We start from the raw sequence: 41,963 nt of genomic DNA, 5'->3' as shown, positions 1-41,963 counted from the left end.
GCAATCGTCAGAACCTCCAGAAGATCGTGGCGCTTGGCATTACCCGTGCGCGGATCCGGAACCTCGGCAAAGCTCGCCGTGAACCAGGACATCGGCCTTCTCCTCTCAGAGCCAGGCCCTCATCCGAATCCATTCAACCAACAAATGCCAATTCAAATTCCCAAATGCGATCCCCCTGGCAAAATACCGCCGCGGGTCAGGCCGGCGGTTGCACGCAGCCGATATAGTCGCCCGATGCGCGGGCTCGCGCCTGGACCGTCTCGGCCATGCGGGAGAGCGAGCGCGACGGCTTGGCCGGATTGCGCCGGGTCGGCGCCGGCAGCGCCACGGCCAGGAGGGCCGCCTGGCGCGCCGACAGATCCTTGGCGCCGACGCCGAAATAATGGCGTGCCGCCGCCTCGACGCCGTAGATGCCCTCGTCCCACTCCACGACGTTGAGATAGATCTCGATCATCCGCCGCTTCGACCAGACTGCATCGGCATAAAGCGCCAACGGAGCCTCCAGCGCTTTTCGCAGGAAGGAGCGGCCCGGCCAGAGGAACAGGTTCTTGACCGTCTGCATCGGGATCGTCGAGGCGCCACGCGTCACCTCGCCGTCCATCGCCTCGTCGATCACCGTCGACATCTCTTCCCAGTCGATGCCGTTGTGCGAACAGAAGCGGCCGTCCTCCGACATCATTACCGAATGGACGAGGACCGGCGCGATGGCGTCGAGCGCCACCCATTCGCGCTGATAGGGGCGAAAGGTAAAGTGGTCGGCCAGCATCAGGGTGGAGACGGGATGCAGCGTGGGAACGGCGTAAAGCGGTACCAGGATCAAGGGTATCGCCACGAGAACGGCGAGAACAAAGCCCAACATACGAAGCAAGCGCCAGACCATTTCGAACTTGGCAACCTTCGCAAAGAGTTCTGGCGAGACGATCCCACCCGAGAAGCAGGCATTTACCTATCTGCGCTAAGCACGGTATGCAACTCGCCGTTCGACCAGAAGATGCCGATCCGATGAGGTGGACGCGGAACGGCAACCATAAGACGAGGAAGGAAACGCCGGATGAGCTCCAACGACGCCTTCGAAGCGAGGCTCAACGACTGCGCCAACACGATCACCGCGCTCTTGAAGGATATTCTCGGTTCGCATCGACTCGTCGTCGGCACACCGCATCGCCTGCTCGACGCGATCCGTCATGGTGCCTTGACCGGAGGCAAGAGGCTGCGGCCGTTTCTGGTTCTGGAAACGGCCAAGCTCTTCTCCGGCGACCGGCAGGCGGCCCTCGACGTCGCCGTCGCCCTGGAGTGCATCCACTGCTATTCGCTGATCCACGACGATTTGCCGGCGATGGACGACGACGACCTTCGGCGCGGCAAACCGACCGTGCACAAGGCCTATGACGACGCCACCGCCATCCTGGCAGGCGATGCGCTGCTGACGCTGGCGTTCGGGCTGATCGCCGACGCCGAATCGATGCCTGCGACGGCCCGTGTCGCCCTGATTTCTTCGCTGTCCCGACGCGCCGGTGCGTCCGGTATGGTCGGCGGCCAGATGCTCGACATGGCCGCCAAGGACCACGACCTCAAGGACATCGAGATTACCCGCATGCAGGCGATGAAGACGGGCGCCCTGCTGGCCTTCGCCTGCGAGGCCGGCGCCATCATCGGCAGTGCGGCGGATGACGATCGCGCCCGCATGCGGCATTTCGGCGAGGTTCTGGGGCTCGCCTTCCAGCTCGCCGACGACCTGCTCGACGAGACCAGCGATCCGCAAACCCTCGGCAAGGCCACGAACAAGGATCGCTCCCAGGGCAAGAAGACCCTCCTGGCATTGCACGGGATGCAGTGGACCCGCGACAAGCTCTACGATCTTGCGGAAGAGGCGGAAGGGCTCCTCCAGCCCTATGGCGAAAAGGCCAAGATCCTGGCGGAGGCGACCCGCTACATCACCCGGCGCGTACGCTGAACGAGCTTCGGCCGGCCGAACGCAGTATGAAAAAGAAGGGCGGCGCGTCCGGATCGCGCTGCCCTTCGTCTTGACCGTCATAGGTCGTCAGCCGACAGCTTCCCAGGCGCCGCTCTGGTCGGCCCGGTAAAAGGCGTCGATCGCCCTCTGGTTGGCGATCGAGCTTTCCAGCGTGAAATGGATCGCGTCCTCGCCGGCCGCCTTGCGGGCGAAGGCCTCCACTTCCAGCCGGTACTGGTTGGCGCCGCCGAAGCGGAAGACTTCGCCGTGCCCATGCGCCTGGTCCTCCAGGCGAACCGTGGCAAAGCCGTAGCCGCCGACGTTGAACGGCGTCTCCACTTCGATGAAGCCCTTGTCGCCGTGAAACACCATGACCTGGCGCGGCGCCATCTGCGTCGCCACGTAAAACGTCATGTCGAAATCGGCGAAGCGCAACCGGCAGTCGGCGTAGACGTCGGTACCGAAAGTCGGATCGCGCTCAATGCGGGCGATGGCCTGCAGCGGCTCCGCCTTGGTCGCAATGCGCGCCGTCACCACCGGATAGACGCCGATGTCCGGCAGGCCGCCACCGCCGAGTTCCGGCTTGTTGCGCATATTGTTCGGATCGACATTGTAGTAGGTGAAGGCGCCTTGCACGTGCTTGAGCGTACCGATGGCGCCGGCCTCGATCAGTTCGCGCACCTTGGTCCATTGCGGATGGTGCTCGACCATGAAGGCCTCGGAGACCAGCACGCCCGCCTTGTCGCGGGCTGCGACCAGCGGCTCGATTTCCGACGCCTTCAAAGCCATCGGCTTCTCGCACAGCACGTGCTTGCCCGCCTCGATCGCCTTCAGCGTCCATTCGATGTGCTGCGAGGTCGGCAGCGGAATGTAGACCCCGTCGACGACGTCGCTGGCCAGAAGCTCCTCATAGGAGCCGAAGGCATGCGGCGCGCCGAAGCGCGTCGCCAAGGCCTGGGCACGGCCGAGATCGCGGCTGGCGATCGCCGCCAGCACGCCGTTCTCGACCTCCATGATGGCCGGAATGACCTGCTCGCGCGCGATCTTGGCCGTCGACAGAATTCCCCAACGAAACATAGCGTCCTTCCCTCTTCGATCGGAGATCAGGCCCGAAGGCTGCCGCCGGTCGCCTTTTCGACCGCCGCGACGATCCGGCCCGAAACCTTTTCCAGATCCTCGTCCGTCAGCGTCTGTTCCATCGGCTGCAACGTCACCTCGATGGCGACGGACTTTCGACCTTCGCCGAGCGTTGCGCCGGCAAAGACGTCGAAGACGCGCACCTCGGTGACGAGCGCCTTGTCAGCTCCCTCCGCCGCCTTGAGAATCGCCTGCGCCGCAACGCTCTCGTCGACGAGGAAGGCGAAGTCGCGCCGCACCGGCTGGAACGCCGACAGCTTGAGCACCGGCTTGGTCCGCGTCGGCTTGACCTTGGGCTGCGGAATCGCATCGAGAAAGACCTCGAAGCCGCATAGGGGTCCGGCGACGTCGAGCGTCTTCAGCGTCGTCGGATGCAGTTCGCCAAACTCGGCGAGGACCACCTTCGGACCGAGCTTGATCTGCCCGGAGCGGCCCGGATGATACCAGCCGCTGGCCGGCGCCTCGACCGTCAGGCGCGCCACCGGAGCCCCGGCCGCCTCCAGCGCAGCCAGCGCATCGGCCTTGGCGTCGAACACACCGACGGGTGACGCGCCGCCGGCCCAGAAACGACCGCCGCCGTCCGGCTTGGCCGTGGCTCGGCGCACGCCACCGGCCACCCGGCGCTGACCGTCCGGCCTATCTGAGCGATACACCGCCGCCACCTCGAACAGCGCGATGTCGCCGAAGCCCCGCGCCGCGTTGCGGCCGGCCGCCGCGATCAGCCCCGGCAGCAGCGAGGGCCGCATGTCGGACATGTCCGCGGCGATCGGGTTCTCGAGCTTCAGCGCTTCCGACCCGCCCCCGAAGGCGGCCGCATGGGCCTCCGGAATGAAGGAATAAGTCACCGCCTCGACCATGCCGCGCGCGGCAAGCGCCCGGCGCGCGGCCCGGTCGCGGATCTGCGGCACGGTCAGGATGCGGCCGGCCACGGCGCCTGCCTTGGGCAGCGGCGCCGGCTCGATCTGGTTGACGCCCTTCAGCCGCATCACCTCTTCCACGAGGTCGGCCTTGCCGTCGACGTCCGGCCGCCACGAGGGCACGGTGACGTCGGCGGCATCGCCATCGACGTGAACGCCGAAGCCCAGCCGCTCCAGCAGCACGGCCTGTTCGCCGGGCTCGACGGCGAGGCCGGTCAGCCGCTCCACTTCCGAGAACGGCAGGCGCAGGGTCTTCATCTCGATGTCCCGGACGCCGGCGACGGTGCGCCTGCTCGGCGTGCCGCCACAGATATCGAGCACCATGCGGGTCGCCAGATCGAGACCCGGCTCCATGAAGGCGGGATCGACGCCGCGCTCGAAGCGATAGCGCGCATCGGTGATGATGCCGAGCGTGCGGCCCGCGCGGGCGATGTCGACCGGCTCCCAAAGCGCCGATTCGATCAGCACGTCCGTGGTCGTCTCGTCGCAGCCCGAATGCTCGCCGCCCATCACGCCGGCGATGGATTCCACGCCGTTCGCGTCGACGATCACGCAGGTGCCTTCGGGCAGCGCATAGGTGCGGCCGTCGAGCGCCAGCACCTCTTCGCCGTCTTGGGCTCCTCGCACGACAAGGTCGCCCTTGACCTTGGCCGCGTCGAAGACATGCAGCGGCCGGCCGCGATCGAAGGTTATGTAGTTGGTGATGTCGACCAGGGCGTTGATGGAACGCAGGCCGATGGCGATGAGCCGGCGCTGCATCCATTCGGGCGACGCCCCGTTCTTCACGCCCTTGACCAGGCGCAGCGCGAAGCCGAGGCAGGTCGGCGTCTCGACCCTGACCTGAACCGGACACTCGCCCTCGCCTTCGATCCGCTCCGGAACGCCCGGCTTCAGCGTGCCGAGACCGGAGGCGGCGAGATCGCGGGCGATGCCGACGACACCCGTCGCATCGGGTCGGTTGGGTGTCAGGCTGACATCGATCACCGGATCGGCGAGATTGGCGTAGTCGGCAAAGCGTTGTCCGATCGGCGCGTCTTCCGGCAGGTCGATGATGCCCGTATGGGCGTCGGACAGCTCCAGCTCGCGCTCCGAGCACATCATGCCGTGAGATTCGACCCCGCGGATCTTGCCGACGCCGAGCGTCGTGTCGATGCCGGGCACATAGGTGCCGGGCAGCGCCAGCACGCCGACGAGGCCGGCACGGGCGTTGGGCGCGCCGCAGACGATCTGCAGCGGCTTGCCGCCGTTGACCTCGGGGCCGGCCTCGACGCTCAGGACCTGCAGCTTGTCGGCATCAGGATGACGCTCTGCGGTGAGCACGCGGGCGATGCGGAAGGGCTGCATCGCCGCCTTGTCGTCGACCTCCTCGACCTCCAGGCCGATCATGGTGAGGCGCTCGACGATCGCCTCCAGCGACGCGTCGGTATCGAGATGGTCCTTGAGCCAGGAAAGCGTGAATTTCATCGGACGATTCGCTTGATAGGGCGGGTTCGGCGGAGCCAAACGGTTGCATCAGAAATCTTCGGGCGCCTCGGCCGCAAGGCTGCGAACCCGGGCGTTCGCATGGACGAGACGGTAGGTCAACAGGGCGACCAGCGAGAACACGACGCCCAGCAGAAGAGCGGCCGGCCAGCTCGCCAGCGTGCCGAGGGCAATCTTGGCAAAGAGCGCCGGCACCAGGACGCCGACGAAGAACGACGCGAGCGCCGCCGGCGTCGGCGGCAGCTTGGCATAGAGCACCGCGAAGAGCGCCACGGTGATCAACGCCACGAGGTAGCGGCCGACGCTGGCCAGCAGCATGAACAGGCTCTCGCCGACGAACAGCCATGCGGCAACGTCGCCGACGAGCTTGCCGATCACCGCGCCGACGAGCACGGCGATCGATTCCAGGATGATCATGCGAGGAGACATCTTTTGCTCAGTCTCTGCGTGTTTTGAAAAGCAGGCATATGGCCAAAAGCCGCCGGTCCTGGACTTGAAGAGCACCGAGGTCGGTAATGATCTGTCGAACCTGCTCGACGAGGTCCTTCGCTTCAGAGAAAGAAAACAGCATTGGATCCGGTGGCAGGTAATCGGCTCGCAGCCGTTCACTTTGAAGGCGAGCCACGACACTGCCAATTCGGCGGAGGTTGGGATTCTCTTTCAGCGGTGACTGGTTGAAGACCGTCTTGATCGGGCCATGATCAAGCGCCCGATAGACCCGCAAGTATTCCTCCGAACCCCTGCTGAGACCAGGCGCAAGGTTTCCGACACAGATTCTGGCTAGCGAATGAAAGACCGCATAATAGGCGGTGCTCACCGCGCGACGTCGGAAGGCTGAACTCTTTGGCCGTTCCGCCAACAGCGTTTCAGCAGCACTCAATAGGCGGTCGACCATCGTCTCCGGCATGGTCAATCCAGTTCGTCTTCATCCGTATCGTCGATCTCGGACGTCTTGGTACTTAAGAACACAAATCGACTTTCCCCGCGTGCCAGCAGCGTCTCCCGTATCGCATCGATGGCATCGATAACGGCCTTTGCCGGTACATGCCCGCGAACATCGACTGCCAACCGCAAAATCGGTTCGCCGTCAAAGTCCTCCTCAGCGCTAACGGAAACGCTTTGAAAGTCGTAGTCAGCGAACCGGTGACTCAACAGTTCGCGCGCGATCCGCTGTACGTCGTCCTCCGACATTCGCAATGTTTCGACAATTGCCATTTCCGATCTCCTCGCCTCGTTGCCGATAGCATCCTTGGCGATTTTAGCCCTACGCGCTCAAGCCTCCAAACAGCGTCGGCACGTCGAGCGGCCGGAAGCCGTAATGCTCGATCCAGCGCACGTCGGCATCGAAGAAGGCGCGCAGGTCCGGCATGCCGTATTTCAGCATGGCGATGCGGTCGATGCCCATGCCCCAGGCAAAGCCCTGATACACGTCCGGGTCGAACCCGACACCGCGCAGCACGTTGGGATGCACCATGCCGCAGCCGAGGATTTCCATCCAGTCGTTGCCCTCGCCGAAACGGATTTCCGAGCCCGACCGATCGCACTGGATATCCACCTCCAGGCTCGGCTCGGTAAACGGAAAGAAGGACGGGCGAAAGCGCATGTTGACCGAGGGAACCTCGAAGAACGCCTTGCAGAATTCCGTATGCACCCACTTCATGTTGGCGACGTTCGCGTGCGTGTCGACCACCAGCCCCTCCACCTGATGGAACATCGGCGAATGGGTCGCGTCGGAATCCTGCCGGTAGGTCTTGCCGGGAATGACGATCCGGATCGGCGGCTTCTGCGCCTCCATGGTACGGATCTGCACCGGCGAGGTGTGAGTGCGCAGCACCTTGCGCTCGCCGTTGGCATCCGGCTTCATGAAGAAGGTGTCGTGCATCTCGCGGGCGGGATGGCCCTCGGGAAAATTCAGCGCCGTGAAATTGTAGTAGTCGGTCTCGATGTCCGGGCCCTCGGCGACCGAGAAACCCATGTCCGAATAGATCGCGATGAGTTCGTCGATCACCTGGCTGATCGGATGGATGCGGCCCCGGCTCGCGGGAGCCGGACGCACGGGCAGCGTCACGTCCAGCGTCTCGGCCGCCAATCGGGCGGCGACCGCCGCCTCGGCCAGCGCCTCGCGCTTGGCCGAAAGCAGGCCGGCGACCCTGTCGCGCAGACCGTTGAGCTTCGGCCCTTCGGTGCGCCGCTCGTCGGGCGTCATCCGCCCCAATCCCTTCAGAAGCTCTGAGATCTGGCCCTTCTTGCCGAGCGCCGCAACGCGGATCGCCTCCAGCGCCGCTTCGTCCTGCGCGGCTTCGATCTCGGCGCTCAGCTTGGTTTCAAGGGTATCAAGGTCGGACATGGCGATATGATGCGATCGTTACGGATAATGGCGGATGTCTATAGCAGAGGCGCGGAACAGGCGAACCGAAAACCCGGAAGCCGAAACGAAAAAGGACCCGCTGGCGGCAGCCGGCGGGTCCTCGATGTCGACAAGCGCGGGCGGCCGGCTTAAGCCGCGCGCTTTTCTCCGACGGCGCGCTCAAACTCGCCCTCGAAGCCCGTGTCCTTCAGATAGGCGAGCGCCTTCTTGGCTTCCTCGCACAGGGCGGCGAAAGCCTCCGGCTCATGGATGGCGATGTCCGACAGGACCTTGCGGTCGACTTCGATGCCGGCCTTGTTGAGGCCGTCGATGAAGCGCGCATAGGTCAGGCCGTGCTCACGCACGCCGGCGTTGATGCGCTGGATCCAGAGCGCCCGGAAATTGCGCTTCTTGGCGCGACGGTCGCGCGTCGCATACTGTTTGGACCGATCGACGGCCGCCTTGGCGGCGCGGATCGTATTCTTGCGGCGGCCGTAGAAACCCTTGGCCTGCTTCAAAGTCTTCTTGTGCTTGGCGTGGGCGGTCACGCCGCGTTTCACTCGTGCCATGATAAAGCTCCTGAACTGATCGCGCTATGCGCCCGAGCGATGCATCCGGATCGGTCTGCCGTCTCGCTCGTCGATGTTGATTCCACGTGGACGTCCGTCGAGGCGCCAAGGCCTCGGAACGCCTGCGCTAGCGGTTGTAGGGCATATAGCTCTTGACGATCTTCGCGTCGGGTTCCGACAGGATCATCATGCCGCGCGCGTCGCGGATAAAGTCGTTGGAGCGCTTGATCATGCCATGGCGCTTGCCGGCCGGGGTCGCCTTGACCTTGCCGGTGGCGGTGAAACGAAAGCGCTTCTTGGCGCTTCCCTTGGTCTTCATCTTGGGCATTTTGCTCTCCTTGAGACGAAGGAGTCGCAAGATCCGCCACCAGCCGTTCGGCCGGCGGACGATTCATCTCTGGACGGGGTGGACCAGACGAAGCGATCTCGCAACAGCATTATGAGCCGCCACGGCATGCCCTGCCGGACGGCTCGTTGAACGCGAGGCGATATACCCGCGCTTGCCGCGCGGCGCAAGAGACTCTGTCGCCGGCGACGGACCGAGGCGGATCAGACCCCGCCAAACCGCCCGACGCGCCTACGAAGCGCGCCCGAAAACGGCGCGGAAGCCGGCTTATCTCACGAAAACCTCAGCAGGATTGGCCAGATCGAGCCTCCCGGTCCGGCCTCACACGGTCAGCCGCGCGGCGCAAGCACCATCATCATCTGACGGCCCTCGAGCTTGGGCTCGGCTTCGACCTTGGAGATCTCAGCCGTCTCCTCGCGCACCCGGTTGAGCAGCTGCATGCCCAGGTCCTGGTGAGCCATTTCACGACCGCGAAAACGCAAGGTCACCTTGACCTTGTCACCATCGTCGAAGAACCGGCGAACGGCCTTCATCTTGGTTTCGTAGTCGTGCTCGTCGATGTTCGGCCGCATCTTGATCTCTTTGACCTCGATGGTCTTCTGGCGCTTGCGCGCCTCGGCCGCCTTTTTCTGGCTCTCGTATTTCAGCTTGCCGAGATCGAGGATCTTACACACCGGTGGGGAAGCGGTCGGCACGATCTCGACGAGGTCGAGCCCGGCCTCCTCTGCCATGGCCAACGCATCCTGCGTGGACACGGCACCGTGATTCTTGCCCTCGACGTCGATGAGTTGCACCTGCGGCACGCGAATTTCGCGATTCGAGCGCGGCCCCTCCTTTTGGGCCGGCGGCGCACGGAATGGTCTGCGAATGGTCGTTGTCTCCCTGACTGTTGACGACACGCGGTTTCAAAAGCGAATAAACGCTCGCGCCCTCGTATTCGAGAAAACGGCGATACCGTTTTCGGGCATTCGGAAAGCGCTCGTTGTGCAATATAGCATGCATCTGCTCGATTTTCACGCACCCGAGGGGTGAAATCGTCATTCGGAGCCGGACGCCACGGATATTTCATCCCCGCCAAATCGAAAATCCGCTCGAAGTCTCAGGCTTGTGCGCCATTCGTGGGATGCAGCGTTCTTCTTGAAGACACGATCTCCCTGGGTACAAGTGACGCAATTCGAGGCATAAGCCCAACCGATCGCCCAATTCGAAAAGCAAGTGTCGCCAATGCCCGAAGCTTCTCACGACGCCCCGTCCTTCATCGAAGTCGGCCAAGGTGCGTCCCATCGCCGCCTTGCCTACAGGGCGAGGGCCGGAAAGGCCCCGACGCTGGTCTGGCTCGGCGGTTTCAAGTCCGACATGCTCGGCACGAAGGCGGAGCGCCTGGTCGGTTTTGCGGCCGAGCGCGATCTGGGCTTCTGTCGCTTCGACTATTCCGGCCACGGCGAATCCTCGGGCCGCTTCGAAGATGGAACGATCAGCCGCTGGCTGGAGGATGCCCGGAGCGTTCTGGACGAAGTGGTGCACGAGCCGGCCCTGCTGATCGGCTCTTCGATGGGAGCCTGGATCGCGTTGCGGCTCATCCAGACGTTGCGAGCGCACAGCGGGGGCGACAAGGTCGCCGGTCTGCTGCTGCTCGCGCCGGCACCCGACTTCACAAGCCGGCTGATCGAGCCGGCCCTCAACGCCGACCAGCAGCGCGCATTGGACAAGCAGGGATTCTTCGCCGTACCCACCGAATATGGTCCGGAACCGACGATCTACACGCGGGCGCTGATCGAGGACGGGCGGACCAACAGCGTGATGACCGGGCTGATCGAAACCGGCTGTCCGGTCCACATCATCCAGGGCATGGCCGATCCCGACGTGCCTTATAATCATGCGCTGGACCTCGTATCCCATCTTCCATCGGAAAGCGTGGTGCTGACCCTGGTGCGCGATGGCGACCACCGGCTGTCGCGAGATGCCGATCTCGCACGGATGGAGCAGGCGGTTGCGAATTTGCTGTCCACCATTCGTGGCGAGTGAGCCGCAGCGCCCACCCGTCGGATATCCAGGATCGGATAAGCTTTAAGGCCTATAGGCAGCGCGATGAACGTCGGGATTTCTCCCTACGCGTCATGAAACTGTGACAATGCCGTCACAGCGAAACCATATGCAGTTCGTGCATAGGAGCTTTACCGAAGTGGCTTAAGCGGCATGGCAACACCTGTTGCCAATTTGCAACGCTTACCAAAGACAGATCTCAACCTACTGATAAATAAGCCGTTTCTCCCACCGCTTCGCAACCGAGTCCTCAAAGACGGCAACTGAAAAGTTCCGTCGAACCTGACCCGGAGCGTGTTCTGGCGCATTTATCCTCAATTTTGAGGTTTGACTATTTATTGCGCCGCACCGAACATCGTTTCCAGAGACCAGGAGAACTGGACGGGGTGACGATGAGGGGATTACTTCGCGCGTTTGGCGCCACGGTGGTATTCGTCTGTAGTTTAACAGCAGCCGATGCCCGCGATGCTTCGATGACGATTGGCGGCGATGTAAAGCCTCCGCTCGGCCATCGCCTTTTCTGCCAGGTGAATCCGTCCGAATGCATTGCGACGGGTCCTGAAAGCAACCCGATCAAGCTCGACACCGAGTTGATGCGGACCGTGGCGGCGATCAACACGCGAACCAACGCCACGATCGAGGCCAAATCCGACCGCGAGATCTTCGGTGTTCGCGAATACTGGGCCTATCCCGATCGGGAAGGCGACTGCGAGGACTTCGTGCTTCTGAAGCGGCGCAAGCTGCACGAAGCCGGTATCCCGTTGTCGGATCTGCTGATCACCGTCGTTCGCCGCCCGAATGGCGAGGGCCACGCGGTGCTGACGCTGCGGGCTCAGCAGGGCGACTTCATTCTCGACAATCTCGACTGGCAGATCAAACCCTGGACCGAGACGCCCTACACTTATCTCAAGCGTCAGAGCTCGGTGGATCCGGCCCGCTGGCAAAGCGTGCAGACGGGTCCGGAAGTCCTGGTCGGCGCGGTCGACAAATAATACGAGGCCCTGTGTCTTGCGGGGGCCGGCGGCAGAGTGCACGCCGGCACCGGCCACTCGGGGGTCCCAGCAAGCTTTCGGGAAGCCGGTCAGGCTTCCCGGTGGGTCTCCAGGAAACGCATCAGAGCCGTCTCGGTGCGGCTGAGGCCTTCGCGCCGGCGCCCCTTCATCAGATCGGGATCGAGCGTGTTGTCCTCGTAGGCGACGATGATCGCCGGATGGACATAGGATGACCGGGCCACCGCCGGCGTGTTGCGCAGCACCTCGCTGACCGAGCGCATGGCCGCGGCGACGGCTCGCCGGCGTTTCGCCTCGCTCGTCGGCTGCGGGCCGGCCTCTTCGATCAGATAGCGCAGCGCCTCGGCCGAACCGCGGAAGGTTCGAAAGTCCTTCGCCGAGACCAGGGCGCCGTCGGCCGCCTCGTGCAGATAGTCGTTGAGCAGACTGGCGGTCAGCGTACGCTGCTTCTTCGACTGGCCGGGAAAGCGGAACAGCCGCTGCCCCTTTCCCTTGCGGATCCGCTTCAGAGCGTTGAGCAGCGGGCGATCGGCCACCTCGATGCGGTGCGTCCGGCCGGACTTGCCGACAAATTTCAGCACCGCCGACTTGTCGACGATCCTCAGATTCTGCTTGCGCAGCGAAGCGACGCCGCGCCCGCCGTCCGCCGCATATTTCTCGTGCCCCGGCCGCATCGCCTCCAGGTCGATCAGCCGGGCAGCGGCAGCCGAAGCCATAGCGCGGTCCAGCTTGCGCCGCCTCAGATCCTTTTCCACCCGCCGGCGAAGGCGCGGCAGGGCTCGTCCGAACCGCAGCAGGCGCTCGGTCTTGACCGCATTGCGCACATCGACCCAGCGGTCGTGGTAGCGATATTGCAGCCGGCCCTTCTCGTCCCGGCCGATCGCCTGGATATGTCCGGTCTCGTCGATGCAGATCTTGACCTCGGTCCAGGCCGGCGGGATCACCAGCGCCTTCACGCGCTGACGCAATCGCTTGTCGGAGATGGTCTCGCCATTGCAGAAGCAGATCGAAAAGCCCTTGCCGCGCTTCCTGCGCTCCACGTCGAAGCCGTTCGGGTCGACCATCGTCAGACCAAACCGCTCGGCATGGTACGCAAGACGCTTGTTCATGACGGGGGTGCCTCCTGCGCCGGGAGACAGCACAACGTGCAGCCGATCTTGCCGGTTCCCGGGTCGGAACCGGCGGATTTCGCAGGAGAATTTCCTCGAGGGTCACGTGGTCGTCGGGTGCTGCCGATCAGCGGCCGGGCGGGTCTCCGGGTTCAAGCTCACGCCGCGGCCGCCCGCTTTTCGCCGAGTCCGGTCCTCTCTCGCCATCGCCCTCGCCGGCCCGGGGAAGCTGTTTCGGCTTGGTCAGCGGCTCCGGCCGTACGACCCGCGTGGTCATCATGTGCGAACCGGCATAGATGCCTTCCACCTCCTGGAGATTGAGCCGTTCCTCGTCGCGCCGGCGGACGTCTTCGACGATGGCCTGGGCCAGAGCCGGTTCGGCGCCGAGCGCAGTCAGCACCGCGCCGCCGAAGGCGAGCGCCGATTCGACTGTCTCGCGCATCTCGTAGTCCACCCCGCGCGCCCTGAGCGACAGCGAGTGCCTACGATCATAGGAGCGCACATAAAGCCGGACATTGGGAAACTCGGAGCGAATCAGATCGACGATCCGGTCGGTGGTCTCGCGCTGATTCGTGCACACGGCGACGATCTGCGCCCGCCGGATGCCGGCGGCCTCCAGCACGTCGCGCCGCACCCCCGAGCCGAAATAGACCCGGAAGCCGAAGCTCGCGGCCGTGCGGATCTGGTTGGCCGACGAATCGATCATCGTCACGTCGATGCCGCTCGACAGGAGCACCTGGGCCACCATCTGCCCGAAACGCGAAAAGCCGATCATCAGAACTTCGGCGCCCGCACCCTCGAAGTCCTCGTCGAGCTCCTCCTCCTCCTCGTGGTCCTCGAACTGGCGGCCGATGAAGGTGGCGAGCGGCGTCAGCATCATCGACAGCGTCACCACGGCGATCAGCAGCGTCGCGGTCGCCTCGCCGAAGATCATGCGCGACAGGGCCGCCGAAAACAGCACGAAGCCGAACTCGCCGCCCTGCGGCAGAAGCGCGGCCACCCGCAGCGCCGTGGTCCGGGTCTCGCCGAAGCCACGCGCGAGGCCGAACAGGAGCAGCGCCTTCACCACCATCAGTAAGGGCGTATAGAGAAGAATAGCCGGCCAGTTTTCGATGACGGTCTCGAGATCCAGCGACAACCCCACCGCGATGAAGAAGAGGCCGAGGAGCAGGCCGCGAAACGGCTCGATGCTGACTTCCAGTTCGTGGCGATAGGACGATTCGGCCAGCATGACGCCGGCGATGAAGGCGCCCAGCGCCATCGAGAAGCCGGCGACCTCCATCAACAGCGCCGCGGCAAGCACGACGAAGAGCGCGGCTCCGATCATCACCTCGCGCGCGCCGGCGCTGGCAATCAGTCTGAACAGGGGATTCAGGAGAAATCGGCCGGCCAGCAGCAGAAACAGGATCGAGATCACCGAGACGACGATTTCCACGACGCCCACGACCGCGCCGTCCGACACCGGCGACACGAGCCCCACCATGGCCAGCAGCGGCACCACGGCCAGATCCTGCAGAAGCAGCACCGAAAAGGCCGCCTGGCCATGCTTGGTGTTGGTCTCTCCGGCCTCTTCGAGCAGTTGCAGGCCGAAAGCGGTCGACGACAGGGCCAGCCCGAAGCCGATGACGATGGCGGCCGCCCCGGCCTCGCCGAACGCCATCGCGATGCCGCTCAGAACCAGGCCGGTGATCACCACCTGCGCCAGGCCGAGCCCGAAGATCTGACGTCGCAAGGTCCACAGCCGGCTCGGCCTCAGCTCCAGACCGATGATGAAGAGCAGCAGCACGACGCCCAACTCGCCGAGGTGCAGCAGCCCGTCCTTGCCGCGGTCGATGAGCTGCAGGACCGGCCCCAGCATGATGCCGGCGAACAGATAGCCGAGCACCGTCCCCAGCCCGATCCGCTTGAAGACCGCGCCAGCGAAAACGCCGCTGCCCAGAAGCATCAGCGCGTCGACGAAAAGAGGCGCGACTTCTTCCACGTTCGAACCGGGTCACCTATGTTGTGGGCTTATTGTCCCAGACCATCCTGGACGCGGATGAGGGACCAACCCGTCCAGCCGCATCATAGATGGTCCAAACGTCATTTTCAGCAGGCAAGCACATGGATGAACAGACCGAGCGACTTCTCGGAGTGGCAAACCGTCTGATCGAGGCGGCCCGAAAGGCTGGAGCCGACACGGCCGACACCGCGGTGGTGCGCTCCGCCAGCCGCTCCGTCTCGGTTCGCCTCGGCGCGGTCGAAGAGACCGAATCAGCAGAAAGCGAGGACGTCGCTCTTCGGGTCTTCGTCGGCCGGCGCAACGCCACCGTCTCGGCCGATGCCAGCGTCGACGCCGCGCGGCTGGCCGAACGCGCCGTCGCGATGGCGCGGGTTTCGCCCGAGGACCCGTTCGCCGGTCTGGCCGATGCCACCCTCTTGTCGCAGCAATCGCTCGATCTCAACCTCTTCGACGCGACCGAGATCGCCAGCGACGCGATGCTCGAGGACGCGCTTGCCATGGAAGCGGCGGCGCTCGCCGTCCCCGGCGTCACCAACTCGAGCGGCGCAGGCGTTTCGGCGGGGTGGAGCGGCCTGGTCCTTGCCACGTCGACCGGCTTTTCCGGGAGCCAGCGGCGGTCCGGCTTTTCGCGCTCCGTCAGCGTGATCGCCGGAGAAGGCGTCAAGATGCAGCGCGACTACGATTTCGATTCGCGCATTCATTTCGCCGACCTCGACGCCGCCGAGGCGATCGGCCGTCGCGCCGGCGAACGCGCCGTCGGGCGACTCAATCCGGGCAAGGCGGCGACGGGGCGGATGCCGGTCATCTTCGATCCGCGGGTGGCACGCGGCTTCATCGGGCATCTCCTGGGCGCGATCAACGGCGCCTCGGTGGCCCGCAAGACGAGCTTCCTGAAGGACCGGATGGGCGACCTCATCCTGCCCGAGGGGGTCTCCATCGTCGACGAGCCGCTGCTCGAACGCCGCCCCGGCTCGCGGCCCTTCGACGGCGAGGGCATTCGCGGCCAGGCGCTGCCGCTGATCGAGGAAGGGCGTCTGCGCAACTGGCTGCTCGACAGCGCCACGGCCCGCGAACTCGGGCTTTCGACCAATGGACGCGCCTCGCGTTCGTCGTCGGGCGTCTCGCCGTCCTCGACCAACGTCGTCGTCACTCCCGGATCGAAGACGCCCGAGGCGCTGATCCGGGAAACCGGCCGGGGGCTCTATATCACCGAGCTGATCGGCCACGGCGTCAATCTCGTCACCGGGGACTACAGCCGTGGGGCCTCGGGCTTTCTCATCGAGAACGGCGAACTCGGTGCCCCGGTCTCGGAGTTGACGATCGCCGGCAATCTGAAGGACCTTTATCGTACGATGACGCTGGCCGACGATCTGGATACGCGATTCTCCATCGTCGCGCCGACGTTGCGGCTCGAATCGATGATGGTGGCCGGTGGGTGACGACGCCAGATCACGCGACGAGGATGATCTCGCCCTCATAACCGACGCGGCGCGCCAAGCGGCGGCCATCGCCCTGCGCTTTTTCCGCAACGATCCGAAGGTCTGGTACAAGGAGGGCCACTCGCCGGTCAGCGAAGCTGACGTGGCCGTCGACGCCTTCCTGGAACGGACGCTGGTGGCCGCGCGACCGCGATATGGCTGGGTGTCGGAAGAGACCGAACGCAGGCCGGGCGCCGGATCGCGCTTCTTCGTCGTCGATCCGATCGACGGAACGCGCTGCTTCCTGCGCGGTGAGGAAGCCTGGTGCATTTCCATCGCTGTTGTGGAAAACGAGCGGCCGGTCGCGGGTGTCGTCTACGCGCCGGTCAAGCACGAGGAACTGACCGCGAGATGCGGCGGAACCGCCCTATGCAACGGCAGCCCGATCGCGGTGACGCCGCCGCCCGAGACTGGCGTGTTGCGCCTCTCCGCCCCCGACCGGATGCAGCGCAAGCTCGATCATCTGCCCAGGCTCGACTTCCAGACGAACGCTCCGTCGCTGGCCTATCGCCTGTCGCTCGTCGCCATGGGCCGGCTCGACGGTACGCTGATCCGGGCCCGCGCCAACGATTGGGACATCGCAGCCGGAGACCTCATCCTGGAGCGCGCCGGCGGCCTGCTGATCGACGTCGAAGGACGGCAGAGGGTTTACAAGTTCGAAGGCAAGAGGCATGGCCTTCTCGTCGCTGCGGCGCGCCACGCCCTGGACGAGTTTCAGCACCTCGGCCGCCTCGTCGACGATGCGTGAGGTCCCGCCGGATGGAACGCTCCGGGCGATCCGGCCCTTGCAGATGGACTGAGACAGAGGCGAACAGCCGAAGCGGCCGGTCGAGGTCGTTCGGCTTCCTAAAAAGCGGAGACGGCGATGGCTGACGAACAGCAACCAAAGCAACTCTTGCATCTCGTCTTCGGCGGCGCACTGAAGAGCGTCGAGGGGATCGAGTTCCAAGATCTCGAGAAGCTCGACATCGTCGGCATCTTTCCGAACTACGACACGGCTCACAAGGCCTGGCGGGCCAAGGCGCAGCAGACCGTCGACGACGCCCAGGTGCGCTATTTCATCGTTCACATGCATCGGTTGCTGGACCCGGGCACCTGAGCGGATTAGGCGTTCAGCGTAGTAGATCATGATGGTGTCCGAGGAGCAGCTGAGCGGCCGCGACGTGCCGACCGATCCCCGCACGCGGCGCAAGTCGCCGACGAAGCGGCTATGGCGCCGGCTGCGTCGTCGCGGCAAGCGGATGCTGCGCTGGCACGTGACGACCGAGGTCGGTGCGTGGCTGATCTATCGTCTGCTTCTGCTGATCCGTGCCACGCAACGGATGGTCGAAGGGTCGAGCGACCACGAGACCGTCCTGGCTCGGCACCATCCCGCGATCGTCGGGATGTGGCACGGCCAGCACCTGCTGGCGCCTTTTTTCCGGCCCAATTCGCTTGCCTATGCGGCCCTGCTGTCGCGCAGTCGCGACGCGGAGATCAACGCTGCCATCGTCGAGCGATTTGGCATCGCGCCCATTCGAGGATCGGGTGGCCGCGTCCGCCAGGCCGCCGCACGCAAGGGCGGCACCAAGGCCTTGCTGGCCTTGCGCAAGGTGCTGACGGGCGGCACGGGAGTGGCGATGATTGCGGATATTCCAAAGGGCACCCCGCGTGACGCGGGGCTGGGCATCGTCACGCTCGCCCGCATTTCCGGCCGGCCGATCATTCCGGCGGCAGCGACCACCAGCCGCCGCTATGTGGTCCAGCAATCCTGGGACAAGACCACCGTGCCGTTGCCTTTCGGACGCATGGCCGTCGTGCTGGGCGATCCGATCTTCGTGCCGGCCGATGCCGACGATGCGCTGATGGAGGCCAAGCGGCAGCAGGTGACCGAGGCGATCGAGGCGGCCGCCCGGCGCGCCGACGCGCTCGTCGGAGGCCGCGCATGAGCAGCTTGCGGGCGCGCGGGGCGCTTGCCCTCTATCGCACGGTCGGGACGCTCGCCTACCCGCTGCTCGGGCCCTATATCGGCTGGCGGGCCTCGCGCGGTAAGGAAGACAAGCTGCGACGCCGCGAGCGGTATGGCTATACCGACAAGCAGCGGCCCGCCGATGTGCCGCTGATCTGGGTGCATGCCGCGAGCGTCGGCGAAACCGCGGCCGTCACACCGATGATCCAGCGGCTTGCCGAGGACTTCGCCCTGGTGATGACGACGGGCACCGTCACATCGGCGGCCCTGGTGCACGACAGGTTGGCCCAGGCCGTCCTGCACCAGTACGTGCCACTCGACCTCGGCCCGTCCGTCTCCCGCTTTCTCGACCACTGGCGCCCCGATCTGGCGATCGTCGCGGAGAGCGAGTTGTGGCCGACGACCCTGTCCGAACTCGGGCGCCGCGACATTCCCCAGGTGCTGGTGAACGCCCGCCTGTCTGACCGCTCGTTCCGGCGCTGGAAGGCGCTGCCATCGCTCGCCGAAGCGCTGCTCGAAAACCTGTCGCAGGTCGTGGCCCAATCGGAGATCGACGGCGAGCGCTTCCGCGTCCTGGGCGCTCCGGCCGTCACGGTCGCCGGCAATCTCAAGGCCGACGTGCCGCCGCCATCGGTCGATCCGACCGAACTGGCACCGCTTCAAAAGGCACTGGCCGGCCGGCCGGTCTGGGCCGCGCTGTCGACCCATGCCGGCGAGGAGAAGCTCGCGGCCAATATCCACCGGGCTCTCAAGAAGGATCATCCGGGGCTCCTCACCTTGATCGTTCCGCGCCACACCGCACGAGCCGACGCCCTGGAACGCGAGTTCACCAGCCATGGGCTTCGTGTCGTTCGCCGCAGCAAAGGCGACCTGCCGACGGCCGAAACCGACATCCTGCTCGGCGACACGATCGGTGAAATGGGCCTTTATCTGCGCCTGACCGAGATCGCCTTCATCGGCAAGTCGCTCGCCGCCGAGGGCGGACAGAACCCGCTGGAGGCCGCGATGCTCGGCACCGCTATCCTGTCGGGGCGCTATGTCCAGAACTTCCGCGACGCCTATCAGCGGCTGGTCAAGAACGGCGGTGCACGGCTGGTGCGCGACGAGGAAGGCCTGCGCGTCCAGGTGGACGGGCTGCTGAGCCAGTCGCAGATGCGCCAGAAGATGATCAGGGCGGCCGATGCGACGACCGCCGACATGCGCGGCGCCCTGGACCGCACCATGCAGGCGCTTCAGCCCTTCCTGCACCCTCTCAAACTGTCCTTCAGCCTGGGCGCGCGCGAGCCGCTGGGATTCGGCAAGTGAAAGCGCCGCCGTTCTGGTGGCATCCCTTCGGCTGGCAGGCGTCTCTGCTGGCGCCAATCGCCTGGAGCTACGGAGCGGTCGCACGCCGCCGACTGGACAATGGCCGTCGCGCCCACGTCGCCGCGCCGGTCATCTGCGTCGGCAACCCCACCCTCGGCGGCAGCGGCAAGACGCCGACGGTCCTGGCCCTCGGCCGCGCCGCGAAGCGGCTCGGCCTGCAGCCCGGCTTTCTGTCACGCGGCTATGGTGGCTCGCTCGAGGCGCCGACGCTGGTCAGCCGGACGCGCCATCGCGCCGACGAGGTCGGCGACGAACCGCTCATGCTGGCCGATGCCGGTCCGGCCGCCATCGCCGTCGACCGCAAAGCAGGCGCCGAACTTCTGTGCGGGCAAGCCGGTGTCGATCTGATCATCATGGACGACGGTTTTCAGAGCGCGCGTCTGGCCACCGACTACGCGCTCCTGGTGATTGACGGCATGCGCGGCCTCGGCAACGGCGCCGTCTTTCCCGCCGGGCCGCTTCGCGCGCCGCTCGACGCCCAGCTCGCTCATGCCGACGCGCTGCTGCTCGTGGGCGAAGGGCGAGCGGGCGAGCCGGTCGCCCGGATCGCCGCCGACCACGGCAAACCGTTGATCCGAGCGGCGATGCACCCGCGCGATCCAGACCGCTTTCGCGGCCGCCGCGTCCTCGCCTTCGCCGGCATCGGCGATCCGGACAAGTTCTACCGCTCGCTCCGCGCTGCCGGGGCCGATCTCGTCGAGACCCTCGACTTTCCCGATCACCATCGGCTTTCCGACGACGACATGCGCGCACTGATCGCGGCGTCCGAGCGCCACGGCCTGCAGCTCGTGACCACGACCAAGGACGCCGCCCGGCTGCACGGGGAAACCGGCCGAGCCCAAGCCCTGGCGGACCGGCTGGAGACCTTCGACGTGGATCTGATCTTTCACCCGGAGGCGGCGGCCGACGAGATCGTCCGCGCCGCGCTCGCGACGTTCGAACGACGCCGAGGCTGAGCGGCGTCTATCGCCCGAGGCGCTCGCGCAGCGCCGCGTTGGTCTCCAGCTCGCGCTTCAGGGCCACTTCGGCGTCGGCGTAAGGCTCCTGGAGGTCGACGCTCCAGTAGCGCAAGGCCTCCAGCGCGATCGCCTCGCCGGTGACCGCGCAGCGCACGAAGCTTCCGGGCCGCACGATCTCGAAGTCCCCGTCGAGATATCGCAGCTTCGCCTCGCCGCCGCTGTCCATCCGGTTCATCATCCGTCCTGCCTTCGATCGTTCGGGCGTTCGAGCCGTCTTCGCCCCGATAAGAAACGAAGTCAACGCCTCCCTCCGCCGCGTTGGATAGGCGCCGCCCTCTTAGCGGCGGCCGAACAGCCGTTCGATATCGGCGAGCTTCAGCTCGACGAAGGTCGGGCGGCCGTGATTGCACTCGCCGGATCCCGGTGTCGCCTCCATCTGGCGCAGCAGCGCGTTCATCTCCTCGCCGCGCAGCCTGCGGCCAGAGCGGACCGAGCCGTGGCAGGCCATCGTCGCCGCCACATGGTCGATCCGCTCCTTGAAGCGATCCGGGCTGTCGCTGTCGGCGAGTTGATCGGCCAGCTCGCGGATCAGGGCTTGCGCATCGACCTCGCCGAGGATCGCCGGCGTCTCGCGCACCGCAATCGCTCCGGGGCCGAAACGTTCGATCGAGAGCCCGAAGCGGGCAAACGTTTCGGCCTGTTCCGCAAGCCGGTCCGCATCCTCTTCCGGCAGATCGACGATTTCGGGCAGGAGCAGCAGCTGCGAAGGCAACGGCTTGCCATAGAGGGCCTTTTTCAGCGCCTCGTAGACGAGACGCTCGTGGGCGGCATGCTGGTCGACGATGACCAGCCCGTCCGTCGTTTCGGCGACGATATAATTGTCGTGCAGCTGGGCCCGTGCCGCGCCGAGCGGATACTCCTGAAGGTCTTCGTCGGCCGACTCCGGCGCGACCATCCGCGCGGCGGGCGCCAGATCCTGGGCCAGCTCGGGCAACCCCGCCTCGAGCGCGGTTTCGGCGCCGTCGGCCCCGCCCTCCAGCGGACGGAAGGCCGAACCGGAGAGATCGAAGGGTGCCTGCCGCGTCTCGCCGAAGCCCTTGTTCCAGAAACTCGCCCTCGCCGGTTCCCGCGGCTGGGATGCCGGACGCAAGCTCGCCATCATCCCGGCCGCCCGCTCGGTCGAGCCGCGCAGGCCGGCGCCCGCCAGTGCCTCGCGGATGGCGCCGACCACCAGTCCGCGCACCAGGCCGGGATCGCGGAAGCGCACGTCGGCCTTGGCCGGGTGCACGTTGACGTCGACCAGCGCCGGGTCGAGGTCGATGAAGAGCACCGCGACGGGAAACCGCTCGCGCGCCATGACGTCGGCATAGGCACCGCGCAACGCCGACAACAGCGCCTTGTCGCGCACCGGCCGACCGTTGACGTAGAAATACTGGCTGAGCGCATTGCCGCGGTTGAAGGTCGGCAGGCCGGCGAAGCCGGACAGCCGCACGCCTTCGCGCAGCGCGTCGATCGTCAGGCTGTTGTCGGCGAAATCGTCGCCGAGCACCGCACCGATCCGGCGGATCGCCTCGTCCTCGCCCACCGCCTCGAAAATCGTCGTGGTGCGGTCGGCGCCGGACAATTCGAAGCGCACCGACGGAGCGGCGATCGCGATCCGCCGCACCACGTCGGTGATCGCGGCGCTCTCGGCCCGGTCGCTCTTCAGGAATTTGAGCCGCGCCGGCACCGCGTGGAAGAGGTCACGAACCTCCACCATCGTCCCTTGCGACAACGCCGCCGGCCGCGGTCCTTCGGTCCGGCCGCCGTGAACCACCATCTCGTGCGCGCCGTCGGCGCCGCGTGCCCGCGACTTGAGGCTGAGACGCGCGACCGAGCCGATCGAGGGCAGCGCCTCCCCGCGAAAGCCGAGGGTGCGGATGTCGGCGAGATCGTCGATGAGCTTGGAGGTGCAGTGACGCCGCACCGCCAGCGGCAGTTCGTCCGCCGCGATGCCGCAGCCGTCGTCGGAGACCCGGAGCAGGCTCTTGCCGCCGCCGGCGGTGACGATCTCGATGCGCCGTGCGCCGGCATCGAGCGCGTTCTCCACCAGCTCCTTGACGACGCTCGCCGGCCGCTCGACCACCTCGCCGGCGGCGATCTGGTCGATCATCGTTTCCGAAAGCTGGCGGATCGGCATGGGCGACTCGCTGTTGCCGCTTGCTGGGGGTTCCGTTCTAGGCGGCGGAGCACGACGGCGCAAACCGTGCCGTCAGCCTGTCCACTCCTCGATCAGCACGAAGACGGAGCGCGCCTTGACCACGAGATCGGCGCGATGATTGATCCGGCGCGGCTTCAGGTCCGGCCAGTCCGACTGGATGAACAGGGTGAAGCTGTGCGCCGGCTGCGGAGGCGGCAGACGCACCCTGGCGTCGGCCTGAGCCGCGTTCAAATAAACCACGACGCGGGTGCTGCGCAGGTCCCAGTTCGGCCGCGGCGCGATCAGCGCCATGCCGAGAAAGCGACGCTCGCTGCCCCAGTCGCAATCCTCGAGCGGCCGGCCGTCCTCGCGCAGCCATTGGACGTCCGGCAAGGGGCCGCCGCCGCCCGGCAGAGGCCGGCCGGTCAGGAAGCGATCCAGCGACAGCGCCGGATGCTGGCGCCTGAGCCGCGCAAGCCTGCCGGTGAAGGCGATCAGGCGCTGGTCGGCATTTTCCCAGTCGAGCCACGTGGTCTCGTTGTCCTGGCAGTAGCTGTTGTTGTTGCCCTTCTGGCTGCGGCCGAATTCGTCGCCGGCGACGATCATCGGGGTGCCGCGCGACACCAGAAGCGTCGCTACCAGGGCGCGCACGTCCTTGGCGCGCGCCTCCCGGATCGCCAGATCGCCGGTCGACCCTTCGATCCCGTTGTTCCAGGAATGATTGTCGTTGTGGCCGTCGCGGTTCTGCTCGCCGTTGGCGTGGTTGTGCTTCTCCTGATAGGTCGTGAGATCGGTCAGCGTGAAGCCGTCATGGGCGGCGACAAAATTGACGCCGGTCGACGGTTTGCGGCCGTTGCGGTCGTAGATGTCGGCGGAACCGGCCAGCCGGGTGGCGAGCGCGCCCGCCATGCCCGAGTCGCCGCGCCAGAAGCGGCGCACGTCGTCACGGAACCGGTCCTGCCATTCGAACCAGGGCGGCGGGAAATTGCCGACCTGATAGCCGCCCGGACCGATGTCCCAGGGCTCGGCCACATGAATGCGGTCCTTGAGCACCGGGTCGGCCGCGACCATCCGGAAGAACGGCGCATCGGTCGAAAATCCGTCCGACAACCGGCCGAGCACGGTGGCGAGGTCGTAGCGAAAGCCGTCGATCCCGGTCCGCGTGACCCAGCTGCGCAGCGCATCGACGAAGAGCCGCGCCACCGGCTCCCGATCGGCCGCGAAGGTGTTGCCGCAGCCGGTATCGTTGATCAGAAGCCGCGGATTGTCTTCCGGAAAGCGATAATAGAGCCGGTTGTCGAGGCCGCGATAGCAGACTGTCGGCCCGTCCTCGTCGGCCTCCGCCGAATGGTTGAAGACGACGTCGAGCAGGACCCGGATGCCGCGCTGGTGCAGGGTCTCGATGACGCGCCGCACCTCGGCCAGCCCGCCCGGCGCGAGGCGCGGATCGGGCGCCATGTGGGTGATGGGATTATAGCCCCAACCATTGGTGAGGCCGAGCTCGTGGAGATGCTTCTCGTCGAGCCAGGCGGCGATCGGCATCAGTTCGACCGTGTCGATGCCCACCCGCTCGAAATGGTCGAGCATGACCGGTTCGGCCAGCGCCGAGATCGTGCCGCGCACGGCCGCGGGTACGGTCGGGTGACGCCGGCTGAAGCCGCGCACCATCAGCTCATAGGTGAAGCCGGGCGAAGCGAAAGGCAGCGGCCGCGCATCGCCCGGAACATCCGGCACGATGGCGCGCGGCACGAAGGGCGCGCTGTCGATTCTCTCGCCCGGCGGCGCTGACAGCGCCGGATGATAGGCGAAGGGCCGGTCGAGCGACACCGCGTAAGGGTCGACCAGAAGCTTGGAGAAATCGAAGCGATGCCCCTCGTCCGGCCGGAACGGTCCGGTCGCCCTGAGCCCATAGAGTGCGCCGGGCTCGAGCCCCGGCACGAAGCCGTAGCGCACGCCGCCGTCCCGACCCGGCAGAACCAGCCGCTGGCTCTCCGTAAGATCCGAAGGCTCGAACAGGCAGAGGTGAATGTCGTCGGCGTTTTCCGAATAGACGGCGAATTCGACACCGCCGTCGCGTGCCGTCGCGCCGAGCGCGGCGGGCACGCCCCGCTCGGCGGTGATCCGGTTTGCCATCGGCGCCCCGATCAGGTGATCACGTCCGGTGCGGTCCGGCCCGTATGCTTCTCGATCTCGCCCACGGCGTTGGCGGTTTCCACCAGCTCCGCCAGGGCCTCGGCCGGATCGAGGCCATGCTTGTCGGGATTGGGCTCATAGCGCTCGATATAGACGCGCAGCGTGGCGCCCTTGGTGCCGGTGCCCGACAGGCGCATGACGATGCGCGATCCGCCGGAAAAGATGATGCGCACGCCCTGGCTGGTCGAGATCGAACCGTCGACCGGATCCTTGTAGGAGAAATCGTCGGCCTCGGAGACCACCAGGGTGCCGAAGCGCTGGCCGGCCATCGAGGCGAGGCGATCGCGCAGCGAGGCCATCAGCTTGTCGGCAGCGCGCTTGTCGATCTCCTCGTAGTCGTAGCGCTGGTAGTAGGTGCGGCCGAATTCGGCCCAATGGCTTTCCAGGATCTGCTTCACGCTCTCGCGTCGCTCGGCCAGGATGTTGAGCCATAGAAGCACGGCCCAGACGCCGTCCTTCTCGCGCACGTGGTCGGACCCGGTGCCGGAGCTTTCCTCGCCGCAGATCGTCACCTTGCCAGCGTCGAGCAGATTGCCGAAGAACTTCCAACCGGTGGGCGTCTCGTACATTCCGACGCCGAGCTTGGCCGCCACGCGGTCGGCCGCCTGACTGGTGGGCATGGAGCGAGCGATGCCGGCGATGCCGTCCTTGTAGCCGGGCGCCAGATGCGCGTTGGCGGCGAGCACCGCGAGCGAATCGGAGGGCGAGACCACGATGCCGCGGCCGACGATCATGTTGCGGTCGCCGTCGCCGTCGGACGCCGCGCCGAAGTCGGGCGCGTCCGGCGCCATCAACCGGCCGATCAGCTCGGCGGCATGGACGGCGTTGGGATCGGGATGGCCGCCGCCGAAATCGGCCTTCGGCTCGCCATTGACCACCGTGCCGGCCGGCGCTCCGAGTTCGCCCTCCAGGATCGCCTTGGCGTACGGCCCGGTGACCGCGTGCATCGCGTCGAAGGACAGCGTGAAGCCGGAGGCGATCAACTCGCGGATCTTCGGAAAGTCGAAGAGCTCCTTCATCAGCTCGGCATAGTCGGCGACGGGATCGACCACCTCCACCACCATGCCCTCGAACTCGGTCTCGCCGAGCGCGGAGATGTCGGGCGCGGCCGCATCAACGATCTTATAGCTGTCGATCCCCAGGGTGCGCTCGAAGATCGCGCCCGTCACGCTCTCGGGTGCCGGGCCGCCATTGCCGACATTGTACTTGATGCCGAAATCGCCCTTGGGGCCGCCGGGATTGTGGCTCGCCGACAGGATGATGCCGCCCGAGGCCTTGCGCTTGCGGATGAGATTCGAGGCCGCCGGCGTCGACAAGAGCCCGTTCTGGCCGACGATCACCCGGTCATAGCCATTCGCCGCGGCCATCTTGAGGACGATGCCGACCACCTCGCGGTTGAAGAAGCGCCCGTCGCCGCCGAGCACCAGCACCGCCCTGTCCGGCCGCTCCGCCACATCGAAGATCGCTTGGACGAAATTCTGCACATAGTTCGGCTTCTGGAAGTGCGGAACCTTCTTGCGGAGCCCCGAGGTGCCCGGTTTCTGGTCGTCATAAGGGTCGGTTGCGACGGTCTCGATCATGGTCGGATCAGCTTCTTTGTCTTGTCGCGCCGTCGTTCAGCGCTGTAGCAGCCCACGGTAGAGGTCGGCATAGCGCTTGGCGCTGCCCGACCAGGAAACATCGGTCGCCATGCCGCGAAGCTGCAGACGCTGCCAAGCGGTCGGATCCCGATACAATGCGACGGCACGCTCCACGGCCTGGAGCAAATGCACCGAATCGACCGGAGAAAACACGATGCCGGTCGCGACGCCCGCCGTCACTGCTGCAAAATTGGCGTCGATCACCGTGTCGGCCAGTCCCCCGACGCGGGAAACGATCGGAATGCAGCCATATCTGAGCCCATAGAGCTGGGTGAGACCGCAGGGTTCGAACCGCGAGGGGATGAGCAGCGCGTCGGCGCCGGCCTGGACGCGGTGCGAAATCGTCTCGTCATAGCCGAGCCGCAAGCCGATCCGGTGCGGATGGCGCGCCTGGGCGGCCCTGAGCGCCGCCTCGATGGCCGGCTCGCCGCTGCCAACGATCGCAACCCGCGCCCCCATCGCGACGATGTCGTCGAGGATCGGGACGAGCAGGTCGATCCCCTTCTGCCAGGTCAGCCGGCTCACCACCGCCAGGATCGGCCCATCCTTCTGCGGCAGGCCGAATTCCAGCTCCAGCGCGCGCTTGTTGTCGCGACGCGTGGCGAGCCGCCGGCTGGAATAGGTCGCGGCGACATCGGGATCGGTGCGCGGATCCCAGGTTTCCACGTCGATGCCGTTGACGATGCCGAGAAGGCGGTGAACGCTGCCGCGCAGAAGGCCGCCGAGCCCCATGCCGCCGCCTTCGGTCAGGATTTCCCGCGCATAGGTCGGACTGACCGTGGTCACCGCATCGGCGGCATGAATGCCGCCTTTCAGATAGCCGACATGGCCGTAATACTCGACGCCGTCGATCGCCCAGGCGGAATCGGGCAGTCCAAGCTCCGGAAACACCTCGTAAGGATAGTTGCCCTGGAAGGCGAGGTTGTGGATGGTCAGCACCGTCTTCGGGCGCGCGCCGCCGGCAAACGCCAGATAGACCGGCGCCAACGCCGCCTGCCAGTCGTGCGAGTGCACGATATCCGGCCGGTGGCCGGGGATCGCGCCGAGCGCCACCGACGCGGCCGCCTGCGACAGGGCGGCAAACCGCGCCCAATTGTCTGGATGGTCGTAGCCGCCCGGCGTGATGTAGGGCCCGCCCGGCCGATCGAAGAGATGCGGCGCGTCGAGGAGCAGGACCTCCAGCCCGTGGACGTGGACGCGTAAGACCTCCGCCGGTCCGCCGAACAACTCGCCGAGGGGATGACGCGCCAGGATCGGACCGGCCATTTCCTTGACGCTCGGATAGGCCGGCATCATCGTCAGGGTCTCGACGTCGAGCTCGGCCAGCGCCAGCGGCAGGGCACCGGCAACGTCGGCCAGTCCGCCGGTCTTGACCAGCGGGAACACCTCCGAGGCGACGGACAGGACCTTGGTCGTCATCGATAGTTGAGCCGATCGATCATCGCTTTGGTGACGAGACAGACGCCGCTGGCCGTGCGGCGGAACCGCTGGGCGTCCAGTTCGGGATCCTCGCCGATGACGAGTCCGTCGGGGATGTGAACGCCGCGGTCGATGATCGCGCGGTGAATGCGCGCCCCGCGACCGATGTGGCAATAGGGCAGCACCACGGCGTGGTCGAGATAGGAAAACGAGCGCTGCCGCACGCCGGTGAACAGCAGCGAGCTGCGCAACGTGCCGCCCGAGATGATGCAGTCGCCCGAGATCAGCGACGAGAAGGCCTGGCCGCGCCGCCCCTCCTCGTCGTGGACGAACTTGGCCGGCGGCGTGATCTCGGCATAGGTCCAGATCGGCCAGTCGCGATCGTAGATGTCGAGGGGCGGCACCACGTCGGTCAGGTCGATATTGGCCTGCCAATAGGCGTCGACGGTTCCGACGTCGCGCCAATAGACCTCCGATTCCGCCGCCGAGCGCACCACCGATCGGCTGAAATAGTGGGCGTAGGCGTCGCCGTGCTTGACGATGTGGGGAATGATGTCCTTGCCGAAGTCGCGGCTGGACTGCGGATCGGCCGCGTCGCGCCGGAGCTGGTCCATCAGGAAGTTCGTCTCGAACACGTAGATGCCCATGGAGGCGAGCGCCGTATCCGGCCGGCCCGGAATCGATGGCGGATCGGCCGGCTTTTCCAGAAAGTCGGTGATCCGGTCGTTTTCGTCCACATGCATCACGCCGAAGGCGACCGCATCCATGCGCGGCACCTCGAGACAGCCGATCGTCACGTCGGCGCCGGTGTCGACATGCTGCTGCAGCATGATCTCGTAGTCCATCTTGTAGACGTGATCGCCGGCCAGGATGACGATGTAGTGCGGTGCGTATTCCTCCAGGATCTCCAGGTTCTGATAGACCGCGTCGGCGGTGCCGGCATACCACTCTTCCGAGACCAGCTGGCTCGCCGGCAGGATGTCGAAGCTCTCGTTTCGTTCGGGCCTGAGGAAGTTCCAGCCTCGCTGCATATGTCGGATCAGGCTGTGGGCCTTGTATTGGGTGGCGACGCCGATACGCCGGATGCCGGAATTGATGGCGTTCGACAGGGCAAAGTCGATGATGCGCGACTTGCCGCCGAAATAGACGGCCGGCTTGGCGCGGCCGTCGGTCAGTTCGAGCAGGCGGCTCCCACGTCCGCCCGCCAAAACATAGGCCATGGTATCACGTGAAATCGGCGCGATGCGCCTTCCTTCCGGCATGTTCGTCTCCCGTTTCGCGTGGGCGAGCGTCCACCACTCCTCCGGCCGCATCGGCCGTCGATGCCCGTAGCGCGTTCGCACCCCTTGGATGTAGATAGTGCCGGAAACCCGGGCTTCCGCAAGCGGCGAACCCGGTCAATCTCGGAATTATTCTGCCCGCGAAACGACGGCGCAGACGTGATGGAGCCGGCAGCGCGTTCGCGCACCGCCGGCTCCCGTTTTTTCGCTGGGCGCCCGTGGTCGGCCCGGCCAAAAAGACCAGAACCTTCCGGCCGCCGAGGTCACGCGCGGGTCTGAACGTTCCAGATGTCGTGAGCATATTCGCGGATCGAGCGATCCGAGGAGAACCAGCCCATGCGCGCGGTGTTGCGGATCGCCTTCTCGTTCCAGCTCTGCTGGTCGACCCATAGCGCGTCCATTCGACGCTGCATCTGCCAATAGGCCTCGAAGTCGGCGCAGATCATCCACCAGTCGCGATCGTAGAGATCGGTGACCAGATCGCGATAGCGCTGCGGATCGTCGGGCGAGAACACGCCGGAGGCGATCGAATCGACCGCGCTCTTCAGGAGCGGCGTCGACTCGATGATGTTGCGGCCGGTGTGCGCGTTGTTGCGCCGGTCGGCGACCTCGTCGGCGGTGAGGCCGAAGATGAAGATGTTCTCCGCGCCCACGTGCTCCAGCATCTCGACGTTGGCGCCATCGAGGGTGCCGACCGTGAGAGCCCCGTTGAGCCCGAACTTCATGTTGCCCGTGCCGGACGCTTCGAGGCCCGCCGTCGAGATCTGCTCCGAGATGTTCGCCGCCGGCATGATGTTCTCGGCGAGGCTCACATTGTAGTTCGGGATGAACACGATCTTCAGGAGGTCCCGCACCGCCGGGTCGGCGTCGACCACGCGCGCCACGTCGTTGATCAGATGAATGATCTGCTTGGCCTTCACGTAGCTCGGCGCCGCCTTGCCGGCGAAGATCTTCACGCGGGGCGTCCAGTTCTGCTCGGGATGCGAGCGGATCTGCTCGTAGAGCGCGATCGCCTCGATCACGTTGAGAAGCTGGCGCTTGTACTCGTGGATACGCTTGACTTGAATGTCGAAGATCGCGTTCGGATCGACGTTGATCGCCATGCGTTCGCCGATGAGCCGCGCCAACCGTTTCTTGTTGTCGAGCTTGACCTGGGCGAAGCGCTCCTGGACCTGGGCGTCGGTGGCGAACGCGTCGAAGTCGCGCAGCTTGTCGGTGTTGTCCTTGAACTCCGGCCCGATCGTATCTTCCAGAAGCTTGGTCAGACCGGGATTGGACTGCATCAGCCAGCGCCGCGGCGTCACGCCGTTGGTCTTGTTCTCGATCCGCTCCGGATAGAGCTCGTGCAGCGACCGGAACACCGTCTCCTTCATCAGCTCCGTGTGGAGAGCCGAGACGCCGTTGATGGCGTGCGAGCCGACGAAGGCGAGCTGACCCATGCGCACACGCCGGCCGTGGCCCTCGTCGATCAGCGAGATCGCGGCGATCTTGCCGTCGTCGAAGCCCTTGCCCTGGGCCTCGGCGATGACCTTGGCGTTAATCGAGTAGATGATCTGCATCTGCCGCGGCAGAAGCCGCTCGAAGATGTGGACCGGCCACGTCTCCAGCGCTTCGGGCAGCAGCGTGTGGTTGGTGTAGGAGAAGGTCGCCTGGGTGATCGTCCAGGCCGTGTCCCACTCCATTCCGTGCACGTCGACGAGCAGACGCATCAATTCGGCCACCGATACGGCCGGATGCGTATCGTTGAGCTGGATCGAGGTCTTGTCGGCGAGATTGTCCAGCGTGCCGTATTGCTGCATGTGGCGCCGCAGGATGTCCTGCAGCGAGGCGGAGGAGAAGAAATACTCCTGACGAAGCCGCAGTTCCTGTCCAGCGAGATGCGAGTCGGCCGGATAGAGCACCTGGGTGATCGCCTCGGCCTTGTTCGCTTCGCGCAGGGCGCCGATGTGGTCCCCCGAATTGAAGGCATCGAGCAGGATCGGATCGAGCGCCTGGGCGCTCCACAGCCGCAACGTGTTCACCGAGGCCCCGCGCCAGCCGACGATCGGCACGTCGTAGGCGACGGAGAGCAGACGCTCGGCTGGCCGCCAGACCTGCCGCGGCGGGCGGCCTTCCTCCTGGATGGTCACGACCTTGCCGCCGAAACCGATTTCGTAGGACGCCTCCTGGCGCTCGAATTCCCAGGGGTTCTGATGCGCCAACCAGTTCTCCGGCAACTCCACCTGGGCGCCGTCGGCAATTTCCTGACGGAACAGGCCGTGCACGTAGCGAATGCCGTAGCCGTAGCTCGGCACGCCGGTCGAGGCCATCGACTCCATGAAGCACGCCGCGAGCCGGCCGAGGCCGCCATTGCCGAGTGCGGCATCGGGCTCCAGAAGCTCGATGATGTCGAGATGGACGTTGTAGCGCGCCAAGGCCTCGGTGACCGCCTCGGTCAGGCCGAGATTGGAGATGGCGTCGCGCAGAAGCCGGCCGATCAGAAATTCCAGCGACAGGTAATAGACCCGCTTCAGCGACTCCCTGTAGCCACGCTGGCTCGTCGCGAACCAGTGGTCGATGATCCGGTCGCGCACCGCCAGCGTGGTGGCGGTCAGCCAGTCGTGGCGTCGCGCGACGATCGGATCCTTGCCGACCGAATAGGTCAGCTTCTCCAGAATCTCCTCGGCCAGTGTGTCGGCGTCGACGCCACGAGGCTTGGGAGTGGGAGCGCTCTTGATCTCATCGCCGAGGGCGATCGGCGCGCGCGCGGCAGTCTTCGTTTCTGGCTGCGTCGATGTCATATTGCTCTCATCTGTTGAATGGTGCGGACCAGACCGGTCGTGGATGCGTCCCTCCCGTCAGGCGATGCCTCACCCGTTACGATCGGAAGCAGACCCGTGGCGAGCTCCTTGCCCAGCTCGACACCCCACTGATCGAACGCATTGATGCCGAACAGTGCCGCTTCGACGAAGACACGATGCTCGTAGAGCGCGACAAGGCGCCCGAACGAGAACGGGTCGAGGCGATCGTACAGAATGGTGATCGACGGGCGATCACCGGAAAACTCGCGATGCGGCGCGATCCGCTCCGCGTCAGCCGGGCTCGCGCCCTTGGCCAGCAGCTGCTGGCGTGCTTCTTCGATGGACCGGCCGCGCATCAGCGCCTCGCTCTGTGCCAGGCAGTTGGCGAGCAGCAGGTCGTGGTGATGCTTGAGGTCGGTTTCGTGACCATTGGCCGCCACGATGAATTCGACCGGCACGAAGTTGGTGCCCTGGTGCAGAAGCTGGAAGAAGGCGTGCTGGCCGTTGGTCCCCGGCTCGCCCCAGACGATGGGGCCGGTCACGGTGGCGGTGCGGCGCCCATCCAGACCAACATGCTTGCCGTTCGATTCCATGTCGAGCTGCTGGAGATAGGCCGGCAGCCGCGCCAGACGCTGATCGTAGGGAATGATCGCGCGCGACGGATAGCCCTGGGCCACCCGGTGCCACCAGCCGGCAAGGCCAAGCAGCATCGGCAGGTTTTCCTCCATCGGGGCGGTCTTGAAGTGCTGGTCGAGGGCGCGCGCACCGGCCAGGAACGACCGAAAGTCCTCGGCACCGATGGCGAGCATCAGGGGCAGGCCGATGGCGGACCAGACCGAATAACGACCGCCGACCCAGTCCCAGAAGCCGAACACGCGATCTTCGCCGATGCCGAAGGCCGCCACCTTGTCGAGCGCCGTGGACACGGCGGCGAAATGCGCGCCGACCGCCTCCTCGCCCAGCGCCTCGGCGATGCGCTTGCGGGCCGACTGGGCGTTGGTCATCGTCTCGATGGTGGTGAAGGTCTTGGACGCCACGATGAACAGCGTCGTCTCGAGGTCGAGATCGGCCAGCGTATCGGCGAGATGCGCGCCGTCGATGTTCGACACGAAGTGGAGCCGGGGGCCATCGCAATAAGGCGCCAGCGCCAGCACGGCCATCGCCGGGCCGAGATCGGACCCGCCGATGCCGATATTCACCACATCGGTGATCGGCTTGCCGGTCGATCCCGCGATCCGCCCGTCGCGAATGCCGGAAGCGAACGTCGTCATGGAGGAAAGCACGGCCTCGACGTCCGGGCCGACCGGCTCGCCGCCCACGGCATAACCATCCTCAAGCGTCCCGCGCAGCGCAACATGCAAGACGGCGCGCCCCTCGGTCTCGTTGATCTTGGCTCCGGCGAACATCGCATCGCGCCGCCCTTCGACCCCGGCGGCCTTCGCCAAGTCGAACAAGGCCGCCAGGCCTTCGGCGTCGAGCGCGCATTTCGAAAGATCGAGCAGCAGATCGTCGAAGCGGAACGACAGGGTGTCGAAGCGCTTGGCGTCTTCGGCAAACAGGGCACGAGTGCCTTTTGCCGCAGCCTGTTGACCCATCGTCTTCAACGTCTCGATACGTTTGCTCAGCCCGGACTCCGATGGTTGCGGCACGTCAGTCACGATTGTCACCTATGCGGGATGATTGAGTCTGCCATTGAACGCGGCCTCGCGAGACAAGGTAAAGCCTTTAGCGACAAGGTCGATAGACGCCAACGAATTTTGGCCTTCGGCAAACCACTGAACCGGCGCCGAAGAGACCGCAAAACGGGCGATGGTTCAAGTGCGGTCGTTTTACCGACCGCTATGGACCGGGCCCGGCAGGACCCCGACAGCCTGCCTCAGGTGCACCCGCCCGCCAGCCGCTCGATCGCCTCGTCCAGCGTTTCGTGCTGGCGTTGCGCCGCCGATCCGCCGGATTCCTTGCCGAACGACTGCTTAAGAGACGTCTGCCACTCGCGCAGCACCTCCTCCTTTTCGCCAGCGGACAGGCGGTCGCTGTTCAAGACGTCGGCAGGATCGACGAAACTGCCGTGGCGCGGGTGATCGAATTTGGCAAAACCGAGCGATTCGGTGGTCATGGGTTCGAGCCTCCTGTTGGATAACCGGTGACGCGACGGAGAGCCGCACCGCCGAAATATCTCCGGCGATGGCCGTGGTCGGATCTGACGAACTCATGCAGTTTTGTTTGCCGGCCCTATGGGCCGGCCGATCCGACGTGTCCGCAAAAAGGCGGACGCAGCACGAACGCACCCCGATCGAGCATCCCCGCTGGAGCAGCAACGCCGTGCGAACCACGAAGTTTCAGCCGGGCCGGCTCGTTTCGGCGAGACGCCGGCTCAATATTCCTTTTCGTAGAAGACGCCGACCTCGCCGCCCCCGTCCGCGCCCACTGCGCCGCGGGCCTTCAGCCCGCGACCGAGGTCGAGGTCGACGGCCACGCGGCCGGTGGTATCGACGCTGAGATAGGTTCGGTCGTTGAGGTATTTGCCGACGCCGACGGCGGTCTGCCCGTCCTCGGTGGTCTTCAGGTCCAGGTCGTCCACGCCGAGCTGCGCCCGCAGATTGCCGAGGAGCCCGGTCGAGCCGCCGACACCCGCAAGCGTCGCCGCCGCCTCGGCAAGCTGGGCGATCTGCAGTGGCGACAGGTCTGCGGTGGCCTGCCCGAAGACCAGACGCGCCAGCACCTCGTCCTGGGGCAGCGTCGGCGAGGAGGAAAAGTTGAAGCTGGGATCGGACGCCGGGCCGGTCACCGCGACATTGACCGTCGCCTCGCCCGTATCCGAGGTCGCGACCAGGTCCAGCGTCGGCAGCAGGCCGCCGGTGAACGTCAGCGTGCCGCGCTGGAAATCGAGGCGGCGGCTCAGGATGCGGAAGCGCCCGCGCTGCAGGTCGAAGGCGCCGACGATCTGCGGATCGGACACCGGGCCATAGAGCCGGATCGTACCGCCGAGCTCGACATCAAGGCCGCGCCCGCGGACGAACACGCGGTTCTCCGCAGTGAGCGTGACATCCAGCTGGACGCCCGACGAGCTGCCAGCGGAACTGCGTTCGGGCTGGATCTTGCGAGCCTGCTCGTAGACCTCCGGCGACGCATTGCGATGCGTCACGTCGAGCCGGGCGAGCGAGGTCGGCAGATTTTCCGGTACCAGCACGCTGATCGTCGAGGCGTTGACGGTGCCTTCGAGAAGAGGAGAGCCGGTTAGCGGTCCGGTCAGCGTCAGCCGCGCCGTGAAATCCGCGGCGACGATGCGGCCGTCATTGTAGTCGCCGTTCTCCATCGCGATCTGCAGATCGGCGGGAAAACCGTCGCTGAGACCGATCGTGCCACCGATGCGGATCGTTCCGTCCCGCCCGGACCGTGCCGTGAAGCGGTCGATCGTGGCGGTCTGACCGTTGAGCGAAATCCGGGTGTTGATGCCGGTCACAGAAACATTGACGCCGGTGTCGACGAAGCTCGCGTTGCTGGTCGACACGGTTCCGACGACATTGGGAGCCGCCGTGGATCCGGTGATCCGCGCGTCGACTGTGACCGTTCCCTGCACCGCGCGGCTGCCCTCGGCCAGAATACGGTTGGCGAGCGACAGCGGCGCGGTCCCGTTGAGCGAGAGATCGAGTTCGGGCGTGCCGGCGATGTTCACCGAGCCGCTGGCCCGGAAAGCGATGCCGGCGCCCGACAGATCGGCATCGAGCGACACCACGTTGTCGGCGAATCGGCCGGCGGCCGATACCGCCATCGGTCCGACGCCGGCCGCCCGGGTCTGCGCCAGCGTGAGGCCGGTGACGCGAAGATCGTAGTCCGCATTCGGCGCCGCCGCGGTGCCGGTGACGTGCGCGGTGCCCGAAATCGTGCCTGTCGGCGCCACGTCGGGCGCCGCCGCACCCGCCAGAGCGGCCGGGATATTGTCGAGGCGAACCGTCAGGTCGAAGGACTGGCCGGCGCTTCCGGTGACGGTGATCGTACCGCCGCCGACATTGGCCGAGCCGGAACGCACCGTCACGGTGCCGTCGGCATACCGCCCCGCAGCGGAAAAATCGATCGGCGGAGCGCCGGCTGTGCGTGTCTGCGAGGTGGCGATCCCCTCGCCGCGCACGTCGAATTCGGCCGTCGGATTGGACAGCGATCCGGTCGCGGTGGCGGTGCCGGAGACCGTGCCGGACGCGTCGAGATCGGGCACGAAGCCGTTGGCCAGCCCCACGGGAATCCGATTGAGCGAGAGCTGCAGATCGAGAGCGCGGCCGACCGTGCCGGTGGCCTGGAGCGAGCCGTCGCCCACCCGCGCCTGCGCCGCCTCGATCGTGGCGGTGCCCTTCTCGTAGCGCCCGGAAAGCTGCATCTCGATCGGCGCGATCCCGGCGCGAGACACCTGTGCGGCCGTGATTCCCGACCCCGACAGGTCGAACACCACGGAGGGATCGGAGAGCGTCCCGGTGGCCGTGCCCTCACCCGAGATCGTACCGGACGCTTCGAGGCCGGGCACGAAGTCGTTGGCCAGCGCCACCGGCACCTGGACAAGCTTCAGATCGAGATCGAGTGTATCGCCGACCGTGCCGACGGCATCGATCGACCCCGATCCGAGATCGACAGTGGCCGTCTTCAGCGAAAGCGTCAAAGCGGCATAGGAGCCCTCGAAGCGCGCCTGCAGCGGATCGAGATGGGCGGCCCGCGTCTGGCGCGAGGCCAGATCGTCTCCCTCCGCCGAGAACACGACCTGCGGATCGCTGGCGGCGCCCGACACCGTCGCGTGGCCCGAGATGGTGCCCGACGCTTCGAGGTCGGGAACGAAGGGATTGGCGACCGCCGCCGGCACCGCATCGAGATCGAGGGACAGGTCCAGCGTCTCGCCCGCGCTGCCGGCCAGGATGATCGAACCGTTGCCGACCGCCAGCGCCAGCCGCTCCAGGCTTGTGGTGCCGTTCCGGATCGTGACGGTCGCCGGGGCCTGCGCCAGCGCGATGGCGGCGTTCTCGATCGCGGCATTCAGCCGATCGAGCGTAACGGTGGTCGCACCGTCGGCAAAAGCGACGCTGCCCGCCAGATCGACCGGAACGCCGTTGGCCGTCGCCCGGGCGTCGATCGCGGTTCCATCGCTTCGCGACTGAAGATCGGCGTCGAGGTTGCGCACCGCGATCCCGCCGGTGTCCACCGCGGCGGCCTGGACGCTGCCTCCGATCGAGGGCTGCTCGAGGTAGTCGTCGAGCGCGAGGTCGATGCGCACCTGCGACAGGCTGGTGCCGGCCACGCTGAGCGATTGGGAATTGAGGTCGACATCGGCGACCGGTTCGCCGTTCGGGCCGAGCGACAGTTCGGCACCGCCCGCCAGATCGCCGCTGGCCTCCTGCAGCGCCAGCGATGCGAGCGGCGCCAGATCCTGGATGTCGAGGGTCAGCGAGCCGAGGGGAATGTAAGCCTGCGTCAGCCGAAGATCGCCCGAGACCGTGTTCGGTCCCTGACGAAGCGCCAGATCGCTGACCTCGATTTCGCCGTTGGAAAGCGTCTTCACGTCGGCCGACGCCGTCAGCGGCTGGCCGTCGAGAGCGCCGGATAGATCGAGCGTTCCCGAAGGCGCCGTCGGATTTGCCGTACCCCGGGCCTCGAGCCTGATGTCGGTCAGGGTTCGCCCCTCGACCGTCAGACCGTCGGCGTCGAGCGTCAGTTCGACCTGCGGCGCCGAGCTCGGACCGTCAGCGGTGAGCTTGAACCGCGCCGTACCACCGAGCGCCGAGGTCAGCGCCGCGGCCTGATCGAGCGAGCCGGTGACGTTCGCCTCCACGGTGTCGTCGTGAAGACCGGCCGATCCGTCGATGGCGAGACCTTCGCCCCGGACCGCCAGGTTCTCGGCCGTCAGGCTCCCTTCTGCATTGCGCACGACATGACCAGAAACGGCGAGACGATAGCCGGCGATGTCGACGACCTGCGGCGAGATCGCGACGGTTTCGAACGTCGAGGACAGATCGACATCGAAGGTCGAGAGGTCGAGCGCCGCGCTGCCTTTGGCCGAAGCCTTGGCAACGCTGGTCGTGACCTCGCTCTGGTCGAGAACGACGCGGTTCTCCTCCAGCGACCCGGTGGCCGAAATGTCGACCGGGCCGGCGAGGAAGCGCTGCGTCACGCCCTCCGGCATCTCGGTCGTCTCGGCATGGGCATCGACCACAAACGGACCGGTCATGGCGTTCAAGTTGAAGCCGTCGCTGGAAACGGTCGCCTGCACGCCCTCCCCGCGATAGGACCCGTATCCGGCGGCCGGAAGGTCCGCTTCCACGCTCAGCGTGGCCGCGGTCAGCGCACCGGCGAGCCGCGCTTGCGCCGACGCGATCTCCAATTCGACCCGGCCATCGCCCGATCCGAAGCCAAGGGGCAGGGTGCTGCCATCGCTGCCTTCGACAGTCACCGAAAGATCGGTCTGATCGCCGGCCGAATCGTAGGTCCCGCTCGCCGCGAGATGCAGCGCGTCCGACGACAGGTCCGCCTTGTCGATCGTGAGGACGCCGTTGGTCGCCTGAAGCAGCGAGACGTCGAGATGAGCGCCGCCGGCAGCCAGAGCGGCATACTCTACCGGCACGAAGCGCTCGGCCTCCACGTCGAGCGTGCCGGTGATCCGGCGTCCCTCGGCCTGGTCGGTCACACGGGCCGAAAGGTTCGCCGCCTGTTCGCCGTCGACCTGCAATTGTCCCGTGGCCGTGAAATCGTTCAGCGGACCCGAACTCTGGACGGTGAGCTCCACCGGCGGCGCACCCGGCAGCTTCAGAAGCCGCGCGACCAGGCCGCCGGCGGGTTCGCTGGCATTGACCTGGATGTCGAGCTGGTTCTGGTCGGGTGCGAAGGCGACCTTCGCCGTGATCTGACCCGGCGCATCGAGGCGCTCGATGTCGGCGCCGAAATCGAGCTTGGTCGGATCGTCGTCGAGCACCAGATTGGCGGTGGCCTTCAGCCGGGCCGGAACGCCGGCGACCGCCTCGCCGAGATCGAATTCGTCGATCGCGATTTCCTTCACGTCGGCGGTGATCGAAGGCAGCGAGAAGCCGCCGCTCTCCTCCGTATCGTCCGTCGGCGCGCTCTGCGGCAGTCGTTCCAGCGTGATCTGGCCCGCTTTGAGGCTTTCGATGTTGACGTTGGCCCGCACCAGCGACAGCGGCGACCAGTCCATCGCCAGATCCTTGGCCGTCAGGAAGACGCCCGCCGGGTCCGAGACCGTGACGCTGTCGATCCGCACGCTGCCGCTGAGCGCTCCGGACAGTCCCTCGATTTCGACCTTCATGGTGTCGGACGACAGGAGATTCTCGATCTGATTGGCGACGAACTCCTGCGCTTGGACCGCCCGTGGCGCGCCCGCCGCGGCAGCCATGACCGCGACGGCGAGGACGCCACAACGCCAGAAACGAAACGAGCCGGGGGTGCGCAACGGTCTCATCAGAAGGCCTGCCCGATGCCGGCATAGATGGCGAAGCTGTCGTCGTGCGGCCCCTGATCGAGCGGCATGCCGACGTCGATCCGGATCGGGCCGAAGCTCGTCAGGTAGCGCGCCCCGACGCCGACGCCGATCTTCATCTCCGAGAAGTCCGGCACCAGATCGTCGCCCACGGCGCCGGCATCGACGAAGGGAACGATCTGGAGATGGTCGGTAATCCCGATCCTGAGTTCGGCCGACGCCTCGAACAGCGACAAGCCGCCTGTCGGGGTATCCTCGAACTCCTCGTTGAAGCCCGGCGCGGCTTCTTCCGGATAGTAGGGGCTGATGGACTGGAAGCCATAGCCGCGCACCGACCCGCCGCCGCCCGCGTAGAAGCGCCGATCGTTGGGAACGTCCTCCAGGTCGGCGCCGAAGATCATCCCGTAGCCGAGGCGCCCGGCGACGATGAAGCGGTCCGTCTCGTTGAGCGACAGATAGGACGCGACGTCGGCGCGCGTCTCGACATAGGGGACGGAGCCCTCGAAATCGAAGGAGGGTTCGGCCATCAGCTTGGCGTAGAAGCCTTCCGTCGGATTCAGCGGCGCATCGCGGTTGTCGAACGTATAGGTCATCGGCAGCGAGGCGATCAGATAGTCCTGCGTGCCGAGATAGTCGGTGATTTCCTCGTATTCGCCCTTGATGGAGACCGCGACCTTCTGTGTCGGCGTGAGGTCGTATTCGACGCCGCTGGTGACCGCGATCGAACTGCGGTCATAGGCCAGAGGGTGTTCGATCAGGCCCTCGATCGATCCGACATAGACCGAGTCGGGGCCCAGCACGCCGGGTTTGCGAAACACCGCCGATGCCTGGTAGTCGATCTCGCCCGGGTCGAAATTTGTCTCGTCGTTGCGGTCCGTCGCGCCGATCCGAGAAACCGAGGCGTCGAGACGCAGGCTTTCGGCGCGGCCGAACAGGTTGCGGTGCCCCCAATAGCCTTCAATGCCGGCACCTTCCGTGCTGGAATAGGTGGCGCCGACGCCGAAATAGCGGAACTTCCGTTCTCCGACCTCGATCTGGACCGGCAGGGTCCCGTCGGCGTCGGTCGCCTGACCTTCCTTGACGGTGACGCTGGAAAACACGCCGAGCTTCAGAAGCCGCTGGCGCGCCGCGTCGATCACCTCCGGCGAAAAGGTCTCGCCCGGCTCGATGTCGGCCATATAGGCGATGAAGCCGGGATCGACGGCCTTGTTGCCCTTCACATAGGTGGTGCCGAAGGGCACGCGCTCGCCCGGCGAAATCGCGATCTGATAGTCGAGCCGCCCGGTGGCCGCGTCGGCGATCACGTCGCGCTCTACGATCGCGACGAAGGGCCGCCCTTCGTTGCGCAGATCCTCCAGCACATGAGCTTCGGCGTCGAGAACCCGCACGGAGCTCGCGTCCATGCCCGGTTCGAGTTCGTAGGGCTCCGGATCGATCGGCACGCCGTTGGCGGTGATGTCGACGGCGCCGAGAACATATTTCTGGCCGGGATCGATGAAAATGCCGACCGGCACCGGCCGCGAGGTATCGAAGGTCGCATCCGGCGCCAGGTCGTCGATGTCCTGACCGTCGATCAGGATATGGACGACGCCGTCATAGCGGGCATTTTCATAGAGCGCCGCGACCAGGCGCTTGCGGTCGTTGCGCGCCTTGGAGAGCAGGCCGAGCGATCCCGACACCGGGTCGTCCTCGTCGGCGACCAGCGACGAAGCGTCTTCCAGCGTGTCGCGCAGTCCCTCCTCGTCCGGCTGCACGGTCAGCGTCACGGTATAGTCGACCGGCTCGAGAACCTCCTCGGCCTCGTCCTTCTCGAAGAACTTCATGCCGAACAGTTCGAAAGCGTTGGCCGGCTGCGGCACGCCGGAAAGGATCAGCGCCGCGAGAACTGCCGACGCCAAGCCCCGTCCGCGAACCAGCGCGGCAAGGACGGAAGAATTGTTCGTCAACAGACTCAAGGTGCTCCTCGGACGTGCCGCCGCATGGTTGCAGCTTCCGGAAGCAGGGCATTTCGATCGGGCGTGCCTCGGTGCCTCCCATGGCGTCGCCAAGCTTGCGGAGATTCGCTGCGATGGCAACCCGCCCGAGGCCAACTCACCGCACGCCAAATGGAATCCCGAAATCTTGTGCCGAAAGCGCCACAGTGGCAGCCGGATCCAGCGGCTTCATGCAATCACTGAGCTCGGATATTGCGTTGCGCCTAAAGGGTTTCGGGCAAAAGTCATGACCTCCGCCAGAGGCGGAGGTTTGGAACGCTGCGCTTGAGCCACTAGAAGTGGCTTTGCTACATCAGGCGTTCAGCTTGAACAAATCGTTGTAGTCAGACGCTTTATCGGCTTTTTCT

Annotated in this window: 32 protein-coding genes; 9 read left to right on the top strand and 23 right to left on the bottom strand. The window is 66.0% G+C overall.

Annotated elements, in window-relative coordinates:
- Positions 1–196 precede the first annotated feature (196 nt).
- Positions 197–859 carry a monofunctional biosynthetic peptidoglycan transglycosylase gene (gene mtgA, locus SMD10_RS19825; protein ID WP_432757281.1) on the bottom strand — a complete coding sequence of 221 codons (663 nt, stop codon included), beginning with the start codon at positions 857–859 and terminating at the stop codon, positions 197–199.
- A 192-nt stretch (positions 860–1,051) separates the two neighbouring features.
- Here mtgA and SMD10_RS19820 point away from each other — a divergent pair, with 192 nt between their 5' ends.
- Positions 1,052–1,954: a polyprenyl synthetase family protein gene (locus tag SMD10_RS19820; protein WP_331687466.1), complete on the top strand. Its 903-nt coding sequence runs from the start codon at positions 1,052–1,054 to the stop codon at positions 1,952–1,954.
- 87 nt (positions 1,955–2,041) lie between these two features.
- Here SMD10_RS19820 and SMD10_RS19815 read toward each other — a convergent pair whose 3' ends face one another.
- From SMD10_RS19815 to infC, 9 genes are all read right to left on the bottom strand, one after another.
- A complete protein-coding gene (locus SMD10_RS19815; protein ID WP_331687465.1) occupies positions 2,042–3,031 on the bottom strand; it encodes a Gfo/Idh/MocA family protein in 990 nt (329 codons plus the stop codon).
- A 26-nt stretch (positions 3,032–3,057) separates the two neighbouring features.
- Positions 3,058–5,472, bottom strand: a complete 2,415-nt coding sequence (gene pheT, locus SMD10_RS19810) for a phenylalanine--tRNA ligase subunit beta (RefSeq protein WP_331687464.1) — start codon at positions 5,470–5,472, stop codon at positions 3,058–3,060.
- Positions 5,473–5,520: 48 nt separating this feature from the next.
- The gene (locus SMD10_RS19805) at positions 5,521–5,919 is read right to left on the bottom strand and encodes a hypothetical protein (protein ID WP_331687463.1); all 399 of its coding nucleotides are present in this window, start codon (positions 5,917–5,919) and stop codon (positions 5,521–5,523) included.
- Between the two features lie 7 nt (positions 5,920–5,926).
- The gene (locus SMD10_RS19800; RefSeq protein WP_331687462.1) at positions 5,927–6,397 is read right to left on the bottom strand and encodes a hypothetical protein; all 471 of its coding nucleotides are present in this window, start codon (positions 6,395–6,397) and stop codon (positions 5,927–5,929) included.
- Positions 6,398–6,399: 2 nt separating this feature from the next.
- Entirely contained in the window at positions 6,400–6,705 is a 306-nt protein-coding gene (locus tag SMD10_RS19795) for a hypothetical protein (RefSeq protein ID WP_331687461.1), read from the bottom strand.
- Positions 6,706–6,754: 49 nt separating this feature from the next.
- Complete coding sequence (gene pheS / locus SMD10_RS19790) at positions 6,755–7,837, bottom strand: phenylalanine--tRNA ligase subunit alpha (protein WP_331687460.1); 1,083 nt, start codon at positions 7,835–7,837, stop codon at positions 6,755–6,757.
- A 149-nt stretch (positions 7,838–7,986) separates the two neighbouring features.
- A complete protein-coding gene (gene rplT / locus SMD10_RS19785; RefSeq protein WP_331687459.1) occupies positions 7,987–8,406 on the bottom strand; it encodes a 50S ribosomal protein L20 in 420 nt (139 codons plus the stop codon).
- Between the two features lie 127 nt (positions 8,407–8,533).
- Positions 8,534–8,734, bottom strand: coding sequence for a 50S ribosomal protein L35 (gene rpmI / locus SMD10_RS19780; RefSeq protein ID WP_331687458.1), 201 nt, complete (start codon positions 8,732–8,734; stop codon positions 8,534–8,536).
- A gap of 347 nt (positions 8,735–9,081) precedes the next feature.
- Positions 9,082–9,621, bottom strand: coding sequence for a translation initiation factor IF-3 (gene infC, locus SMD10_RS19775; protein ID WP_331687470.1), 540 nt, complete (start codon positions 9,619–9,621; stop codon positions 9,082–9,084).
- 355 nt (positions 9,622–9,976) lie between these two features.
- Between infC and SMD10_RS19770 the strand changes: the two genes are divergently transcribed.
- Together SMD10_RS19770 and SMD10_RS19765 are read left to right on the top strand one after the other, a co-directional pair.
- Positions 9,977–10,777, top strand: a complete 801-nt coding sequence (locus SMD10_RS19770) for an alpha/beta hydrolase (RefSeq protein WP_331687457.1) — start codon at positions 9,977–9,979, stop codon at positions 10,775–10,777.
- 356 nt (positions 10,778–11,133) lie between these two features.
- The gene (locus SMD10_RS19765; RefSeq protein WP_331687456.1) at positions 11,134–11,787 is read left to right on the top strand and encodes a transglutaminase-like cysteine peptidase; all 654 of its coding nucleotides are present in this window, start codon (positions 11,134–11,136) and stop codon (positions 11,785–11,787) included.
- Positions 11,788–11,876: 89 nt separating this feature from the next.
- On the opposite strand, the gene SMD10_RS19760 is transcribed toward SMD10_RS19765, so the two are convergent.
- Entirely contained in the window at positions 11,877–12,914 is a 1,038-nt protein-coding gene (locus tag SMD10_RS19760; RefSeq protein WP_331687455.1) for a DNA topoisomerase IB, read from the bottom strand.
- A 127-nt stretch (positions 12,915–13,041) separates the two neighbouring features.
- A complete protein-coding gene (locus tag SMD10_RS19755) occupies positions 13,042–14,895 on the bottom strand; it encodes a cation:proton antiporter domain-containing protein (RefSeq protein WP_432757280.1) in 1,854 nt (617 codons plus the stop codon).
- 122 nt (positions 14,896–15,017) lie between these two features.
- Here SMD10_RS19755 and SMD10_RS19750 point away from each other — a divergent pair, with 122 nt between their 5' ends.
- From SMD10_RS19750 to lpxK, 6 genes are all read left to right on the top strand, one after another.
- Positions 15,018–16,355 carry a TldD/PmbA family protein gene (locus tag SMD10_RS19750; RefSeq protein WP_331687454.1) on the top strand — a complete coding sequence of 446 codons (1,338 nt, stop codon included), beginning with the start codon at positions 15,018–15,020 and terminating at the stop codon, positions 16,353–16,355.
- Complete coding sequence (locus SMD10_RS19745; protein ID WP_331687453.1) at positions 16,348–17,142, top strand: inositol monophosphatase family protein; 795 nt, start codon at positions 16,348–16,350, stop codon at positions 17,140–17,142. Before SMD10_RS19750 ends, SMD10_RS19745 begins: the two co-directional genes overlap by 8 nt.
- Before the next feature lie 117 nt (positions 17,143–17,259).
- On the top strand, positions 17,260–17,493 hold the full coding sequence (locus SMD10_RS19740) for a DUF4170 domain-containing protein (RefSeq protein ID WP_331687452.1): 234 nt from the start codon (positions 17,260–17,262) through the stop codon (positions 17,491–17,493).
- 28 nt (positions 17,494–17,521) lie between these two features.
- Positions 17,522–18,322 carry a lysophospholipid acyltransferase family protein gene (locus SMD10_RS19735; protein ID WP_331687451.1) on the top strand — a complete coding sequence of 267 codons (801 nt, stop codon included), beginning with the start codon at positions 17,522–17,524 and terminating at the stop codon, positions 18,320–18,322.
- Positions 18,319–19,647: a lipid IV(A) 3-deoxy-D-manno-octulosonic acid transferase gene (gene waaA / locus SMD10_RS19730; RefSeq protein ID WP_331687450.1), complete on the top strand. Its 1,329-nt coding sequence runs from the start codon at positions 18,319–18,321 to the stop codon at positions 19,645–19,647. The genes SMD10_RS19735 and waaA overlap by 4 nt, the downstream gene beginning before the upstream one ends.
- Positions 19,644–20,663 carry a tetraacyldisaccharide 4'-kinase gene (lpxK, locus tag SMD10_RS19725; protein ID WP_331687449.1) on the top strand — a complete coding sequence of 340 codons (1,020 nt, stop codon included), beginning with the start codon at positions 19,644–19,646 and terminating at the stop codon, positions 20,661–20,663. The genes waaA and lpxK overlap by 4 nt, the downstream gene beginning before the upstream one ends.
- 7 nt (positions 20,664–20,670) lie before the next feature.
- Here the strand turns inward: lpxK and SMD10_RS19720 are convergent, their stop codons facing one another.
- From SMD10_RS19720 to SMD10_RS19670, 11 genes are all read right to left on the bottom strand, one after another.
- The gene (locus SMD10_RS19720) at positions 20,671–20,904 is read right to left on the bottom strand and encodes a DUF2093 domain-containing protein (protein ID WP_331687448.1); all 234 of its coding nucleotides are present in this window, start codon (positions 20,902–20,904) and stop codon (positions 20,671–20,673) included.
- Positions 20,905–21,003: 99 nt separating this feature from the next.
- A complete protein-coding gene (gene mutL, locus SMD10_RS19715) occupies positions 21,004–22,845 on the bottom strand; it encodes a DNA mismatch repair endonuclease MutL (protein WP_331687447.1) in 1,842 nt (613 codons plus the stop codon).
- 72 nt (positions 22,846–22,917) lie between these two features.
- The gene (gene glgX / locus SMD10_RS19710) at positions 22,918–24,978 is read right to left on the bottom strand and encodes a glycogen debranching protein GlgX (protein WP_331687446.1); all 2,061 of its coding nucleotides are present in this window, start codon (positions 24,976–24,978) and stop codon (positions 22,918–22,920) included.
- Positions 24,979–24,989: 11 nt separating this feature from the next.
- A complete protein-coding gene (locus SMD10_RS19705) occupies positions 24,990–26,618 on the bottom strand; it encodes an alpha-D-glucose phosphate-specific phosphoglucomutase (RefSeq protein ID WP_331687445.1) in 1,629 nt (542 codons plus the stop codon).
- A gap of 36 nt (positions 26,619–26,654) precedes the next feature.
- Positions 26,655–28,097, bottom strand: a complete 1,443-nt coding sequence (glgA, locus tag SMD10_RS19700; protein WP_331687444.1) for a glycogen synthase GlgA — start codon at positions 28,095–28,097, stop codon at positions 26,655–26,657.
- Positions 28,094–29,359, bottom strand: a complete 1,266-nt coding sequence (gene glgC / locus SMD10_RS19695; RefSeq protein ID WP_331687443.1) for a glucose-1-phosphate adenylyltransferase — start codon at positions 29,357–29,359, stop codon at positions 28,094–28,096. The genes glgA and glgC overlap by 4 nt, the downstream gene beginning before the upstream one ends.
- A gap of 281 nt (positions 29,360–29,640) precedes the next feature.
- Positions 29,641–32,157, bottom strand: a complete 2,517-nt coding sequence (locus tag SMD10_RS19690; RefSeq protein WP_331687442.1) for a glycogen/starch/alpha-glucan phosphorylase — start codon at positions 32,155–32,157, stop codon at positions 29,641–29,643.
- Complete coding sequence (pgi, locus tag SMD10_RS19685) at positions 32,154–33,752, bottom strand: glucose-6-phosphate isomerase (RefSeq protein ID WP_432757282.1); 1,599 nt, start codon at positions 33,750–33,752, stop codon at positions 32,154–32,156. Before pgi ends, SMD10_RS19690 begins: the two co-directional genes overlap by 4 nt.
- 281 nt (positions 33,753–34,033) lie before the next feature.
- Positions 34,034–34,273: a hypothetical protein gene (locus SMD10_RS19680; RefSeq protein WP_331687441.1), complete on the bottom strand. Its 240-nt coding sequence runs from the start codon at positions 34,271–34,273 to the stop codon at positions 34,034–34,036.
- A gap of 258 nt (positions 34,274–34,531) precedes the next feature.
- A complete protein-coding gene (locus SMD10_RS19675; protein ID WP_331687440.1) occupies positions 34,532–39,604 on the bottom strand; it encodes a translocation/assembly module TamB domain-containing protein in 5,073 nt (1,690 codons plus the stop codon).
- Positions 39,604–41,577, bottom strand: a complete 1,974-nt coding sequence (locus tag SMD10_RS19670) for an autotransporter assembly complex protein TamA (protein WP_331687439.1) — start codon at positions 41,575–41,577, stop codon at positions 39,604–39,606. The genes SMD10_RS19675 and SMD10_RS19670 overlap by 1 nt, the downstream gene beginning before the upstream one ends.
- Positions 41,578–41,963: the final 386 nt, after the last annotated feature.

The sequence above is a fragment of the Consotaella aegiceratis genome (genome assembly GCF_036541425.1).
Lineage (GTDB): Bacteria > Pseudomonadota > Alphaproteobacteria > Rhizobiales > Rhizobiaceae > Consotaella > Consotaella aegiceratis.
The sequence above is the reverse complement of the archived record's forward strand: the minus strand, read 5'-3'. Positions and strand labels throughout refer to the sequence as shown.

What these genes read in the sequence shown, in the direction of transcription:
- mtgA (WP_432757281.1), bottom strand. Translation starts at nt 859, where the DNA reads ATGTTGGGCTTTGTTCTCGCCGTTCTCGTGGCGATACCCTTGATCCTG.
- SMD10_RS19820 (WP_331687466.1), top strand. Translation starts at nt 1,052, where the DNA reads ATGAGCTCCAACGACGCCTTCGAAGCGAGGCTCAACGACTGCGCCAAC.
- SMD10_RS19815 (WP_331687465.1), bottom strand. Translation starts at nt 3,031, where the DNA reads ATGTTTCGTTGGGGAATTCTGTCGACGGCCAAGATCGCGCGCGAGCAG.
- pheT (WP_331687464.1), bottom strand. Translation starts at nt 5,472, where the DNA reads ATGAAATTCACGCTTTCCTGGCTCAAGGACCATCTCGATACCGACGCG.
- SMD10_RS19805 (WP_331687463.1), bottom strand. Translation starts at nt 5,919, where the DNA reads ATGTCTCCTCGCATGATCATCCTGGAATCGATCGCCGTGCTCGTCGGC.
- SMD10_RS19800 (WP_331687462.1), bottom strand. Translation starts at nt 6,397, where the DNA reads ATGCCGGAGACGATGGTCGACCGCCTATTGAGTGCTGCTGAAACGCTG.
- SMD10_RS19795 (WP_331687461.1), bottom strand. Translation starts at nt 6,705, where the DNA reads ATGGCAATTGTCGAAACATTGCGAATGTCGGAGGACGACGTACAGCGG.
- pheS (WP_331687460.1), bottom strand. Translation starts at nt 7,837, where the DNA reads ATGTCCGACCTTGATACCCTTGAAACCAAGCTGAGCGCCGAGATCGAA.
- rplT (WP_331687459.1), bottom strand. Translation starts at nt 8,406, where the DNA reads ATGGCACGAGTGAAACGCGGCGTGACCGCCCACGCCAAGCACAAGAAG.
- rpmI (WP_331687458.1), bottom strand. Translation starts at nt 8,734, where the DNA reads ATGCCCAAGATGAAGACCAAGGGAAGCGCCAAGAAGCGCTTTCGTTTC.
- SMD10_RS19770 (WP_331687457.1), top strand. Translation starts at nt 9,977, where the DNA reads ATGCCCGAAGCTTCTCACGACGCCCCGTCCTTCATCGAAGTCGGCCAA.
- SMD10_RS19760 (WP_331687455.1), bottom strand. Translation starts at nt 12,914, where the DNA reads ATGAACAAGCGTCTTGCGTACCATGCCGAGCGGTTTGGTCTGACGATG.
- SMD10_RS19750 (WP_331687454.1), top strand. Translation starts at nt 15,018, where the DNA reads ATGGATGAACAGACCGAGCGACTTCTCGGAGTGGCAAACCGTCTGATC.
- SMD10_RS19740 (WP_331687452.1), top strand. Translation starts at nt 17,260, where the DNA reads ATGGCTGACGAACAGCAACCAAAGCAACTCTTGCATCTCGTCTTCGGC.
- SMD10_RS19735 (WP_331687451.1), top strand. Translation starts at nt 17,522, where the DNA reads ATGATGGTGTCCGAGGAGCAGCTGAGCGGCCGCGACGTGCCGACCGAT.
- waaA (WP_331687450.1), top strand. Translation starts at nt 18,319, where the DNA reads ATGAGCAGCTTGCGGGCGCGCGGGGCGCTTGCCCTCTATCGCACGGTC.
- SMD10_RS19720 (WP_331687448.1), bottom strand. Translation starts at nt 20,904, where the DNA reads ATGATGAACCGGATGGACAGCGGCGGCGAGGCGAAGCTGCGATATCTC.
- mutL (WP_331687447.1), bottom strand. Translation starts at nt 22,845, where the DNA reads ATGCCGATCCGCCAGCTTTCGGAAACGATGATCGACCAGATCGCCGCC.
- glgX (WP_331687446.1), bottom strand. Translation starts at nt 24,978, where the DNA reads ATGGCAAACCGGATCACCGCCGAGCGGGGCGTGCCCGCCGCGCTCGGC.
- SMD10_RS19705 (WP_331687445.1), bottom strand. Translation starts at nt 26,618, where the DNA reads ATGATCGAGACCGTCGCAACCGACCCTTATGACGACCAGAAACCGGGC.
- glgA (WP_331687444.1), bottom strand. Translation starts at nt 28,097, where the DNA reads ATGACGACCAAGGTCCTGTCCGTCGCCTCGGAGGTGTTCCCGCTGGTC.
- glgC (WP_331687443.1), bottom strand. Translation starts at nt 29,359, where the DNA reads ATGCCGGAAGGAAGGCGCATCGCGCCGATTTCACGTGATACCATGGCC.
- SMD10_RS19690 (WP_331687442.1), bottom strand. Translation starts at nt 32,157, where the DNA reads ATGACATCGACGCAGCCAGAAACGAAGACTGCCGCGCGCGCGCCGATC.
- pgi (WP_432757282.1), bottom strand. Translation starts at nt 33,752, where the DNA reads ATGGGTCAACAGGCTGCGGCAAAAGGCACTCGTGCCCTGTTTGCCGAA.
- SMD10_RS19680 (WP_331687441.1), bottom strand. Translation starts at nt 34,273, where the DNA reads ATGACCACCGAATCGCTCGGTTTTGCCAAATTCGATCACCCGCGCCAC.
- SMD10_RS19675 (WP_331687440.1), bottom strand. Translation starts at nt 39,604, where the DNA reads ATGAGACCGTTGCGCACCCCCGGCTCGTTTCGTTTCTGGCGTTGTGGC.